This is a genomic window from Chitinophaga horti (assembly GCF_022867795.2).
Lineage (GTDB): Bacteria > Bacteroidota > Bacteroidia > Chitinophagales > Chitinophagaceae > Chitinophaga > Chitinophaga horti.
Genome location: NZ_CP107006.1, coordinates 2,767,434 through 2,825,104 on the forward strand (window position 1 = coordinate 2,767,434; position 57,671 = coordinate 2,825,104).

At 50.1% G+C, this 57,671-nt stretch carries 48 protein-coding genes and 1 tRNA gene (1 of these 49 only partly in view); 26 read left to right on the forward strand and 23 right to left on the reverse strand.

Annotated features, from left to right (window positions below; genetic code table 11):
- The first annotated feature begins 114 nt into the window (after positions 1 to 114).
- Both MKQ68_RS11135 and MKQ68_RS11140 read left to right on the forward strand, forming a co-directional pair.
- Positions 115 to 3,342: an AsmA-like C-terminal region-containing protein gene (locus tag MKQ68_RS11135; RefSeq protein ID WP_264283361.1), complete on the forward strand. Its 3,228-nt coding sequence runs from the start codon at positions 115 to 117 to the stop codon at positions 3,340 to 3,342.
- Positions 3,343 to 3,376: 34 nt separating this feature from the next.
- A complete protein-coding gene (locus tag MKQ68_RS11140) occupies positions 3,377 to 6,007 on the forward strand; it encodes a glycoside hydrolase family 3 N-terminal domain-containing protein (RefSeq protein ID WP_264283362.1) in 2,631 nt (876 codons plus the stop codon).
- A 57-nt stretch (positions 6,008 to 6,064) separates the two neighbouring features.
- On the opposite strand, the gene MKQ68_RS11145 is transcribed toward MKQ68_RS11140, so the two are convergent.
- The gene (locus MKQ68_RS11145) at positions 6,065 to 6,259 is read right to left on the reverse strand and encodes a hypothetical protein (protein WP_244843137.1); all 195 of its coding nucleotides are present in this window, start codon (positions 6,257 to 6,259) and stop codon (positions 6,065 to 6,067) included.
- A 230-nt stretch (positions 6,260 to 6,489) separates the two neighbouring features.
- Between MKQ68_RS11145 and MKQ68_RS11150 the strand changes: the two genes are divergently transcribed.
- The 3 genes from MKQ68_RS11150 to MKQ68_RS11160 all read left to right on the forward strand — a co-directional run bounded on the left by MKQ68_RS11150 (position 6,490) and on the right by MKQ68_RS11160 (position 14,469).
- Complete coding sequence (locus tag MKQ68_RS11150) at positions 6,490 to 13,410, forward strand: autotransporter-associated beta strand repeat-containing protein (RefSeq protein ID WP_264283363.1); 6,921 nt, start codon at positions 6,490 to 6,492, stop codon at positions 13,408 to 13,410.
- Between the two features lie 109 nt (positions 13,411 to 13,519).
- Positions 13,520 to 13,918: an EthD family reductase gene (locus MKQ68_RS11155; RefSeq protein WP_264283364.1), complete on the forward strand. Its 399-nt coding sequence runs from the start codon at positions 13,520 to 13,522 to the stop codon at positions 13,916 to 13,918.
- Between the two features lie 11 nt (positions 13,919 to 13,929).
- Positions 13,930 to 14,469: a glycosyl-4,4'-diaponeurosporenoate acyltransferase CrtO family protein gene (locus MKQ68_RS11160; RefSeq protein WP_264283365.1), complete on the forward strand. Its 540-nt coding sequence runs from the start codon at positions 13,930 to 13,932 to the stop codon at positions 14,467 to 14,469.
- Between the two features lie 96 nt (positions 14,470 to 14,565).
- On the opposite strand, the gene MKQ68_RS11165 is transcribed toward MKQ68_RS11160, so the two are convergent.
- The 3 genes from MKQ68_RS11165 to MKQ68_RS11175 form a co-directional block, all read right to left on the reverse strand.
- Positions 14,566 to 14,991, reverse strand: coding sequence for a hypothetical protein (locus MKQ68_RS11165; RefSeq protein ID WP_264283366.1), 426 nt, complete (start codon positions 14,989 to 14,991; stop codon positions 14,566 to 14,568).
- 118 nt (positions 14,992 to 15,109) lie between these two features.
- Complete coding sequence (locus MKQ68_RS11170; protein ID WP_244843153.1) at positions 15,110 to 15,751, reverse strand: response regulator; 642 nt, start codon at positions 15,749 to 15,751, stop codon at positions 15,110 to 15,112.
- Positions 15,741 to 17,591 (reverse strand): tetratricopeptide repeat-containing sensor histidine kinase, encoded by a 1,851-nt coding sequence (locus MKQ68_RS11175; RefSeq protein ID WP_264283367.1) that lies wholly within the window; start codon positions 17,589 to 17,591, stop codon positions 15,741 to 15,743. Before MKQ68_RS11175 ends, MKQ68_RS11170 begins: the two co-directional genes overlap by 11 nt.
- A 100-nt stretch (positions 17,592 to 17,691) precedes the next feature.
- On the opposite strand from MKQ68_RS11175, the gene MKQ68_RS11180 reads away from it, so the two are divergent.
- The 4 genes from MKQ68_RS11180 (at position 17,692) to MKQ68_RS11195 (ending at position 21,926) form a co-directional block, all read left to right on the forward strand.
- Positions 17,692 to 19,221, forward strand: a complete 1,530-nt coding sequence (locus MKQ68_RS11180) for a TlpA family protein disulfide reductase (protein WP_264283368.1) — start codon at positions 17,692 to 17,694, stop codon at positions 19,219 to 19,221.
- Positions 19,222 to 19,593: 372 nt separating this feature from the next.
- Entirely contained in the window at positions 19,594 to 20,169 is a 576-nt protein-coding gene (locus MKQ68_RS11185) for a hypothetical protein (RefSeq protein ID WP_264283369.1), read from the forward strand.
- Between the two features lie 71 nt (positions 20,170 to 20,240).
- Entirely contained in the window at positions 20,241 to 20,759 is a 519-nt protein-coding gene (locus MKQ68_RS11190; RefSeq protein WP_264283370.1) for a hypothetical protein, read from the forward strand.
- A 144-nt stretch (positions 20,760 to 20,903) separates the two neighbouring features.
- The gene (locus MKQ68_RS11195; RefSeq protein WP_244843161.1) at positions 20,904 to 21,926 is read left to right on the forward strand and encodes an AraC family transcriptional regulator; all 1,023 of its coding nucleotides are present in this window, start codon (positions 20,904 to 20,906) and stop codon (positions 21,924 to 21,926) included.
- Between the two features lie 419 nt (positions 21,927 to 22,345).
- Here the strand turns inward: MKQ68_RS11195 and MKQ68_RS11200 are convergent, their stop codons facing one another.
- Positions 22,346 to 23,005 carry a hypothetical protein gene (locus MKQ68_RS11200; protein ID WP_264283371.1) on the reverse strand — a complete coding sequence of 220 codons (660 nt, stop codon included), beginning with the start codon at positions 23,003 to 23,005 and terminating at the stop codon, positions 22,346 to 22,348.
- Between the two features lie 345 nt (positions 23,006 to 23,350).
- On the opposite strand from MKQ68_RS11200, the gene MKQ68_RS11205 reads away from it, so the two are divergent.
- Positions 23,351 to 23,902: a DUF6934 family protein gene (locus tag MKQ68_RS11205; RefSeq protein ID WP_244843163.1), complete on the forward strand. Its 552-nt coding sequence runs from the start codon at positions 23,351 to 23,353 to the stop codon at positions 23,900 to 23,902.
- Between the two features lie 11 nt (positions 23,903 to 23,913).
- Positions 23,914 to 24,105, forward strand: a complete 192-nt coding sequence (locus tag MKQ68_RS11210; RefSeq protein WP_264283372.1) for a hypothetical protein — start codon at positions 23,914 to 23,916, stop codon at positions 24,103 to 24,105.
- Between the two features lie 1,068 nt (positions 24,106 to 25,173).
- Here the strand turns inward: MKQ68_RS11210 and MKQ68_RS11215 are convergent.
- A complete protein-coding gene (locus MKQ68_RS11215; protein WP_264283373.1) occupies positions 25,174 to 26,739 on the reverse strand; it encodes a hypothetical protein in 1,566 nt (521 codons plus the stop codon).
- An 817-nt stretch (positions 26,740 to 27,556) separates the two neighbouring features.
- Between MKQ68_RS11215 and MKQ68_RS11220 the strand changes: the two genes are divergently transcribed.
- Positions 27,557 to 27,697: a hypothetical protein gene (locus MKQ68_RS11220; protein ID WP_244843168.1), complete on the forward strand. Its 141-nt coding sequence runs from the start codon at positions 27,557 to 27,559 to the stop codon at positions 27,695 to 27,697.
- Between the two features lie 224 nt (positions 27,698 to 27,921).
- Here MKQ68_RS11220 and MKQ68_RS11225 read toward each other — a convergent pair whose 3' ends face one another.
- The 8 genes from MKQ68_RS11225 to MKQ68_RS11260 form a co-directional block, all read right to left on the reverse strand.
- A complete protein-coding gene (locus tag MKQ68_RS11225; protein ID WP_264283374.1) occupies positions 27,922 to 28,215 on the reverse strand; it encodes an Arm DNA-binding domain-containing protein in 294 nt (97 codons plus the stop codon).
- Between the two features lie 310 nt (positions 28,216 to 28,525).
- Positions 28,526 to 30,037 (reverse strand): TlpA disulfide reductase family protein, encoded by a 1,512-nt coding sequence (locus MKQ68_RS11230; protein ID WP_264283375.1) that lies wholly within the window; start codon positions 30,035 to 30,037, stop codon positions 28,526 to 28,528.
- Positions 30,038 to 30,043: 6 nt separating this feature from the next.
- Entirely contained in the window at positions 30,044 to 31,096 is a 1,053-nt protein-coding gene (locus MKQ68_RS11235) for a TlpA disulfide reductase family protein (RefSeq protein ID WP_264283376.1), read from the reverse strand.
- Positions 31,097 to 31,168: 72 nt separating this feature from the next.
- Positions 31,169 to 32,701 (reverse strand): RagB/SusD family nutrient uptake outer membrane protein, encoded by a 1,533-nt coding sequence (locus MKQ68_RS11240; RefSeq protein ID WP_244843174.1) that lies wholly within the window; start codon positions 32,699 to 32,701, stop codon positions 31,169 to 31,171.
- Positions 32,702 to 32,730: 29 nt separating this feature from the next.
- Positions 32,731 to 36,255 carry a SusC/RagA family TonB-linked outer membrane protein gene (locus MKQ68_RS11245; RefSeq protein WP_264283377.1) on the reverse strand — a complete coding sequence of 1,175 codons (3,525 nt, stop codon included), beginning with the start codon at positions 36,253 to 36,255 and terminating at the stop codon, positions 32,731 to 32,733.
- Positions 36,256 to 36,397: 142 nt separating this feature from the next.
- Positions 36,398 to 37,531: a FecR family protein gene (locus MKQ68_RS11250; protein ID WP_264283378.1), complete on the reverse strand. Its 1,134-nt coding sequence runs from the start codon at positions 37,529 to 37,531 to the stop codon at positions 36,398 to 36,400.
- Positions 37,532 to 37,599: 68 nt separating this feature from the next.
- The gene (locus tag MKQ68_RS11255) at positions 37,600 to 38,217 is read right to left on the reverse strand and encodes an RNA polymerase sigma factor (RefSeq protein WP_244843178.1); all 618 of its coding nucleotides are present in this window, start codon (positions 38,215 to 38,217) and stop codon (positions 37,600 to 37,602) included.
- Positions 38,218 to 38,430: 213 nt separating this feature from the next.
- A complete protein-coding gene (locus MKQ68_RS11260) occupies positions 38,431 to 39,420 on the reverse strand; it encodes an SDR family oxidoreductase (protein WP_285892329.1) in 990 nt (329 codons plus the stop codon).
- Between the two features lie 410 nt (positions 39,421 to 39,830).
- Here MKQ68_RS11260 and MKQ68_RS11265 point away from each other — a divergent pair, with 410 nt between their 5' ends.
- Positions 39,831 to 40,664 (forward strand): chromate resistance protein ChrB domain-containing protein, encoded by an 834-nt coding sequence (locus MKQ68_RS11265; RefSeq protein ID WP_264283379.1) that lies wholly within the window; start codon positions 39,831 to 39,833, stop codon positions 40,662 to 40,664.
- 78 nt (positions 40,665 to 40,742) lie between these two features.
- Positions 40,743 to 41,249, forward strand: coding sequence for a hypothetical protein (locus MKQ68_RS11270; protein WP_264283380.1), 507 nt, complete (start codon positions 40,743 to 40,745; stop codon positions 41,247 to 41,249).
- Here MKQ68_RS11270 and MKQ68_RS11275 read toward each other — a convergent pair.
- Positions 41,246 to 42,199 (reverse strand): DMT family transporter, encoded by a 954-nt coding sequence (locus MKQ68_RS11275; RefSeq protein WP_244843180.1) that lies wholly within the window; start codon positions 42,197 to 42,199, stop codon positions 41,246 to 41,248. The genes MKQ68_RS11270 and MKQ68_RS11275 overlap by 4 nt on opposite strands.
- A gap of 156 nt (positions 42,200 to 42,355) precedes the next feature.
- On the opposite strand from MKQ68_RS11275, the gene MKQ68_RS11280 reads away from it, so the two are divergent.
- The 5 genes from MKQ68_RS11280 (at position 42,356) to MKQ68_RS11300 (ending at position 45,946) form a co-directional block, all read left to right on the forward strand.
- Complete coding sequence (locus MKQ68_RS11280) at positions 42,356 to 42,937, forward strand: Crp/Fnr family transcriptional regulator (protein ID WP_264283381.1); 582 nt, start codon at positions 42,356 to 42,358, stop codon at positions 42,935 to 42,937.
- An 84-nt stretch (positions 42,938 to 43,021) separates the two neighbouring features.
- Entirely contained in the window at positions 43,022 to 43,432 is a 411-nt protein-coding gene (locus tag MKQ68_RS11285) for a VOC family protein (protein WP_264283382.1), read from the forward strand.
- Positions 43,433 to 43,462: 30 nt separating this feature from the next.
- Positions 43,463 to 43,870, forward strand: a complete 408-nt coding sequence (locus tag MKQ68_RS11290) for a DoxX family protein (RefSeq protein ID WP_264283383.1) — start codon at positions 43,463 to 43,465, stop codon at positions 43,868 to 43,870.
- Positions 43,871 to 44,140: 270 nt separating this feature from the next.
- Positions 44,141 to 45,199 carry a PCMD domain-containing protein gene (locus tag MKQ68_RS11295; protein ID WP_264283384.1) on the forward strand — a complete coding sequence of 353 codons (1,059 nt, stop codon included), beginning with the start codon at positions 44,141 to 44,143 and terminating at the stop codon, positions 45,197 to 45,199.
- 6 nt (positions 45,200 to 45,205) lie between these two features.
- The gene (locus tag MKQ68_RS11300; RefSeq protein ID WP_264283385.1) at positions 45,206 to 45,946 is read left to right on the forward strand and encodes a PorT family protein; all 741 of its coding nucleotides are present in this window, start codon (positions 45,206 to 45,208) and stop codon (positions 45,944 to 45,946) included.
- Between the two features lie 46 nt (positions 45,947 to 45,992).
- Here the strand turns inward: MKQ68_RS11300 and MKQ68_RS11305 are convergent, their stop codons facing one another.
- Together MKQ68_RS11305 and MKQ68_RS11310 are read right to left on the reverse strand one after the other, a co-directional pair.
- Complete coding sequence (locus tag MKQ68_RS11305; RefSeq protein ID WP_264283386.1) at positions 45,993 to 46,385, reverse strand: DUF1398 domain-containing protein; 393 nt, start codon at positions 46,383 to 46,385, stop codon at positions 45,993 to 45,995.
- A 207-nt stretch (positions 46,386 to 46,592) separates the two neighbouring features.
- A tRNA-Lys gene (locus MKQ68_RS11310) sits at positions 46,593 to 46,665 on the reverse strand.
- A 220-nt stretch (positions 46,666 to 46,885) separates the two neighbouring features.
- On the opposite strand from MKQ68_RS11310, the gene MKQ68_RS11315 reads away from it, so the two are divergent.
- Positions 46,886 to 47,224: a hypothetical protein gene (locus MKQ68_RS11315; RefSeq protein WP_244843188.1), complete on the forward strand. Its 339-nt coding sequence runs from the start codon at positions 46,886 to 46,888 to the stop codon at positions 47,222 to 47,224.
- 41 nt (positions 47,225 to 47,265) lie between these two features.
- Here the strand turns inward: MKQ68_RS11315 and MKQ68_RS11320 are convergent, their stop codons facing one another.
- Positions 47,266 to 47,580 carry a winged helix-turn-helix transcriptional regulator gene (locus tag MKQ68_RS11320; RefSeq protein ID WP_244843189.1) on the reverse strand — a complete coding sequence of 105 codons (315 nt, stop codon included), beginning with the start codon at positions 47,578 to 47,580 and terminating at the stop codon, positions 47,266 to 47,268.
- 195 nt (positions 47,581 to 47,775) lie between these two features.
- Here MKQ68_RS11320 and MKQ68_RS11325 point away from each other — a divergent pair, with 195 nt between their 5' ends.
- The 3 genes from MKQ68_RS11325 to MKQ68_RS11335 all read left to right on the forward strand — a co-directional run bounded on the left by MKQ68_RS11325 (position 47,776) and on the right by MKQ68_RS11335 (position 50,764).
- On the forward strand, positions 47,776 to 48,687 hold the full coding sequence (locus MKQ68_RS11325; protein ID WP_264283387.1) for a ClpXP adapter SpxH family protein: 912 nt from the start codon (positions 47,776 to 47,778) through the stop codon (positions 48,685 to 48,687).
- A gap of 208 nt (positions 48,688 to 48,895) precedes the next feature.
- A complete protein-coding gene (locus MKQ68_RS11330; RefSeq protein ID WP_264283388.1) occupies positions 48,896 to 49,786 on the forward strand; it encodes a lysophospholipid acyltransferase family protein in 891 nt (296 codons plus the stop codon).
- A 9-nt stretch (positions 49,787 to 49,795) separates the two neighbouring features.
- Positions 49,796 to 50,764, forward strand: a complete 969-nt coding sequence (locus MKQ68_RS11335; RefSeq protein WP_264283389.1) for a fatty acid desaturase family protein — start codon at positions 49,796 to 49,798, stop codon at positions 50,762 to 50,764.
- 40 nt (positions 50,765 to 50,804) lie between these two features.
- On the opposite strand, the gene MKQ68_RS11340 is transcribed toward MKQ68_RS11335, so the two are convergent.
- The 4 genes from MKQ68_RS11340 to MKQ68_RS11355 are packed head-to-tail and all read right to left on the reverse strand — an operon-like array spanning position 50,805 to position 53,224.
- On the reverse strand, positions 50,805 to 51,056 hold the full coding sequence (locus MKQ68_RS11340; protein ID WP_264283390.1) for a hypothetical protein: 252 nt from the start codon (positions 51,054 to 51,056) through the stop codon (positions 50,805 to 50,807).
- 35 nt (positions 51,057 to 51,091) lie between these two features.
- Positions 51,092 to 51,841, reverse strand: coding sequence for a transporter (locus MKQ68_RS11345; RefSeq protein WP_244843192.1), 750 nt, complete (start codon positions 51,839 to 51,841; stop codon positions 51,092 to 51,094).
- 33 nt (positions 51,842 to 51,874) lie between these two features.
- Positions 51,875 to 52,645, reverse strand: coding sequence for an OBAP family protein (locus MKQ68_RS11350; protein WP_244843193.1), 771 nt, complete (start codon positions 52,643 to 52,645; stop codon positions 51,875 to 51,877).
- A 51-nt stretch (positions 52,646 to 52,696) separates the two neighbouring features.
- Positions 52,697 to 53,224: a GNAT family N-acetyltransferase gene (locus MKQ68_RS11355; protein WP_264283391.1), complete on the reverse strand. Its 528-nt coding sequence runs from the start codon at positions 53,222 to 53,224 to the stop codon at positions 52,697 to 52,699.
- 152 nt (positions 53,225 to 53,376) lie between these two features.
- Here MKQ68_RS11355 and MKQ68_RS11360 point away from each other — a divergent pair, with 152 nt between their 5' ends.
- Positions 53,377 to 54,678, forward strand: a complete 1,302-nt coding sequence (locus MKQ68_RS11360) for an NADPH cytochrome P450 oxidoreductase family protein (RefSeq protein ID WP_264283392.1) — start codon at positions 53,377 to 53,379, stop codon at positions 54,676 to 54,678.
- Between the two features lie 222 nt (positions 54,679 to 54,900).
- Positions 54,901 to 55,302 (forward strand): hypothetical protein, encoded by a 402-nt coding sequence (locus MKQ68_RS11365; protein ID WP_264283393.1) that lies wholly within the window; start codon positions 54,901 to 54,903, stop codon positions 55,300 to 55,302.
- A gap of 3 nt (positions 55,303 to 55,305) precedes the next feature.
- Here the strand turns inward: MKQ68_RS11365 and MKQ68_RS11370 are convergent, their stop codons facing one another.
- Entirely contained in the window at positions 55,306 to 55,794 is a 489-nt protein-coding gene (locus MKQ68_RS11370; RefSeq protein WP_264283394.1) for a DUF4385 domain-containing protein, read from the reverse strand.
- A gap of 160 nt (positions 55,795 to 55,954) precedes the next feature.
- Between MKQ68_RS11370 and MKQ68_RS11375 the strand changes: the two genes are divergently transcribed.
- On the forward strand, positions 55,955 to 57,671 hold the 5' portion of the coding sequence (locus MKQ68_RS11375; protein ID WP_264283395.1) for a TonB-dependent siderophore receptor. It continues 404 nt past the right edge of the window; the window shows 1,717 of its 2,121 coding nt (coding positions 1–1,717); its start codon is at positions 55,955 to 55,957; its stop codon lies beyond the right edge, outside the window.

A 57,671-nucleotide genomic window follows, 5' to 3' on the forward strand; every position in this document is an offset into this window, starting at 1 on the left:
CTTAGCAGATTATTCGTTTACTTTGACAAGGAAACAAAGCTCATATAACGTTATCTTGTTATCTACAAGTGATTAATTACTATATTTGCAGAGATATAACGGAACCCGACGACCATGCCTAAAGCCAACAAACTGAGAAAACGAGTATTAAAGGGACTTCTTATTGCAGCGATCAGCTTTGCGGCGATCATCGGCCTCGCTGCCATCCTGCTCTTTACGCAGCAGCAACGGCTTACTAACCTGGCCATCACAGAGCTGAATAAACAGTTTAAAGGAGAACTCACGATCGAACGGAGTAACATCGACCTGTTCAAGAACTTTCCTTATGTGTCGATCGGACTGCATGCTGTAAAGTTTTACGGCAACAAACAACGCAACGGCAAACCGATCTACCAGCTGGAGCATGCCTACGCAGGGTTTAGTCTGCCCGACATCTTCAAAGGTAAATACAACGTACGCCGCATCGTACTCCGCGGCGGGTATGTGGAACTGGTGCGCGGGCGCGACGGGAAACTGAATATCACGGAGGCGAAGAACCTTTCCTCCGACACGACTACAGCACCTTCTACCGATACGAGCGACCTGGAAATTCATTTAAAGAAGATGGTGATCCGCGACCTGAACATCGCGTTTACCGACCGCGCCAGCGGCCGTCGCTTCTCGACCCATATCAATAAACTAACTACTGGATTCAGCACCACGGCCGACCTGCTCGACATTTCGCTGGAAACGGATATGCTGCTGGACATGACGAGTCCGACCGACACGACGTTCTTCCGCCACAAGAAATTTGAGCTGGACATTGCCGCCCGGTACGACAAGATCAAACAGCAACTGGCGCTCCCCGAAGGTGGCATCCAACTGGAGCAGGCCAAATTCACCATTACCGGAACGGCCGACCTGCTGCAAAAACTGGTAGACTTCAAAGTACACGCCGCCGAACCGGACATGAAGCTGGTATCGGCCTTTATACCACAAGACCTCGACTCGATGTTGAGGCCCTTTAAATACGACGCCACCCTGTACCTCGACGGTATCGTAAAAGGCCATTATTCGGACACACAGCTCCCGCTGATAGAAGTCACTTTTGGTTGTAAAGACGCTTATTTTCATAACACCGGGGCAGACCGGAAAGTAGACCAGGTAGGCTTCAGCGGCTTTTACACCAATGGCCCCGAACACTCCCTGCGTACGTCCGAACTGCGCATGACCAACGTACTGGCAAGGCCCGGACAGGGCATTTTCGACGGCAACTTCATCGTACGGGACTTTACCGATCCAAAAGTAATCGCGCAATTACGCTCGCAGCTGGAATTACAGTTCATCGGCGAGTTCCTCGGCATTCCCGACCTGGAGCATATCAGCGGTACGGTTAAACTCGACATGAATCTCAACGAATTCACCGATCTCAGTATGCCCGAACAGGCGTTGCATAAGCTGAAAGATGGTGTGCAGAGTGAGCTCACCGTCACCAATCTGTCTTTCAGCGCACCTAATGTACCCTACATCATCCGCGACCTGGACATGCACGCGGAAATGAGGGACAATAAGATCACGCTTGATACCATGCGCGTAAAAATGGGCAACTCCGACCTGCGCATGAACGGCGCCATCAGTGATTTGTCGGCGCTGTTACATGGCCACGATAAACCGGTCACGGTTACACTAAATGCGAGCAGCGATAAACTGGTGTTGAAAGAACTATTCGCCTATGATACCGCCCTGGCCCGCAAACTCACCGAAGAAGTTAATGGCTTTAACATCGGCGTGTCGCTCGCGACCTCCGTAAAGGAATTACGCCATCCTTCTCCCCTGCCGCGTGGCGAGTTCCAGTTGAAACAATTACGTGCATCCTTTAAGAAATACCCACATGCATTCCATGACCTGGGCTTTTCGCTGCGCATTAATGATACGGCTTTGTTGCTGAAAGACTTTGCAGGGATGATAGATCAGTCGGACTTCCACCTCAGTGGCCGTGTAATCAACTACCAGCTTTGGTTCCAGGGGCACAAGAAAGGTAAAACACAGGTAGCTTTCGACTTCAAATCGAACCGGCTGGCAATGGCGGACTTACTTGGCCCGATCAGTAAAAAATATGTACCGGCAGGCTACCACGAGGAGGAAGCGAGCAACCTATGGTTCCGTGCCCGTGCTGACTTGCGTTATGATACGACCTTCAGGTTCGCGAAAGTGAAGATCGCCAACGTTTCCGTTGCGCTGAAGCAACATAAGTTCAACGTAGAAAAGGTCAGCGGCAACATCCTGTATGGTTCTAACAAAATTATTAAAGTAGATACGCTTAAAGGCATCATAGGCCGCAGCGACTTCGACCTGAACCTGCGGTTATATAGCGGTAAAGACACTACGCTGAAGAAACGCACGAACTACCTGTACTTCAGCTCCCGATTCCTGGACATCGACCAGCTGACGGGCTACAGCTTTGTACCGGCCAGCAATGAGCCAGCGCCCGCTACGGCCAAAAACGCGGCGAAGAAACCGGATTCCTCCGCGCATGCAAAAGCCTATAACATCTTCGAGATGCCCTTCCCGGTATTCGAGGTGAAGGCGGACATTGGACGGATAAAGTACAATAAACTCTGGATCAAAGGGCTGACCACGAAGCTGCGTATGCAGGAAGACCATTACGTACACCTCGACACCCTCGGCATGCAGATCGCCGACGGCGCCATCGGCATGCGTGGCTACCTGAACGGCAGCGATCCGCACAAGATCTACTTCCGTAGCCGGATAAAAGTAAACGATGTGGACCTGGAAAAACTCATGATCAAACTCGATCACTTCGGGCAGGACCTCGTAATCAATAAAAACATCAAAGGCCGCATTACCGGCAATATCAGGAGCCATGTGCAACTCCACCCCGACTTCGTACCCTTGTTGAGCGACAGCAAGGCCGAGCTGGACGTGGCGATCTATAACGGCAGCCTGGTCGACTTTGCTCCCATGCAGGCCATGGCAGGCTACTTCAAGGATAAAAACCTGCGCAACGTACGCTTCGACACGCTGAAGAACGTGCTCACATTTACCAACGGGCAGCTGAACATCCCTACAATGAACATCAACTCTTCCCTGGGCTTTATGGAAATATCCGGCAGGCAGTCGCTCGACCTCAAAATGGAATACTACATGCGTATACCGATGAAGATGGTGACCAAAGTAGGCTTCCAGGCGTTATTTGGGCGCAAAGAAGCCGAGGTGGACCTGGAGCAGGTAGACGAGATAGAGTACCGTGATAAGGACAAAAAGGTGCGCTTCATGAACGTGAAAGTGAGCGGTACGCCCGACGACTTCAAAGTGGGGCTTGGGAAGTCGAAGAAATCGTAAAATGCTCTACCTTAGTAAATTATTCGCATACATCATGTTACGTATTTTACTAGGGGCATTACTCTGTACCGCCATCTGCCAATCGGGACAAGCACAACAACTCCCGTACAAGAACAAAAACCTGCCGGTTGAACAACGTGTGAAAGATCTGCTGGCCCGCATGACGCCGGAAGAGAAGTTCTGGCAGCTGTTCATGATACCCGGCGACCTGGACAAGGCCACGCCTGGTCAGTACAAAAACGGCCTGTTCGGCTTCCAGGTGAGCGCCGCCAGTACGGGCGCCGGTGAGGCAGCGCAACAGTTATTAAGCTACAACAGCAGCCGCGAGAACGCCCTGCAACTCGCAAAGAAGATCAACAGCATTCAAAAATACTTCGTGGAGCAAACCAGGCTGGGTATTCCCCTCCTGTTTTTTGATGAAGCCTTACACGGCCTGCTGCGCGACAGCGCCACGTCCTTCCCCCAGGCTATCGGCCTGGCCGCTACCTTCGATACGGCGATGATGCGTAAAGTAGCCGGTGCTATTGCCGACGAAACCAAACAACGCGGCATCCGCCAGGTGTTGACACCCGTGGTGAACCTCGCCAGCGATGTGCGCTGGGGACGGACGGAAGAAACTTATGGGGAAGATCCATTCCTGGTTTCGGAAATGGGCGTCGCATTTGTGAGCGCTTTCGAAAATAAGAACGTAGTGACTACGCCGAAACACTTCGTTGCGAATGTAGGCGACGGTGGCCGCGACAGCTACCCCATCAACTTTACCGAACGATACCTGGAGGAAACCCACTTCCTGCCGTTTAAAGCCTGCTTTGAAAGAGGCGGCAGCCGGTCTGTTATGACCGCTTACAATTCGGTAAACGGCAAAGCTGCCACAGCCAATTCCTGGCTGCTGACGGACAAACTAAAAAAGGAATGGGGCTTTAATGGCTTCGTCATCTCCGATGCCGGCGCTACGGGCGGTACATTAGTCTTACATCATACTACGAAAGACTATCCCGAATCTTCTAAAGACGCGATAGAAAATGGCCTGGACGTTATCTTCCAGACGGATTACTCCCATCATAAACTATTCGACCCACACTTCTACGACGGCCAACTTGCACAGCAACGCATTGACGATGCCGTGGCCCGCGTGCTGCGTGCGAAATTCGAACTGGGTTTGTTCGATCAGCCTTATGTAGATGAAAAAGAAGCCGCGAAACAATATCCGCACAAGCCTATTGCGAAACAGGCGGCGCTGGAGTCGATGGTATTACTCAAGAACGAAGGCAATAACCTTCCTTTATCTGCCCGTAACATCGCGTTATTAGGTATCGATGCGGAAGAAGCAAGATTAGGCGGATATAGCGGTCCGGGCACCCGTAAAATATCGATTTTACAGGCGCTGAAGGCACAACACAAAGGCATTACCTACGCTCCTGGCCCCGGCCGTGCGGAGCATGCCTGGGAAACCTTGCCTGCAGCATTGTTATCGCACTACGAAGGCAGCTCGCACGTGAAAGGTTTGCAATACAGCCTTTACAACAATATCAATCTGAAAGGTACACCCATCCAGCAAGGCGTGGATGAGCGCATCGACAAATACTGGACGTTCATGCGCCCGAGCGAAAAACTCACGCAGGATTTCTATTCCGTAAAATGGGAAGGCGTATTTACACCCGATAGTACCGGTACTTATAAGATCGGCCTTAGTGGAAATGATGGTTACCGCCTGTACCTCAACGATCAGCTGCTGATCGACAACTGGTCGAAGGCGTCGTTCCATACGCAACTGGCAGCTTATCAATTTGAAAAGGGTAAACGTTACCCGATCAGGATAGAATTTTACGAAGCCGTGGGCAATGGTAAAATTCAGCTCGTGCTGGAGAAAAAAGATCCACGCGAAACCTTGTTACGTGAGGCCGTAGCCACTGCCAGTAAAGCCGATGCCGTGGTGATCGTCGCGGGCATTGAAGAAGGCGAGTTCCGTGACCGGGCGATGCTTTCGCTTCCCGGTATGCAGGAGCAACTGATCAGGGAAGTAGCAGCTTTAGGCAAACCGGTTACCGTTGTATTGATTGGCGGTAGCGCCATCACGATGAGCAACTGGAAAGATAGTGTAAACAGCATCCTCATGGCCTGGTACCCCGGCGAAGAAGGCGGCAGTGCGGTGGCAGATGTGTTGCTTGGCAAATACAATCCGGCCGGCCGTTTACCGATTACCTTCCCGGTGCATGAAGCACAACTGCCGCTGGTGTACAATCACCAACCGACAGGCCGCGGCGACGATTATAACAACCTGAGTGGCCGTCCGCTGTTCCCGTTTGGGTACGGATTGAGTTATACTACTTTTGCGTACGAAAACCTGCAAATTAAACAGGGTGCACCTGCTTCCGTTAGTTTTAATCTGACGAACACCGGCAAAGTTACCGGCGAAGAAATCCCGCAATTATACATTCGCGACAACCTGGCATCGCTGGCACAACCAATCATGTCCCTGAAAGGCTTTCAACGCGTGAAACTGGCGCCTGGAGAGCGTAAGACGGTGACATTCCGTATTACGCCTGAAATGCTGCAGCTGTTGAACAAAGACATGAAGTGGGTCGTAGAACCGGGCACCTTCACGATCATGATTGGTGCTTCTTCGGCAGACGTGCGGCTCAGTGATATATTGACCATACAGTAGTTATAAAAAAGCGGGCGGAGTAAAACTTCGCCCGCTTTTTTGTACGCTGTTTCAAGACTAGCGCCCCATTCCTCTTCTCTTTTCTACGTCCTTTTTCGCAGGAGGTGCATTGTCTATATCCTGGTTGCGCGAAGGGCGCTCACTGGTGTTAGATGCTGCGTCTTTTACGCGTTGTTTCTGGCCGCTGCTTGCAGAAGGCTGGGCAGATCCTTCTTCCTGTTGAAGTTTAGGTGAAATGTGTTCTTTTCTCATAAAATAAGTTTTGGTGTCTCCTTGTGTTGAGGTTCAATTACCGTACCTAACGAACGTCCCGCTATAGCCAGCTGGCGGGAAGTTATGGCTGAGCGTGAAAAAATATCCCCGGCTACAATCGATTAAGCACGCCGTAACCTCCGGATTTCAGGATAGTGCATGACAGTCCTGCCCCTCCCGTACGCTATATTAATCTAAGCAAATCCACGATTAAAAATCTTCACGTTATTATGAAAAAACTGTACACACTACGGCAGGGATACCTGTCGCTATTCACCATGGTATTTGGCCTGTTGGCCGCCATTCCTATCCAGGCGCAAACGCTTGCCTTTCCCGGGGCGGAAGGGTTTGGCAGATACGCTACCGGGGGCCGATACGGCTCGGTGTATCACGTTACCAATTTGAACAATACCGGGCCGGGCTCGCTGCGGGATGCGGTGAGTGCGCCGGACCGGATTGTCGTATTCGATGTGGCGGGCGTGATACGTATTACGTCGCGTATTGTCGTGGCGCGCAATATCTACATTGCGGGGCAAACAGCGCCCGGCGAAGGCATTACCGTTTACGGAAATGGCTGGAGCTTTTCGAATGCAGACAATACGATCTGCCGTTACCTCCGCATTCGTATGGGTATTGTGGGCGATGATGGGAAAGATGCGAATGGTCTGGCCGAGGGGCACGATATGATTTTCGACCACTGTTCTATTTCCTGGGGGCGCGACGAAACGTTTTCGATCAACGCTGCTACGGCGAAAAACATTACAATACAGAACAGTATTATGTCGCAGGGATTGCTGACGCACTCTGCAGGCGGCTTGATGCAGGCAGACAGCATCACGCTTTACCGCAACTTGTATGCAGACAACAGCACGCGTAACAATAAGATCAAAGGCATCAACCAGTATGTAAACAATATCGTGTACAACTGGAAAGATGGCGCGTACATTATGGGCGGCGAGTCCGAAGGACATTCTTACGCCAACGCGATCAACAACGTGTTTATACAGGGGCCGGCAAAAGGCGTGGCGCCGTTTAATCTCGGCAACCTGAACTACCATATTTACGCATCCGGCAACATCCATGATAACAACCGCGATGGCGTATTTAATCCTTATGTGATACCGCCCGCTGAGTATGCAGGGCCGCCTGATTTCCAGGGCAACCCGTATCCGTACCCGACCTTACCTACCGAACCTGCAGATCAGCTGGTGAACAGTCTGCTGCCTGTAGTCGGCGCCAGTCTACCCTACCGCGATTACGCAGATTACTACGTCGTAAACGAAGTAAAATCCTTCGGCAAAAAAGGCGAACACATTGCCAACGAAAACACCTTGCCTTTCGGTGCACCTACCGGCTGGAACCTCTGGGCAGGCAATACACGCATCGACAACGATAACGACGGCATGCCCGATGCCTGGGAAAACGCCAATGGCACCAATGCTTCGGCGGACGATGCGATGACGATCCACGCATCAGGCTACGCGAATATTGAACGTTATATCAATAGTATTTCGGGGGATGATTCGCAGCCTTATTTACGTGCGCCACTGAAACTGAAACAGGATTCGGCGACACAGCAGACGATCTACCTCTCCTGGCTGGATTACACCGAAAAAGAGCAGGGCTACGCGGTAGAGAGAATGGTGAACGGTGCCTGGACACAGATTGGTACCACCGGCGTAAATGAAAGCTACTTTGCCGTAACAGGTTTACAGCCGGAGGAGTCGGACACCTTTCGGGTGAAGGCGTTTAATGCAGGCGGTTCCTCTGCTTACTCCAATGAATTCACCGGCAAATCGAAACCCGTGGAAGTGCCCGTGTTAAACCCCTCCACCTTTGCCGCTGCTTTAACCTGGACGGGCGCCATCAGCCAGGACTGGGACCTTATCACCCAAAACTGGCGCGACAGTTCCCTTACGCCGAAACCGTTTACCGATAGCAGCAGCATCACTTTCGACGGAGCAGGCGGCAATATCCATGTCATCGCCCCCATGGTTGCGGGCGATATGCTGGTGAACAGTGCAGCGAACTATAGTTTTGCAGGTGCAGGTGTTATCAGCGGTACAAAGTCCGTTAATAAGGCCGGCAGCGGTATCCTCTCCCTGCTCACTAAAAACAATTATACCGGCGCTACCGTGCTTCACAACGGCACCCTCGAACTGAATACCCTGGGTAACGGGGGCGTCGCCAGTTCGATCGGCGCATCTGCCAACTACGGTTTTAACTGGGTTTGGAAAGGCGGCAGCTGGTTATATACCGGCCCTACCACCAGCACCGACCGGAACGCCGTATTGGACAACAGCAGCGAATTTAATGTAAGCAATGCGGCCACCACCGTTACCTTCAACGGCGTGCTTACCGGCGACGGCGGATTGATCAAGGCCGGTCCAGGCAAACTCGTACTCAAAAATGCGAACCCGTATGCAGGCGAAACGATTGTGAAAGGCGGCATCCTCGAAGTGAACCCTTTGAGCAGCGCGACACTCGAAGGCAACATCATCGATAACAACCGCGGCATCGGCACTTCGCAGGTATTACGGTTGCAGAACGGCACATACAAAACCAGCGGTGGCAGTAACTCCATGTATGAGAACTATCCCCTGCACTTGTACGTGGAAGACAGTACCGTCAACGGTTTCGAGCCGTATCGGCTTGCAAACCTGTCGATGACCGTACATGGTGGCGGCACGCTCAATTACACCATTCCTTACCTGAGAGAGATCATCCAGGGCGACTGGAGCGACTTTACCGGTACGCTCGTTGCGCATGGCATTAATACAGAAGAAGCTTACAGCCTGCTGGCGATCGACAACAACAGCGGTTTTCCGAACAACAGGATCGTACTGACAGGTAACACCAAGATCGCGGCTTACAGCAACGAGCAAGTGTTTTCTATCGGCGGACTATCCGGCAACGCAGGTACCTGGTTGTCCTGCGGCGGCACTAAATCGCCGAGCTTCGGCAATGGTATCACCACTTATATTGTGGGTGGCGCCGGTACCGATGAAACCTTTAACGGCATCATCAACAATCACCTGTATGGGAATGCAGCAGAGGGTAATGGCACCACCACCCTCGTTAAAACCGGCATCGGTTTATGGCGCCTGAACGGCAACAACACCCACGCCGGCACTACGACAATCGAAGCCGGAAAACTGATCCTGAACGGCAATAATACCGGTACCGGTAAAGTAACCGTGGCAGAAGGCGCTACCCTCGCCGGCAAAGGCGCTGTGTCTGCAGCAGTGGAAGTAAACGGATTACTCGAACCCGGCGACAACTCCATCAGCACCTTCACGTTGAAAGACAACCTGGCGCTGACGTCCACCGCCACCACCGTAATCGACATTAACAAAAACAACAACACCTCCGATGTAGTCACCGTTACCAAAGACGTGACTTATGGCGGCACCCTGCAGCTCCACTTTACCGGCACGCCTGCATCGGGCGATAAGTTTAAGCTATTTAACGTCGCCGGTGCGGTGCAGGGTAACATCACCCAATTTATTCCCGCCACGCCGGGTCCCGGCCTCTTGTGGGTATTTAAACCCGCCATTGGAGAACTGGCCGTGCAAAGCCCGGACTTCGTAGAAGCGCCGTCAAACCTGACGTTGAGCGCGCCGGTAGCTGCTCCTGGTGAAGCCAACACCGTGAACTGTACCTGGACCGACAACTCCGGCAACGAGGAATATTTTATCCTCGAAAGAAGCAGTGATAATACCACTTTCATTGACATCGCACATCCCACTGCCAACACCACCGTCTACAGCGACGGCGGTTTACAAGCCGGTGTGACTTACTACTATCGCATCAAGGCATATAAATCCGTATACAGCGCCGTTGCAGCCGTGACCACTCCGGCCGCCGGCACACTGCCCGTACCCGCCTTTAGTCCATTGCCTGCTACCGGTGCGGGCAACATCCTGCTGAACAACCAGCCGCTCACCCTGGGCTGGAGCAGTAACTATGCGGACACATACGAAGTGTACCTGGGTACTGACACTAATAATCTCGTGAATATCGGCAACGTCGCTAACACCACCTTCACGCCTACAAACCTGGAGCCTAATACCCGCTATTTCTGGCGCATTGACGGCAAGAACGGCAACGGCACGACAGTCGGTGCCACCTGGAGCTTCCAGACCGCTAACGTACCTAAAACCGTCGCCGGCGACTATCGCTCTGCCGCGAGCGGCAACTGGGGCACCAGCACCGTGAGCACCGCCATCTGGGAAAGCTTCGACGGCAGTAACTGGAACAGCACCAGCGTACCACCCAACGGCGCCGTGCCCACCGTGACTATCCGTACCGGCCATACCGTGGCCCTGAACGCTACCAGCGCCGTTAACAACCTCGTGGTGGAGAATGGCGGCACCCTGCAATCCGGCACCAGCGATGGTGGCAGCGGTACCGCATCTGCGAGAAACCTGCGTGTCATCAGCAGCGTGAACAACTTTGGCAGCGTGGGTTCCAGCTCCGCTTCCGCTAACCGCGTGAACTTCGAGGGTTATCGTGCAGAGGGTACGATTTATATCACAGGTACCAATACCTTTTACCTGAATACCTTTACCGTAAACGCTTTGGCTAAAACGGTGGAAGTCGTTATCGACGCCAACCTGAATTTATCCAGCTACATGAGGGCGAACCATTCCACCTCCACTACCCTGCCCTGGACCAGTGAATCGCAGAACGACGACAACATTACCATCACCATCAATGAAGGTAAAACCGTATCCATGGGCAGCTCCGGCTATCTGCAGGCGGGTAGCAGCCCGACGACGAATACCATTGGTGAATTTGGCAACTACACCTACAACATCAATGGTACGTTAGATATGCGGTCGACCGGTACATCGTGCGTAGTAGGACATGCTACCTTACCAAGTGTCACTACCATCAACGTAAACGGCAGGTGGCTGATGGGTAACGCGATCCGTTTCATTACTAATGCCACTACGGCGCCAACCGGCTCCGTATCACTGAATATCGGCAACAATGGTGTAGCCGATGCCGGTGCGCGGACGATCGGCTCCAGCAATACGGCCACCAATATCGTCGTAACAAATAACAACTTCGGGCAAGTCGTTTTCTTTAATATCGAGGGAGATGGGCAACTGAAATCCAGAGTAGCCAACAGCGCGGTGACCTACTATGTAGGCGCAGGCAACGCGTATAGCCCCGTAAGACTGACCAACGCCGGCACCCCGGATGTCATCGGCGTGGGTGTGAAAGCCACCGTTGATTTACCCGTAACCGACAGCGCTGCGATCGTGAAGCGCCAATACAACATCACCGCACCTGCCACCGCGAACCTGACCGCAGCTTTCGGCTGGCTCCCCGTAAGCCAGGCGTCCAACTTCAGCACCGCTAACGCACTCGTACAAGGACGGTACGACAACAACACCTGGATCGAATCTGCCGCCACCCTTTCCGGTGCCGGTACAATGACCAATCCATACTACGCTGCCGCTGCGGGTCATACCGCCTTCGGCAGCTTCATAGTCGGACAATCGGGCGCGGTGAAAGACACCGAAGCACCGACCGTACGCACGAAAGACCTGGCCGTAACACTCGGTTTGAACGGCGTTGCGAACATCACCGCTGCACAGGTAAACGACAGCTCCTCCGACAACAGCGGCCAGTTCACCATGGAGGTGACTCCTTCGCAGTTTGCTACCGCCGGTATTGATACCGTAACGCTCACCGTCACCGACGCTGCCGGTAACACCGCGACTGCCAAAGCTTTGGTCACCGTGCAGAAACGTGCGGCAATCATTCGCTACACCGGCGACAGCACCGAACAGTATTCCGACAAACAAGTACTGAGCGCCGTACTGACCGACCAGGAAACAGGCACCCTGCTTAATGGCAAGACTATCCGTTTTGATTTGGGTACACAATCTGTACAATCGACTACAGACAGCATAGGCACGGGCACCGCAGCCCTGCTAATAGCGCAGCTGCCCGGCAGCTATGCCCTGCGTCCTGTATTCGAGGGCGATGCGCTGTTCCAGCCGGCGGCTGACAGCAGTGCATTTATCATTCAGCCAGAAGACGCCCGTATCACCTACACTGGCAGCACCTTCGCCGGCAATGGCTCCGCCGTTACGCTCAGCGCCACCCTCCGCGACATCACAGCCGAAACGCCTGCCACCGATCCGTTTGCGGGAGATGTAACTAAGGCAACGATCAGCTTTATCGACCGCAGCACCCAGGCCGTCATCGCGACTGTTCCCGTGGCGCCGAACGGCACTGCCACCTACACCTGGAGCGTAGACCCAGGCGCCGCTAACGCCCGGGAGTTTACCATCGGCGTAGTAGCAGGTGTCGCTTATCAACGTAACGCATCCACCGAAAACACCATTATTACCGTTGCCCGCAACAGCAACGGACTGGTAACCGGTGGCGGCTTCCTGCAACTAAACCGCTCTGCCGGCATCAAGCCAGGAGATGTGGGCAGCAGGGAAAACTTCGGTTTCCACCTGCAATACAACAGGAGTACCCGTAAACTGGAAGGCAGTTACAATACCATTATCCGCAGCAACCAGCGCGTGTACCAGGTTAAAGGCAACACACCTACCCTGCTGACCGCCACGCCTGCAATCGGCATACTGCCGGCCAAAGCCTTCTTCACCGGCAAAGCCAGCATCCACGACATCACCGATCCTTTTGCACCAATATTGGTAGAAGACAACGCCACGATGTTCGTCGATATGACCGACCGCAACGCCACCGACGCCATCGCCATCTCCGTAAGGAACCGCAACGGCAGCCTGTGGTTTGCGAGCAACTGGTACGCCATCCTGAACGCAGAACAAGCCCTGGCGGGCGGCAACATCAGCATCAACAGCAACTTCCCGCTGATACTGGCTACCCTTGGCGTTACACAGCCGGACCATACCACAGGCCTCAACGTGAGCCTGGCGCCGAATCCGACGTCGACGCATACCAACGCCGTCATCAAAGCAGATCCTGCGAAAGGCCGTATAGTCTTACACGTATACGACGCATCCGGGCATCTGTTCGAGACGAAAGAGGCGGTGCCGACGGGCAGTCCTATTTCCATCGGCGGACATTATAAGGCAGGCGTTTATATCCTGGTCGTGACGCAGGAAGGGGCGCAGCAAGTGGTGAAGTTTGTGAAACAATAGATGATTAGCGCGATAACTGCTAATACACCTGGGAGGGACGCCGGCGTCCCTCCTTTTTATTGCCAGTATTTCCGAATATTTTGAGTACATTAAACTCAAAGTTAACACCATGAAACGCAAACTCTTTCTAACACTCCTCCTGGTAACCACGTTCTTCGCGGCCTTTAGCCAGGACAAACCCGCTGCTGAGAAAGGCCTTATCAAGATTTCGGTGATGTACCCGTTCAGTGAAGGCAAAACCTTCAACATGGAATATTACGAGGCCAAACATATGCCGATGGTCGCAAAATTCCTGGGCACGAATCTCGTGAAATACACGATTGAGAAAGGCCTGAGCAGCGGGATGCCTAATCAGCCTTTGCCTTACATGGCTATCGGCACCTTTTATGTGAAGAGCCTGAGTGAATACCAGGCGGCGATTTCGCCAAACAGGGATGCGATCAGGGCGGATTTTGCGAACTATACCAATGTGGCGCCGGTGATACTGGTGAGTGAGGTGGTTAAATAAAAGACGGACCCATGAAGAAGACATTCGCAGTAGTACTTATAACAATTGTTGTGGGAGCCCTTATCTACGCCATCACACTTTACATGCCGTTGAACGGTTTCGGGTTTGCGTGGTCGACCAACTTTTTGTTGATGATCGGCGCGTTTACTTTTACGGAAACATATAAAGTACAATTGGAGTCGCCTTATTTCGAAGAGAAAGACTGGGAGCGCCGCGGCAAACTATATACCTCACTCGGCATCAACTTCTACAGAAAGCTGCTGGTTTGGGTGGGATGGGAAAAAAACCGCAAAAAAACAGCACCGGTAAAAAAAGACTTAGATGCACTGACCCGCCTGCATTATCATACCAAACAAAGTGAGGTGGGGCACCTGGTGATCTTTATCATCGTACTGGGAATCACTGGTTATGTTTCGTTTGTGTTTGGCATTGTCGGAGCCATATGGCTCATCATCACTAACATCCTGCTGAACCTTTACCCGGTTTTCCTGCAACGGTATAACCGGCCGCGGATAGAGCGGGCGATGAAGTTGAGTCAGCTGAGAAAATAAGATAAAAGCCGCAGTAGTTGCGGCTTTTATTATTCAGACAGGATGAAGGCCGGCTATGCTATGTTGAAAATTCATCGCACTACTATTGGGTCAAAACTAGGCTACGGTAAAAAGGAAAGACGCAACGATCATCCACGCACCTACGATAATACCGAGAATACCCAGTTTACCTTGTTTGGGCGCTACCTTCCCGCGGATACGTGCTGCTTTTTCGCGGGCTTTTTCATTGCCGGACAGGAACAGTTTGTTGATGAGCGGGAAACCGAGTAAGAAGCCAAGACACGCTTCCACCAGGCTGCCTGCGGCGAGGGTCGTCCACCAGATAGGTGCCGAGGTAAGCCAGCCGAGGTTGAGTACGGCGGTTACCAGTCCCCAGATACCCCAGAAGCAGAACACGATGCCTATCCAGCCCTGGTAAGGTTCTACTTTTTCCAGTAATTCTTTTGCGTTAGGTTTCTTTGCCAAAATCAGGGAAGGCACGGCGATGATGCTCAGCAGGATTAGTGTTATTCCGTAAATCATAATGTTGCATTTTTGGTTTTAAGAAATGGTGTTTGTTTGTTATGCAACAAAGGTAGCCCGGTGAGATGCGGGCAACAACATCGTATCCAGTGAAAATCAGCCCCCTGTTTTCAGGGGGTTAGTTGAGCAGGCCCAGTTTTACGGCGTAACGGGTGAGCCCGGCCAGGTTGCGCACTTTTAGTTTAAGGATAAGCGTTTTACGGTAACTTTCGATCGTGTGTTTGCTGAGATACAGTTTGTCGGCGATTTCGGCCGTGGTGTATTCTTCGGCGATCAGTTTCAGGACATCCTTTTCGCGGGAAGTGAGCATTTCGAGCGTTTCCTTTTCCTTGTTGAACACACGCTTCATATATTCTTGCTTGATCGCTTCGGAGAAGTACTTCCCTCCTTTCAGGATCACCCGGATGGCCTCCAGCAGTTCGGTGGAGTCGGCGTTTTTAGAGAGGAAGCCGTCTACATTATTCTGAATAAGCGCATCAATCATGTTCGTATCGGTATGCATACTTACGACCAGCGTGCTGATTTCCGGGCGTTTTTCCTTGATGTGATGATTGAGACTGATGCCATCCATGTCTGGCATACTGATGTCCGTAATCACCAGGTCCACCTGCTCCTCCGGGTGCTGATCGAGGTAATTCACGATCAGCTGGCCATTGTGAGCGTAGTACAATACATGTAAATCCTTTTCCTGCGCGATGAGCCGCGTGAGTCCGTCGAGGAACAGCTGGTGATCGTCTGCAAGGATAATATTATGCTTCATGTAACGGTATTTCAATGTCAATGACGGTGCCTTTGGAGGGGAAGGAATCAATGGTAAATACCCCATCGAACAACTTCAGCCGCTCCCGTATCTGCTGGAAGCCGAGACCATGCTTCGCCGCTTCCGGGGAGAAGCCACGGCCATTGTCTTCGAACAGCAGCTTGAGCAAGCCATCCAGTTTCGTGAGTTGTATTTCCACCTTCGAGGCCTGGCTATGTTTCTGGGCATTCGTGATCAGTTCCTGGATGATCTTGTAGATCTCCACCTTCAGCGATGCGCCGAGGCGGTCGATATCTTCATCCGGATAAGCATGGAACGTGATCACCGCGCTACCCGGCACATTGAACTGGCGGATGTAGCCCGAGATCAGGTCTGCAAAACCCGTGTTCGTAAACTTTTGCGGCACCAGGTCGTGCGACAGATCGCGCACCAGGTGGTACGTATCGTCTACCTGGCGGATGAGCGCCTCCAGCCCCGTCTGACTCGCCAGTTGCAACTTGATCGCCGCGAGGTTACCGCCGATACTATCATGCAGTTCGCCGGCGATCCGTTTACGCTCCTTTTCCTGACCGTTTACGGAAGCCTTCAGCAGTTCGAGTTCCTTATCCTTCAGCAGCGCTGCTACCTTCTGCCGGTTCATTTCCTCCATTGTCGCATTCAGCTTACTTTGCGCCTGCAGCTTCTGGTAGTACACATACAGCAATGCGATTACCGGCAGCAGGATCACCAGGAAGCCGATCAGCAGGCTGTACTGGACCGTTCGCTGGTGATCCAGCTCATTCTGCTTGTTCAGTATCTCTTTCTCCTTTTGGGCCGTCTGGTATTTTATTTCGAGCTCGTTGATTTCCCTTTTGTTCTGGCGGCTGATTAGCTGTTGTGAGATGCCCATGTATTGCGTCATGAGCGCGTAGGCGTTCTCGTAGTCGCCCATGGCAGCGTGCAGGTTGCGCAGGCTGTTCAGCACCCTCAGCTGCGCCTCCAGGTTGTTCCATTGAATCGCATTCGCATACACCATGGGGAGCAGTGCCATTGCGTCCTGGTATTGCTTCCGGGCAACCAGCAGATCGCCCAGGCGCTGACCGGCATCGATGTACAGGTCGAAGAACTGCAGATTTTGTGCGCTGTCCTTCACCGAGCTGTAAATAACATATGCCTCGTCCGACTGCTGGTTTAACTCCGCGATGATCCCTAACGTAAGGTTCGCCTGTAAGGCACTTTTTGCGTGGCCTTGCTGCCGGAAATAAGCCAATGCCTGTTCCGTATACTGCTTCGCCTGGGGCAAGTCCTTTTGTTCGAGATAGATGATGCCCAGCCGCTCGTACACCTGGTGTTTCACGCCCTCCTCCGGGTTCTTGTTCAATAGTTCCTGGCAGGCGGAAATGGCTTTGTTGTATTCCTTACGGGCGGCATACACGTTCGCGATGCCGAGTTGATAACCTGTTTGATCATTTGCCAGGGGAACACCTTGCAGGTAATACCTGAGTGCTTCGTCGTACAGGCCTTCCTGCCTGTAGGCGTCGGCGAGCGTGAGGTAGAGCCTTGCCTGGTGCGTACGTTTACCTGGCATATCGCTGCGATCCAGGTCTGCCAGCAATTGCCGTGTGTAAAAGATGACAGAATCCGTCGTGCCGTGGTCCGTATGAAAAGTGAGCAGGTTTTGTACAGACGTTACCTTCGTGCGAATATCGGTGGCCCCGGCGATATGCCGTAACAGGGAGTCCGGCGTTTTAACAGGCACCTCTCCATAGCCCGTGAAACCATTTTGCGCTGTACTGAGGCTCGATATGGCCAGCAGTGCTGCGAAGAGCAAGGTCCTTTTTATGGTTACTTCCGTGATCATTTCGTTCAGACGTGGAAGATAGTACGAATTTCGTTAGCGGCATGGAGTTTACAGATCAAAAGTGTATATTGATGCATTCCACGAATCAATCTGAGAAAGTATGCTGATGAAGTTAACCTGCGCCCTTGCGCTGTTCCTGTTGCCGATGTTCGTTTGCGCACAATCCGAGTTGCTGCCGAAATTTACGACCAATGCCCCGTCTGACCTGCCCGTCATGCAAGCCGGTACCGTTACCGTGAGCGGCCGGATCACCCTGCCTCCCGGCTTGAAACGCGACAGCATCTGGGTACAGGTAACCGTTCCGCAGCCTTTTACCGGCGAAAACAAACGATACAGAACACTTGTTGGCACTGACGGCCGTTTCTCCGTAAAAGTGAATACCGAGACCAACCGGAGCATTTGTGCCATCAAGACCGACATCAATGAAATGCATACCGTTACCACCTTTTTGACAAACGGCCGTGCAAGCACCGTAGCCATCAACTACAACGAAGACGGCGATATCGATAAGATGAAAACCAACGATGCCGGCGGCCTCACCGAAAACGATCTCGTACACGGCGTCAACAAATTCTCAGCGTTATCCGCCCATAAATCCAATAAACCCAGGCCGACCTTGTACGACAAACCGTTCAGTGACTTCTTCGATCATACCAATAAAGTGTTGCGGGACAGATGGGGCGTACTGAACCAGTCTACACTTTTATCCAACAAAATGAAAGTGATGACCTTCCGCGATTTCGCCCTGCGCATTTACCAGGTGCACCTGTTTGACTACGAACGGGAAATGATCCTGAATTACATGAACACCCACCAGCAGCAGATGCCGGATAGTGCGATGATCAGGAAGCCCGATCGTGCATACTTTTCGTTCCTGAAAAACCTGAACCTGAACAATCCCCTCAATCTGTACACCTATGCCCTACCCGACCTTAACCAGGAGATATTACGCAACCCCATCCTCAACATCCCACGCGTCCAGGACACTCCTATCGATGAGTGGACCAACAATACAAAAGCCATCCTGGCCCCGTTAGTGGGCTTCGACAAAGGCATGTACTACGACATGCTGGTAGGCAACGCCTACGCGATGCAGTTCGAGCTGGAAGTTCAACCGCTATCGGAGAAACAGATCGCCAACATCAAAAAACACTTCAAAGGCAACGACCTGGAAAAGATGCTCCTGCGCAGGAACCAGGAGATCATTGACGCTGCCCGCTTCAAAGAAAACCTGGTCGTTAATGAGACCCCGGCCGTTCCTGTCGAAAAGTTAATGGATGCCATTGTTGCCCGGTACAAGGGAAAGACCGTCGTGATTGACTTGTGGGCGACGTGGTGTATACCTTGTCATGACGCGATCAACGAGTCGCGCGAACTGAGAGCACGGCTGAAAGATGTGGTGTTTGTATACGTTACCGGCCCATCGTCGCCAAAGAAGCTTTGGCAAAGCCAGGTACAGGGGATTGGCGGGGAGCATTATTACATCACGAAGGACGAGATGGATTATGTGTACAGGCATTTTAAGTTGGGTGGATTGCCGAGTTATTTGGTGTATGGTAGGGACGGAGGGTTTAGGGAGATGGTGTTGGGGTGGCCGGGGAATGGGGAGATGGAGGGGAAGTTAAAATAGAGGGAAGCCACCATTGCCCCAAACGAAGCCCGGGCTACTTAAGGGCAATACAAATGGCCTCCCTTTCTATATTTTGAAAAGACACCTTACCGCTTTTTAAACCAATATGTCAAAGAACTAACACAGGATGCCCGGGGTAGCGAAATGGCCTTTTGCCTATGCTACCTTTTTTATGAGCATTCTGCTCCAGCACCTCCCTTCACGCCATCTTACGACGGTAAACCTGGTGGTAACTGGAAAATTGTATGCAAAGATCGGGGTGAAGTGGGCGGATCATCGTATCATTTTATGGCAAAAAAGAGTCGATTTATGGCAAAGTTGAAGTGATACAATTCTGTGGGAATTTTATATCTTGGCACATAACAACGACCTATGAATTTTACAGAACAACAAGTGAATGAATTTAATGCAGGGTATGAGCTGGCTTGCAGAAAGATGAAGGGACTTTCATTAATGGAAGAATATAGACCACGCAGCATGAATTTCCTGGAACGGATCAGGGCAAAAGGTGCTATTAAAGCGTTTCAGAAAGCCTTGCAAATTTATCCTGACCACTGGCAAAGCTTGTTTTTCTTGGGGAAAATTTATCAGCGAATGAAAGATCACGAAAAGTCGCTTTACTATTTTGAATCTGCATTGCGCGTGGAACAGGACAATCACAATATTCCACAAGAAGCGGCACTGGCAGCGATGCATTTGAATCAAATCGAAAAAGCGATTATGTATTCCGCAGAATCCGTAAAACGTAAACCGGGTGATCCTGCCTTGATGGGTAACCACGCTATGAACCTCTTGATCGCCGGGCAGGATCATGAAGCACTTGGGACCATTAATGCCGCTCTGGCCATAAACGGAACCGACAGCATCAACTTACGGATTTATCAAAAAATTTCGGGCGTGATTGCCGGAAGCGAAGACCGACCTACTTTTTCAGCATCAATCCTATAGGACCATTTGTCACAGAGAAATTGCAGGCGCTAGCGCGGGTTTCCTCTGATTTGTTCAAACGAACCGATATTATGCCTAACCTGATCAACATTTACGTCCCAGTGGAGACCTTCCTCCGCGATATACATCCGCTGATACAAAACAGTGGTATGCGCCTGTATATGGAAACTCTCCAACAGGAAACATGGAACATTGTCGAAATTAAAAACCACGATGCCTTGGAAAACGAAATAAACGAACATTACTACGCTCTTTATTTCTCGTCCGAACCTTTCGTGAAGAAGCAGCACGGGAGCTTTTTCGACGAAACTTTTTGTATTCATGCGATAGAGCTGCGTGGCGGCAGATCTGATGCAGCAGCAATTGAAAATTTGAGTCTCAGGATCATTTCCAAGACGCCGGACAAGGGGGTAAAGTCCTTCATGAACAAGCTGAGCAAGCATCTGAAGGATAACCAGGCGTACGGCATGGGCGTAGAGCCGGCGACGAGTACCTACCACAGCAAGGTTTTCTACCACAAACAAGCCATCAAAGGGAAAACGCTTTGGGTCGATTTTAAACGTAAAGTGGTTCCAACAACCGTAATATAAACATGCAGGAGTGGTAGTATATCAGTTTAGGTAAATGCCGATTGTTAATTTTTTGGTGGATTCTTTCCGCTTCACTAATTTTAGCAACACCCCCAGCAACCATTAGAAGTCCGGGCAACTTTTCCATAACCCGAAACCACTACTATGATTTTTGAGTTTTCCGCTGCCCCGGAAGCAGTGACATCCACGACCATTCACCCTGAACCGCACGACTTTCCCCAAATGATTATCCGTAACGCGGTAAGTGAAAGCCGGCAAGCCACCAATCGCCTCCTGCAGCAACAGGAAAACGCTATTTACAGCACCATCACCAAACACCATTTTCAGCTACAAAACGAGGCCCATCTATGCATGCGCAGCACCTCGCCGCTCATCAACCTGTTTTATACCATAAAGGGAAAAGCCGCGGCGTACCATGAACAATTGGGCAACATCAACCTGGACGAGGGACAATATTTCCTGTATTACCTCCCTGCCGGTGAGCATCCCATCCAGTTAACCGCTTGCGATTGTATTACTATGAAAGTGGAAGTTGATATGAAGATGCTGGCTACTTTGAAAGATCAGCATGTCTATCTTGAGCAATTCCATCAACATGCACAAAATTCGCCGCTGATCGGGTGGCGCCTGCCCCGCATGGAAACCTGTAAAGAAGGCCAGAAGCTGCTGGGCAACATCACTAGCAGCAAATTGGAAAATGGCCGACGCGCCATGTTTATGCATAGAAGCGTATCGATGCTATTGGCCTTGTATATCGATGACCTCTCGCGCAATGAGGAGGAAGCAGCGCCACGTTACATTTACAGCGAAGAGGAAGTGAACAGGCTGAAAGAAATGGCCGAGGTGCTAGGTACCGATGAGTACCGAAAACTCAAAATAGAACAGGTGGTGCGTAGGTTCGGCTTCTCCCACAACAAGGCAGTGCAGGGCATCAAGTGGCTATTTAAGAAGAGTCTCCGTACGTTAAAAAATGAGAGAATCGCGAAAGAGATAGCAAGAAGGCTCATAGAGTCAGAGGCCAGTATAGAACAGATTATTGACGATATGGAACTAGGCGAGCCATCGAATACCAGGAGAATGTTCCGGAAGATTTTTGGTCAGACACCATCTGCTTTTCGGAGGGATCATCGCCGGGAGCAGGCTAGTAAGCCAGGTGACGTCATTTAGTTTGCGAAACGCTCCTGAAGTCTTAAATACCCCAAACCTTTCTTGTTGACTAATGCGTTAGCCAGATTTTTATTAATTTGGTGACAAGAATTGGACAGGTGTCGTTCCAAGATTGAATAAATCCGGTAAAAGGATTTTTGTAAGTTGAACCCATTTATAAAAGTGATACACTCCCTTTCATTCCCGAAGGGATAAAATATTCGAACCAAATGAATTATTCGCCAACAAGATTAGCGCTATTTTCCGCTTGTACGTTTACCCTCGTTGCGCTGGCACTGGACATTATAGCATCGGCTGAGCTCACGTCAAAAATGATTTTCAAGTGGATGCTAGCGGGCGTTTTACTCGGAATATCAATGTATTATTTCTATAAACGTCATTAAAGACGCGTCGGTTGAAACGCCAGAAACTTACAATATTCATAGACGGAGATTGAGCATATGGAAATCAAAAAAGTCCGTTGCGTCATAAGCATGGTGGCCCGCTACGGCCTTTTCGGCCGTTTTGATACCTGTAGCAGGCGGGTAAACCACACTCTCCCCTTCTATCACCAGTTCCTTTACCGCTTCATTGCCGGGCAAATCCCTGGCGGACACCAATATCCGGCATCCATCCAGTTGCTCTTTGCAGGGTACATATAACCAAGTGCCATCCTTTTCCTGCACCGCTTTTCCGCCTTCTACCAGCTGCCCCTTGCCATTGTAAATTTTGACCGTCACACCAGCTACTTTAAAATTATCCGTCGCCATCACCATAATTCCCTGATCGCCTACCTCCACGGCGTGAATAACAGGCGCCTGCAGGAAATCGGCGATCGCCAGGTTATGCACGTTTAAGGCATCATAAAGCCCGGCTTTATAAACCGCATGCAATGCCGCTGACTTACGCACCTTGGCCGACCAGGCTGCTCCCTCCTTGAACTGCGCCTTCGTACGTTCTTGTCCGTCAGTCCCCCTGCCAGGCCGTTTACGCGGAGCCTTGGCTATAATCAGCCGGCCGTAGCGCACGTACATAACTACCTGGTTGCCAAACTTGCCGCGGGCACCGGTGGATATTGCGTTGAAGGATTCCTGTATCATGGTGTTTGCATTTTTTTACAAATATCGGGGCGTGAAACGCGTTTTGCCGTATCATTTTATGGCAAAAAAGAGTCAAATTATGGCAAAATTACCCGTCGGATGGTTCAGTGAGGGTTGGGTGTGGGTTGGGTGATGGTGGGGCTAGGGGGATAATTCCAATACATCTCGATAAGATACATTGCTTTTAATTTCACCAGACAAACCGAAGTTGCTAAATTCGCCGTCTCCATTTTAGCACTAGCACGCCAGGAAACGTTATGCCCAATCCTGCGCAGACTCATCTCATCTTTTTGTTAATAGTAAAAACTATGCGTCAGCCTAAGCAGCCTTTGACGCACCCAATCCATGATTACGATCGATTTAAACAACACTTATCAGCTGACCGCCAACATCATCAATCCCAAAATAAGTACTGCAGAATTCCTTGCGCCACAACTTACCGGATGTGATGTGCTTATGCGCCTTACTATCATTCCATATCCTGACCCGTATTTGCCGCGCGTTTACAATCTTTCGATGGGCCCACCTATAGGACGCGATAAGGTTGATGATCGTGTAAGACTAAAACATCGCGACTCAAGTTGCGTTTTTTCGACTGCTATTTTATTCGCGTTATCATTCCTAACAGACTATCCTGATTCGCTCATCGGCCTCGATGGCTCGGATGATCTACGAGCGATACTTTACCACAGCATGTTCGTTTCAAACAGAACTACTATGAATAAGTTTTTCACTTCCATTGGGGTAGACTGGTATGTAAAACTATTGCAGAATCGCTCCGATGTGGAACGTGATCAGTTAGGCCAGGCGTTATTTAAACCAAAGACTGAATCATTTGATTATCAAAGAGATAGGAGCGAACTTTATACATATTATTTATTATCATTAAAAAATTAGTAAATTTGGATATGGACGCACAAATACAAGCCAAAATTGACGAGATCAAGCGGCAATCTGAGCGATGCAAAGCAGAGGGCAGGTTTCCTACCAGTCCAACTTTTACGCCGAAGAAGGATAGCTTATCCATGGCTATTCGTACTAAAAAAGATGCGGATATCTTTATGGCAGAGATAGATGCCATCAGGAAGAAAAAGAATTAGTATTATTCAATATTGATAGAAAGGGCTGCAGGTTTGCGGCCTTTTTGTTTACAGGTAGTTTAAGTGACCTACGTAGTTATTACCCAAGCAACAGTTATGTTAAACACTCGATAATAAGGTCGTTAGTCAAAGAGAACGCCGCACAAACGCGAACGCATATGGTGCGGTTTAAGAAATATTGTTTCGGTTTGAGGTTCTAAAACTTAACACTGATAAGCATTTCGCCGAGAAAAGGATTCAGTAACTTAAAAAAGTTACTGTATCCTTTTATGTATCACTACAGATTGATACGATAAGGATTAACTTAATGTGCTAAAAGCAGAAAGCCGCATAAATCCTACGATTTATACGGCTTTAAGTGCGTTTGAATTTGTTCTGTGATCCCGCTGGGATCCGAACACTCCCAGCTGCACACATCGAAAAGGCCTATTTAATCTTTGTGTAGACTTTCTCATACACCCTTATTTTAAACTGCTTTATATGCTCCGCGCTTTATAAACGCATGCCGCAAATATAAAACTCGGTGATCAAATCGTAACAAAACGGGCTTAAATAATTTGTCCACAGCTACTTATAACCAAATCAGAAGCTAATGTATGTCATTTACTACAAGATAGATAGGTTTGACTGGTAGACCGCCCATCCGGCCCCTTCAAACTACAAATAAAAACCTCACAAAATTCAGATTATGCAAAATTTCAACCGTCCTCAACTGGCAACGATTGAGGACCTGGAGAGCTTTAAAAAGGAACTCCTAACAGAAATAAGAAATCTCACCCAAACACTCTCGCGTTCAATGGCAGGAAGAAAATACCTTAAATCATACGAAGTACGGGAACTGCTGGGTATCTCGTCTGGTACACTATAAAATCTGCGGATAAATGGTTCATTAGCTTACATTAAGCCAGGTAGTATTATTCTTTATGAAAGTGCTGATATCCAGGAATACTTGGAAAATAAGAAGAAGAGAAAAGGCTTGACCGACCGATGACGCTGCCAGCAATAGCAGCGTAGACTTCGTATTGTTAGATAAAAATAGAATGTTTCATAATTTTGTAATCAGTTATATTAACTATCAGGCGGATAAAGTCCAAATCTATGCATATATTCGCTGCCCTTCAAATGTCGCGCCATCCCCTCCTCCAGTCGTTGATTTCTGTAACTCTCGTCCTCGATACTGAATGCTTCTGTAACCATTAAAATACCTATTCGACTGTCAAGCAGCACAAACTCAGAATCCATTTCGAGAGCAGCTTCTAAGGCCTGAATTACTTCCGGAATTCTTTCGATGTATATTGCATCACTCTTCAAATCCCCTTTGGGTAAATATTTAGCCACGTCACCTATTATCAGAAACTTACCTGGGGCGGCGCAAAATTCGGAACTGAACACCTCTTCTATATACGTGTTGACATCATCACTTTCAGCGTCACGTATAACAAATTTCAAAATTTCAGAAAAAATGGATGTGTTACTGTATTCAATTGAACTATTCAGTTCCGCAGCTTTCTCATGGTACCACTCAGGCCCCTCTGTTTCTCCGAGTTCACCATCAAGCTCATCAAGAATTTCAGGTGTTTGGGCAGATAACTGTGCGCCATACCGTCTGTTGAATGCATCTCTAAACTGCATGTAATCTGCATACGGAAAATAAGGATTTAGTGCTATTGCCACGAAAATGTGCTTGAGCCCTGCAAGATACTGTTTCTGATTTATCAACAAAAGACCTCTATAGCGATTAAATTGGCACGCGAATCCATTCTTGATTTCTAAAAAAGAAGAATTTAAATTAGCACCAATCAAATGCTCAAGGTCAATGACGGCTCGCTTAAAATCCTTTTCACTATCATCGTTCACCCTGTGTGCCAAGGCAAAATCTCCCGCCTGCAAAATAACATCCAAAACAGACTGCCCAGCGATAGCAAAAAACAATCTTGAAACAGCATCAACGTAGCGATCTGCAGGTACATTCGCAGGCAAAATAATACCGAATGCGCTACAAAATCGTCGTTTAAATTCATCCCCACCAATGAAATTCCTAACTAACAATAAATCAAAGTCTATTTTTCCAGATGCCGTATCTTTCTGCGGCATAAGCAGCATTGAAACATTCGCTTTAGCTGCCTGTTTAGCCAGGTTTAGTTTCAAACTTGACAGTGAATGTCCGAGGTAGTAGATGCGCGGCTTACTGACTATTATAACCCTAACCTTACCAGACTTAAAAGGTTCCACGAGAGACTGCAGGCGCCCAATTATGTCCTTTAGACCTTCGCTTACTCGTTGAGTGTCGAAATTTGTGTCGAAATAATCCTTGTCAGATATTGTCAAAAACTCTAAAACGCCAACGGTCCACGCCCCACTATTTGAGACAATCTTTTCTGACGATCTGGAGAGCATCCACATAGAAGGTATACTAGACAAAATAATTATCATGCTTACTTTCATCCACGAAAACGGCTTAGCGATATCCAATACACCCAACCGCTGAGATGAAAGTATTAAAAAGGCTAACACGAATACAAAAACCGTTATTACCCATCTCTTATTCTCTTGAGCTTTCAACCAAAAACCAACAATAGCTCCAAGCCATTTTAGCACCCTAGTCGGGATAAATATCTTAAACCAATCATTCATTTATTAAAAACTTTTGAGGCATTAACGAATTTAAGTGATAAACATACTAATTCACAAATTACAAAAAGCCATAACATTATTAAAAATGCCATAAAGCAGCTTTAAATAATGGGCCTATATCCCGTCTTGCATGAGTGTAGTTGGTTAGAGAATAGCAACTAAACATACTTAAAACCCGACGTAAACCTGGAGTAGTAGATTAATTATCGATAGACAATCTCACATCCTGTTCATTAACCCCTGTGAATTGACAAAACTCCGCAATTGAAACAAACTGTCCCTTATTCTTTCCAAGAACTTTACGAATTCTCTGTAAAAGCAAACGTGCGGTTCTTTCTGATCTTCCGGTTACTATCTGGACGTCGGACACATAAATTGCAAGGCGAAAGCTGCTTTTTTTGTTTGAAATCGGCATCGATATTTTTTCAGTTAAAAATGCCGGCGTAGTTTGGCGTGGTAATACAAAATACGACATCGTGCACGAATGGAAAAGCCTAACGGAGCGGGCTGTGTGAAGTGCTCCTATTTGTTACGAAATTCTTTTAATTGGCAAGACAAAAAGGGTTAATACCCTTAGATGGTACCATTGGTAATATTACCTTCTACAAATCGACAGCCGGATATCTGGCACGCGAAAAGGGCGGTGTTGACGCCGCCCGATTTGCTACCGATCCTGCGTTGAGCGTACCCGTGAGAATGGCGCTGAGTTTGGCAAAGCCGGTAAAGCCGGCAAATTGCTGCGCACCTCTTTCCGTGCGTTGCTCATGAATACTGGCGACAGTTACATGACCGCCCGCCTTACCGCCCGGTTCACAAGGTGATTAAGGCTGACGCCACCAGCGTACGTGGAAAACGTAACGTAATTGATGGAGAAGCGGAACTGTTACAGGGATTCGAGTTCAACATCAACGGTACGTTGCAGGGAACGTTCTTCGGACCGGGTTACAGGCGCTGTTGACGTAAGCTTTCCTCCGTTTATTCCGATCAATATGATCGCAGCTCCTACTGTAAATTAACGGCAGCTGGTGCTGAAATCGACTTTGAGGTGGAAACGTTCGTGAACGGTGTAACCAGGTCTGCGGACATGCCGCTCGACGCTTTGCAGACTGCGGCCATGAACCTGACGGTTCAACTTCCGGCCAACAGTCCTCACCCGCTTTTCCTGGCGTTTGGGATTGAGTTTTACCAGAAGGTGAACGGAGCGTCGTCGCCCTCATCTTTGAGCCGGTTGTAGTGATACAGGATATCCGTCCGCGTTTTCGCAATGGCTTTGTTGATTTCAATTACTTCGGGGAAGCTGCCGTTAATGATGCCGGACTTTTTGCAAAACTTGGCTGGGTTAACCTGGTAGCCGAGGGAAACGTCATCCCGCTCTCCCCTAATGACAAGCCGCAACATAATAGTACGCTTGCCATTTGTTTCACTTTTAGACTTTCGTAACCGGAAAGAAATTGATAACTCTTGACTTACTTTCATCGCCAATGATGTTTGAAGTGGTTAAGAAATTGGTTCGTTTTGGTTCAATTTTCTCTTTCCTTAAACTCAATACCATTAAGCGTTTCCGAGGAAAAAGGTGACACCTAAAGTAGAATTTTTAGATGTCACCTTTTTTGCCACCTTTTACATTCATTTTAGATAGTAAACCTTTGTAGTGTAAAAAGCAGAAAAGCCGCACAGACATTACATTCTGTACGGCTTTTTAATTATTTGTTTTCTCGGTTGTGATTCCGCCGGGATCCGAACACCTTAACTTCACAGAATCCTCTCTTCCAAACTCACAAACCCTCTACCTCGCCAACAACTCCCCAATCATCAACTCCAACGTCCTATGATTATGCTCGTCCGTCCTGAAATTCGAAAACACAATCCTCCCCTCCTTATCGATCAAATAATTCGTCGGCGCCCCCATGGCCTTCAGATTCCCACGCTTCTCCGGCTCATCACGCACCGGGGTAAATGAATATCCACTCTGCTTCATAAACGGCGCAACATACGGATCCTGCTCATGGGCGATATTAATCCCAACATACGCCAACTGGTCTTTATTAAATTTACGCACCACAGCCTCGAAGTGCGGGAACTCTCCACGGCACGGGCCGCAACCAGGGAACCAGTAGGTAACCAGTACCACTTTGCCTTTCAGATCGGCCAGCGAGGTTTTGCCGGAGGTCAGATAGTTGTCGAGTGAAAACGAAGTGGCCGGCTGGGCTTTGGACTGGCGTTGTTGCCACACTTCCTGCTGAATGGCGGCATTGTCTTTACCAAGTTTACCGCCGTAGGTGGTTACCAAAGCGTAGATCTCGTCGGTGGGATCAACTGCATAGTTGAGGAGCAAACTGTCGTAAGCAGCCTTCACATTGCCGGCAGCGGCGTTGGCGGCGGCTTTGTCTTTCAACAACACGGTAGCAGCATTGCCGAAACGCTGCTTAGGAGCGGTATTGAACTTCTGGACAGCTTCCTCATACTTACCAGCAGCCGCTAACGCGCGACCGGCTAAAATGACATCGGCAATCTCTTTGTTTTGCAGCCATGACTTATCGGTGCGCAGGGAGTCGTTATTGAGCATATCGTCGGCGAGTGCTTTGGCTTTGGTCAGGTCGCGGGTGAGCAGGTAGTTGTAGTAATTGCTCATGGAGCCGGAGGTCCAGTTGGATTTTCCGGGGTCGTATTTCTGGCGGGCCAGCTCCCATACCTGTATTTTAACGGCGGGGTTCAGCGAGCGTTGGGCCAGCCAGTAGAGGGCCTGGGCGCCGCGTTCGGTGCCGGGGTAGCGGTCGGGCATGGACAGCATCAGGTCGTGGTGTTTGGCGGAGTCCACGTCCTCAAAGGAGCTGGCGTAATAGAACGCATGGTCCGGGCTCTTGGGATCGGCCTGGGTGGCCTTTCTCAGGTACTCGCGGCCACCGGCGAAGTCACCCCAGCGCTCGGCGTCGGTCCATAACATCTGGTAGGCTTTACCGTTTTTAGGATCAAGTTTTACGACTTTCTCCAAATAGGGTTTGGCGGTGGGCAGCTCTTTTTGGTACAAGGCTTCTGCGTAGGCAAAGGGGATGACAACCGATTTGGGATTGGCCTTGATCCATGCATCGTATTGCTGTTGCAGTTCTTTGCTCTCGGCACCCACGGCGAAGATGTAGTCTTTGTGGGCCTGGGCATCCTTAAAATCTTTTTCTACGGCTTTTTTAAGGGCGGCAATTTCTGCGGGTGTGGCTTCGGGCTTTGGTGAACGTGGGCCCTGGGCGTATGCGCTGATTTGTAAGATGCAGGCGGCTGCCAGCATGGTGATGATTTTCTGCATGGTTAGTTATTTTATGATGTCTGCTAATGTTTTTTTTAACTCCTCTCCTCTCAGTTTGGCGGCTACGATACGGCCATCGGGGGAGATCAGAAAGTTATCGGGAATGGCCTGTACGCCATACAGCCTGGCGATTGGCTCCTGCTGGGCTTTCAGCTCGGAGATGTGTTGCCAGTTGAGGCCATCTTTGGCAATGGCATCCACCCACTTTTGGCGATCGTGGTCGAGGGAAACGCTGATCACGGTAAAGCCTTTGTCTTTGTATTGCTGGTAGGCTGCCACTACGTAAGGATTCTCGGCGCGGCAAGGCACGCACCAGCTGGCCCAAAAATCGAGCAGCACGTATTTGCCTTTGAGGGTGTTCATGTTCACGGCCTTTCCGTCGAGGTCTACGGCATCAAATGCTGGGGCCTGTTTGCCTACGCGTACTTTTTCCAGGGCTGCCAGCCGGTCGTTGATTTGCCGGCCAATATCGGTGCGTTGCAGGTCGGGCGACAAAGCGGCGTAGAGGGCCAGCGAGGTGTCCAGGGGCACGCGGGATTGTAACACCCACAGGTGCATGAGGCTCACCATGCTGTTGGGGTGCTGGCGGATGACGGTATGTTTATCTGCCCAAATCTGGTTAAACAAGGCCTCGGCTTCGGCGGTTTTGCCTTCGTCACGCAGGGTTTTAAGGGTGGCGTATTGTTGTTTCTCCTTCAGCCGGCCCTCTGTTTGCAGGGTGTTGTTAGGCGTTCCGGCAGCGAGGATGTAGTCAATGCTGTCGATGTGGCCCTTCAGCGTGACGGTACCAGGTTCGAGGTACATGTTGAAGGATTTGCGGGAACGCAGGCTTGTCGGTACCAGTAAAGCTTGCGATACGCCGGTTGTTTTTCCTTTGAACCGGAATTTCCCGTCTGTTGCACGGGTGCGCAGGGTGTCGGCGGGGCCGTTACCTTTACGCACGAGGATATAAATGCTGTCGTTCTTCAGGCCCTGGAGCTGGCCGCTTACCTGGTAAGACTGTGCATACAAGGATGAACATAACAGTGTCGCCGCCAGGATGCAGATCAATTGTTTCATAAACGGTTTGAATATAGCCGCGGTGATGGCGTCACCACCGCGACTGGGTTAATATGATCCCTTATTGGGAAGCTAATATTTGTTCTGTTCGATCACACCACCACTGGCCACGAGTTCCGTACGCGGAATAGGTTGCGCGAAACGGCGCGAGCCTTTGGCCAGTGTGTACGTTTTCACCGGCTCATTGGTTTGCACGGATGCCACGTTGTACGGGTAAAAGTCGCGGGTGAGGGTAATGTCGTCCAGCGCGTAGTCATTGTTGTTATACCGGCGGATGTCGTTCCAGCGATGGGTAAACGGCAGCTCGCGACGGCGCTCTTCCAGCACTTTGGCAATGGCATCGTCGGGCGTAGTGGCTACAAGGGTTACCCAGGCACCGGGTGTCATGCGTTTGGCGCGCAGCTGGTTCAGCACTGCAACGGCTTCCGCAGGTTTGTTGGTGCGGGCCAGGGCTTCAGCTTTAATGAGCAGCATTTCAGGTACGGTAGGACCAGAAGGCAAACGATCTTTAAAGAAGAAGATGTACCCCGGGTAATCGAAGCTGGGGTTGATCATGCCCCTGTCGTACGAATAGTTCTCGACGATGTGATAACGGTAACGCAGGTCATGATCTTTATCGTACAGGTTCAACAGTCCCTGGCTGGGAATGTACCACCAGCTGCCGTGGTTCAGCATGCGGAAGTATAAGAACTCTTTCCAGCCGATCATGTCGGTAAGGTCGGTCTGGTTGTCGTGCGTGTACGGGTATTGCAACACGACGGTTTTAGACTCGGGTTTACCGGGATCGGTGACTACGCTTTGGGTACGGCCGTAACGCATTTCGGTATTGTAATCGACCAGTACACTGTACTCGTCGAGCGCAAGCTGGGCGTACTTCTGCGCTTCTGCGTAATTGTTACGGGTAAGGTAATAACGCGCTGCAAAACCATTCACTGCGGCTTTGTTAGCACGCCAGTGGCGCGCACGGCCTTCCTGTACGAGTGGTTGTGTTATTTTTAATGCCTCGGTGAGATCGGATTCGATTTGTTTGTATACGTCCTGCAAGGGGGCGCGTTTCAACGGTTCCTCGAAGCTGGTGCTGGTTTTAATAGGTAGCCCCAATTCGTTCTTGCTGGCTTCGTTGTAGGGCAAACAAAAGGTGGTAGCCAGCTGGAAGTAGCTGTAAGCGCGGATGAAATGAGCATCTGCGGTAAGAGTGGCTTTCTGTTCGGCAGTGCCACTTACGGCGCCCACGAGGCTTAACACCATGTTGGCGTGAAATATCTTCCGGAACTCGTTGTTCCAGAAGGTTTCCTGGGTATCGTCCTGCAGGTACAGGGTATCCCAGGTGGCGAATTGAACGGCGGCCATGTTGAACGGACTGGCAGATGATTTGTACATCGCGGCAGACAGGCCGCAATCATCTGTTGCATAAATAGCGGAGCGATTCGCTTCGAGGTAGAAGCTGGCGGTGTTATTCAGCAGTGCTTCCAGTTGCGCGGCGGTTGTTGCCTGTACGGAGGAGGTTTTACTGGGCCGCTCCTCGAGAAACTTATCGCAGGCGGAAAAGCCTAACACGGTGCTTAAGAGGGCGACACGGAATATATGTTTGTAAGAAATCGTCATGAGTACTGTTTTTAAATTCACAATTCGTCTTAAAGGCTCACTTTCAGCCCCAGTGTTACCGTAGGCTGCGGACGCATAGTGCCGAGCGGATATTCCGGATCTTCCTTGGCGTCGTTCGCGTAAATGGTAAACAGGTTGTTACCCTGTGCAAAGAGTTGTACGTGCTGCAGGTGCAGGCGCGACAGGGTGGCTTTGTTCAGGTTGTAGGTGAGGTTCACTTCCTGCATACGCACGTGCGACGCGCTTTCGATCAGGTAGGTCATGTACTGGTGAAAACGGTCCCAGAAGTAGTAGCGGTCTTCTACGTCGTTCTGCGGCAGCGGCACGATCTTTTGAGGATCACCGTTCAGCACTTCGGACAGTTTGTTGTTAGGCAGCACGCGGCTGGTCCAGGTGGGCGGATAGTTGAATCCCCTGCGTTGAAACACGTGCCCGAACTTGCCTGTCAGGATAAAAGACAAATCGAAATCATATACCCGGAAGGTGTTCATAAAGCCGAGTGTATAAGGCGCTACGGTAGTACCCATGTTCTCTAAATAGTTACGACCATCGCCGGGTGTGAAAGCGCCAAAGTTGTACAGCTGCCCTTTTTCACCATATAGCATGGGCTGACCGTTTTGCAGTCCGGCATACCGGAAGCGCCACAGGTCGTTAGCGTTAGCCCCCTGCACATAGGCACCGCTGCCACCGCCTACCAGTGTAGACGCGGCATAGTTAGCCACGAAGAGTTTCTCGATACGATTGCGGTTGAACGAGAAGTTCAGGTTGCCCTGCCAGCTGATCCTTTTGGTGATGCTTTGCTGGGTACCGATTTCCAGTTCCACACCGCGGTTGCTGATTTCGGCGTTGTTTAATTTTTGAGATGTGGTACCATTGGCCGCGGGAATGGTGAGTTGCGCGATCTGGTCTTTACCGTATTTGCTATACACATCTACCTTACCAAATAACTGGTTGCCGAACAGGCTGTAGTCCAGCCCCACGTTCCAGGTGGCAGTTTTCTCCCAGCGAAGGGTGGGATTACCGAAGCTGGCGATGGTAGCGGTATAATCGTTAGTGTATACATTTGGCGTAGCACCTACGGAGATCAGCGGCATAAAGGAGGTAGAACGATCTTCATTACCGTTGTAACCATAGGTCATACGCAGGTTCAGGCGGTTCAGGTAGGTAGCGGCACGTAAGAAGTCTTCGCGATGCAGCTGCCAGGCTAAACCTGCGGACCAGAACGGCGAATAACGGTATTTAGGATCATCCGCAATGATGTTGGAAGCATCCGTGCGGAAGCTGCCTGAAGCGGTATACTTGCCGTTATAGGTATATGCCAGGTTGGCGAAGGAGGAGAAGTAACGGTTAGTCGTATAGGCAAAACTGTTAGAGTAAGCGAATGTCTGGTTACTGCCCTGCCAGTTCTGGATAGTCCTGAAGGTGCCGCCCGGACCGTTCGGGAAGATGCCCGAGGTAAGGGTTTCATCGTTATACCCATAGGTTGTCGGGTTGCCGAAAACTTCCGTCACCTGGTTGCTGATTTCCGCGCCTGCAATAAAGTTCACTTCATGTTTGCGGGCGAAAAAATTGTTATAGCTGATAGCGTTGCGGAGGTTATAGGCCTGCGTGCGGCTCCTGCTTTGTGTGAGAATACTTCCTTTAGGCAGATTCGGTGTCAGCACGCCGGTAGCCTGGTTCCACGACGTAGCGGTATTTACCAGGTTGCGCACATAGAATGTACGATCGTTGTACAGTCCGCGGTTGAAGGTGTTAAACAGCTCATACTGGAATTTGCTGTCTAATGTCAAACCCTTCACCAGTTTAAGGGTAAGCCCACCCATGATACGGCCGTTCAGTTGTGTCGTGCGCAGATCGCGGTTGGCGATTTCCTGTACGGGATTATAACTCCAGTCGCTGTAAGGAAATCTAGCGGTAGGCACCAGGCGCGTGAGGATGGGGGTGTAATACTGGTGGATATTCGTTAGCGATCCGTCGGGATTTTTCAGCATCTCATACGGAGACAAGCCCTGGATATCGCCCAGGGACAAGCCGCTGTTCTCCGCTTTATTGTAATGCATCATACCGCCGAAGTTGAAATCCAGCCAGCGGGTGATGTTCGCGGTGGTACGAAAGTTCAGCAGGTATTTCTGGTAGCCTGTCTCTTTAAAGTTAGACTGGTTATCTTCAAACAGGAACGATAACATGTTAGACATGCGGCCATTGGAGCCCGACAAGCTCAGGTTATACTGCTGTGTAGCGGGCGTCGCCAGTAACAGATCGCGTATCTGCCCCTTATTACTTTGTGTTGACAACTTTGCCAGCACGGCATCTTTTTCTGCTGCCGTCATGTATCCAAGATAGGCTTCATTCAGGGCGATAGTGGCGGAGGACCAGGCCATGCCGGCGTTCGAGATAGTACCCGGGTTGGTACGGGCGCTCCACTTATTAAAAGACCTGGTTTCATAGTCCACCGTTTCGGCCGAAGAAGCCAGCGGGTTTACGTAATCCAGGTCAAACTTGCTGCCCATTTTGGTAAAGGCGGAAAAGTCGACCCGCAGCGGCGTGCCCTTCTGTCCTTTTTTGGTAGCGACTACGATTACGCCATTGGCCGAACGCGCACCCCAGATGGAGGCGGCGGCCGCATCTTTCAAAATGGTTACACTCTCTACATCATTTGGGTTGATGGTATTGAAGTCGCCACTGATCGGGAACCCGTCTACCACCACCAATGGGGCAGCAGCAGCATAGAGGCTGGATTTACCGCGGATCTCGAAGGTCGGGTTGCCATCAACATCCAGTTTAGCCTGCACACCTGCCGTGGTGCCGATAATACGGCTGGCGATGTTAGTGGTGGGGCGGCCCAGTTGCTCTTTATCAATATAACCGAAGGAGCCGGTCGCTCTTTCTTTATTTAATTGTTGAAAGCCGGTGTTGACCACAGTAACGGTGCTAAGTTGGCGTGCCCCTTTCATCATTACCTCGAGCGTTTTACGACCGTTAAGCGGCACGATCAGTGTTTCAAGGCCTACGTAACTGAATACGAGTTCGGAGTGAGGATTGGGCACGTTCAGGGCGAAAGTGCCTTTGACACCACTGAAAGTACCGCCTGCAGAACCTTTGATCGTGATACTCACACCTTCAAGCGGATCGCCTGCGGCATCTAATACGCGACCTTCGACGCGCGCCATCTGGCGGATGGAGCTTCGGTCGGCTACGACGATCATGTCGTTTTCGAGCATGCGAAAGTCGAGGTTGGAGCGGTCGAGCGCATGGCTTAGTACTTCTGCCACGGCGGTATTCTGTACGTCGATGCTCACCCGTAAGTTGCGCGGAATAATGTCATTGCTGAACACGAAACGATAAGACGTTTTCTTCTCGATCGCGTTAAACAATTGCTGAACAGAGGCGCCGTTCAGCTTAAGCGACACTTTGGCATCCTGCGAGTAGGTGGCGGCGCTTACGCTGAGGCAGGCCAGCAGCGTAAGCATGACGGTCAGTTTCATAAACATAAGTACTTTGAGGGAGAGTAGGGACATGCCCGCTCCCCTGCCCGGAAGTTGGTTTTTTTGCATACTTTCGTACAGGTTTAAAGTGAACTAATAGGGAACAGGCGACCGTGTCAACAGGATTCCTGTTTCCAAGCTTTAACTCAAGGGGGAATGTGTCACCATTCCCTCTTTCATTTATGTAGAGATGGCTGTCGGGAATATGTCACTATTCCTTTTCTTCCATCTTTTGCTGGCTTAATACCACTGTGTGGGCATTTTCAAAATGGAAATCGAATCCCCTGGAAAACTTCAGCACTTCTAGCACCCTTTGCAGTGTTTCTTTATTGAAGTGCGCGGTAAAGCGGTACTGACGCAGTTCTTCAGCATCAAACTTAATTTTTACGCCATACCAGCGTTCCAGTTTGCGGGCAATTTCCGCGAGCGACTCATCGGCAAAAATCAGCCGGTTGTCTACCCATGATAATTCAACAGTTGCGCTGTCTTGTGGAATGTGTGTGAGAGAGTCAATAGAATAATAGACTTTGGCTTTCGGTTCTTTCGTGGTTGATATTGATTTAATTTCCTGTGTCGGATATTGTTTTATGCTTACAGTTAATTTTTCTTCCGGTTTAAGATACACCTGCTGTCCGGCGCGGAGATCGACCCGCACGCGGCCTTTTACCAGCGAGGTTTCATTCGTTTCGTCGTCCTTATAAGCTTTCACGTTAAAAGCGGTTCCCAGTACGGTGATCTTCATTTCTGCGGTGTGCAGGATGAAGGGTGCCGAGGCGTCCTGCGCTACGTCGAAAAAGGCTTCTCCTTCCAGCGTGAGGTTGCGTTTGCCGTTGTAAAAGCTATCTTCCAGCCGCAGGGTACTGCCGGCGTTCAGTACTACTTTGGTACCGTCGGGCAGCTGGAACGACTTACGTTCCCCGGGCTGACTCACATACACCGGGCGGTTATCTTTGACGGCCAGCATTCGCTGTGCAGCCTTCTCAGGCCGCATGAACCACATCGTTAAAAGTAATCCGCAGGACATAGCTGCAACAGCCGCTGCGTACCACTTCCATCCATTTACACGGCGCACTACGCCTGTAGGCAACTGCATCCCCGGCCTGATGCCCTTCTCCGCGAGTTTATCCGCAAAGTGCTGGTGATGCCGGGAAAACGTGGCTGCATCCAACCCTCCGTTTAACCGGAGATATAAAGAGCGTGCTGTATCCACCACATCGCTCTTATCCGGATGCTCCTGCAGCCACTGCTCCCAAAACCTTACTGCTACCGGGTTGGTGCCGGTGCAATATTGCTGGAAGGATTCGTCCATCACCAGGTCTTCCGCCTTGTGCCGCAGGTAGTTCATTTCCCCTTTTATACTATAGAGGACAAAACATTTCCGATTTACTATGAAAAAGTCAACTTTTTTTTCGGTTACTGCAGGATGAGCAGTAAAGAGATGGAAAGCAATGTCTCAATAGGCAGTCCGGTGGCCTGTTCGTGGCCTTTCAGTTCATGTTTAAGTTGTTTGAGGGCGTCATGTATAATATTATAGGCCGTGCGTTTGGTAATGCCGCAGGTTTGGGCGATATGGTCGTAATCGAGGTTGTCGAAAAACTTCATGCGCAGCAGCTGTTGCTGGCGTTGTGTCAGCTGGCGGAAGGCCCTGGCAAAGGCCTCGGTGAACTCATCATTACCTTCTATAGCCGACAGATATTCTTCGTGCGACCACTCCCGCTCCTGCCCTTCGGCGACTTGCTGATGGCTATGGATGCGTTTTTTACCGGATGCGATTTCGTGCAGCATACGGCGATGCAGGCAAGTGATGAGGTAAGCGCGTACGTTGGACACCTCCGGCAGCTGGTGCCGTTTTTCCCATAACTCCAGTAATACCGCGGTAAAACAGTCGTTGGCGAGATCACGATCGCCGGTGAGCTTCACCCCATAGTTAATAAGCCCTACGTAGTGTAGTTGGTAAAGTGCGGACAAAGCATCCGTATTTCCGTCCCGGAGCTGGCGCCAATACTCCTGCGTGTACAAATTCCCGTTCATGCTCTTTAGTTGGTTGATAAGAAGGGCGGATGGATGATGCCAGTAAGTTACGCCGTTTCGACGAAATTTTATAGCAATAAATGAATTGATTGATTTTCGACAACAATGATATTTTGCGCCTTCGCTGCAGCTTAAACCATACGCCTTCGCAGTTCAGGAGTGCGTAACACGATACCACTCTCCCGAACCGCGAAAACGTAATGCCTTTTATCATTATGGCAACCCTCCCCCACCGGCAGCACCGAATATCTGTCCCGTGCTGTAACTCGCATCATTAGCTGCCAGCTGCACATATATCGACGCCAGTTCCGCCGGCTGACCGGGGCGGCCCATCGGCGTATCGCCTCCGAATTTCTCCAGCTTTTCCATTGTAGCACCACCACTTACCTGCAGGGGCGTCCAGATAGGGCCGGGCGCCACGCCATTCACACGTATGCCTTTAGGTGCGAGCTGTTTCGCTAAGGACCTTACGTAGTTCGTCGTAGCCGCTTTCGTTTGCGCGTAATCATACAACTCTGCAGACGGATCGGCCGCCTGTACAGACGTGGTACCAATAATAGATGCGCCGGGCTTCAGGTGAGGTAAGGCCGCCTTGATAATCCAGAAAGGGGCATACACATTCGTTTTCATCGTGGCATCGAAATCCTCTGTGGTGATATCGAGGATAGAGGCCTTCGTTTGCTGGCGGGCGGCGTTGCAGACGAGGATGTCTAAACCACCAAGTCCCTGCACCGCTTTGGCGACGAGCTCCTTACAAAACGCCTCCGTGCGTATATCCCCGGGAATAGCCACTGCCTTGCGGCCTGCTTTCCTGATCAGCTCTACCACTTCCTTTGCATCCGGTTCCTCATCCGGAAGATAGTTGATGGCCACATCTGCCCCTTCGCGTGCATAGGCGATCGCAGCAGCTCGTCCCATACCGGAGTCGCCACCGGTAATGAGCGCCTTTCTACCCGCCAGCCTGCCGCTGCCCTTGTAACTGGTTTCCCCATGATCTGGCCGGGGCGTCATTTTGCCAGCAAGTCCGGGCCAGGGTTGTTGTTGTCGTTGAAAAGGCGGCTTGGGGTATTTCGTTTGCGGATCTTCCATCGTTTTGCTTTCGGGAGATGCGGCGGATGCTGAAGTAACGGCGACAGCCGGCGCGGCGGCCAATATCGAGAGCGTGCCGAGCGCCTTGCGGCGATTCATCTTGTTCGTTTCCATGATAGTAACCTGATTTTAGTTAGTTATCGCCAAAACGAGGCCACATACGCCGGCGATTGGGCTGCATACTGTAACGGGCCAGCAATTTAACTTTCACAGAAACAAGCACGACAAAAAACTCATCAGGAAAGTGGGGATTTAGGAAGACAAAACGGGTAGATCATGTGTGAAGATATCGGTGCTAACTTTTAGGAACAGGCCATCCCAAGGAAAGAACAGCCTGTTCGTTAAAGTTACAGGGCTGTTTTCTCATTGAGAGGATGGAGAAAACGAAGAAGGATGGATTAGCAGGGTAATGTATCAACATCAATAGAAAGCCGCACCAGTCGATTGATGGGTGCGGCTTTTAGTTACAGGCCTTTAAATTCGGCGTGCATTCGTTTCCTTCTTTTCACTATATTTCCGTCAATATGAAATGGATCACGCGTGAACATCCCAAGATCGACCGCATCGCCTGTCCCTGGCTTATTCGCCGGTTTATAGATCCGGCGGCGGAAATTATTTACGTTCCCTTCGACCAGGTACTAAGCCAGGCAGCTGCGCAGGATGCCACCCCGTTCGACATTCCCGGGGTAGAACTGACGCACTACGGAGACGAATGCACGTTCGACTATCTTATCAAAAAATATGCGATCACAGACGCCGCCGTACTTAGCATGGCCCCTATTGTACGGGGCGCCGACACCGACCGGCACGACATGGCCCCGCAATCGGCCGGCCTATGGGCTATTTCGGCCGGATTGGCGCATAACTTCACGAACGACCTCGAGCTGCTGGAGCAGGGCATGGTGATTTACGATGCGCTGTATAGCTGGGCCTCGCATCTGCAACAGGAAAAACATACCCAGCAACCCTTTGAACAGCAGCTGCTCGCCGTGCTGAATGAAGCACTGAAGTCCGGCCGTGGACGCCGCATGCCTGCCTGGGTGCAGGAATTGAAAAACATCATCCAGGATCATATCGATACTAGTCTTACATTGAAGGAGCTTTCGCAGGACCTGGACATCAATCCCTCCTACCTGTCGCGGGAGTTTTCCAAACACTTCGACAACCTGTCTTTTGGCGAATACCTCCGTAAGCAGCGTATTGAAAAAGCGGTGGAACTGATGCGTAATCCGGCCCACTCACTTACCGAAATCGCTTACCTGACCGGCTTTTCCGACCAAAGTCATTTCTCCCGGATATTCCGTCAGCATATGGGGGAAAGTCCATCCGATTACCGGAGAAAACTGCTTAAAAAGTAAGTTCTATACCAGCGGGGTAAGTTCCGTTCTATTACTGCGTTCGGCCATTGCGTAGCATTGCATCTGTAAAAGATATACATGACTATGCGTTTCAAAGGCTTTATCATCACCACTTTTCTTTACTTGTTTTACGCAAGTGCATCCGCACAGCAAACCTATCCGAAAATCACCGGGTATGTAGGCATTCTTCATCCGATAGTTACCTTCGGAAATGATGTACCGCATTACAACTTCGATGGCGCTTACGTGGTGGGCATGCCTACGGGCATCAACATCTGGAAGAGCTCCCGTGTTGGCTTTTCTATGGAGTTTGTGCCAACGATTCGGGCGATAGATGGCACGAGCAAAATGAGCAACTTCCTTTTTCATCCCGGGGCATTGTTCGGGTTAGGCCATGGTTTTACCCTCGCCACCCGCGCAGCATTCGAGACTTCGGGCAGATATGGCTTTACGCCTGTATTGAATAAGATCGTAATTAAGGGGAAACAGTGCAGTATGTTCATGGCGGTGCCGGTACCGGCTCGCTTTGGCAATGACCAGGCGGCGGCGGTGGGTGTGGGATTCCAGTTTGGTATTACGTTTTAATTTCGTGTAGACGCATGATCCCGCGTCCTTTGTCGCTGCGCGGTCGGGCGATCGGCGTCACTGGCCTTTCGCCTGCTCAGTAAAAACACCGTCGAAACAATACAGATGCTGCCGATCCAATCGATAACGGTAAACGGCGTGTGCAGCCATAAAACACCCAGTATGGTTGCTGCCAGTGGTTCTGTGGAGGCGAGCAGACTTGCTTTTTGTCCGCCGATGAGCTTAACCGCCGTTACGTAGGCGTAGAAAGGAATGAGGGTGCCAAAGATCACGATAAAGACGGTGGATAGATACGCTGGCCAATCCCAGCGCCCAGCCGCATGCCAGGGCGCTTTGATGATGCCGCATATCAATCCGCCACCAATCATGGCCCAACCGATGATAAGCGCCGCCGGGTAGCGGGATAATAATTTTACAGGCTGCAGCGTGTATATCGCCAGGGCTACTGCCGAAGCCAGGCCGAGAAAGAGCCCCCATTCTGAGATGGCGAGTCGCTGTATATCGCCATGCGTAACCAGCAGGAACACCCCGACAACGGCCAGTACAAGGGCAAGGAACTCGCGTGCTACGGGTAAGCGCCGGTTGATGATCGCCAGGTAGCCGGCAATGAAGATTGGTCCGGCATATTGTAGCACCGTAGCGGTGGCGGCGTTCGTTTCCTGTACGGCCGCAAAATAGGTGTACTGAACGGCCAGCATGCCCGCCACTGTGAAAGTGGCCAGCGTTACCGCATCCTTCCTGTTTTTCCAGATGCCGAGAATACTGGTCCGTTCGCGAAATTTAGCCAATAGCAACAGGCAGCTGCCTGCTCCGAGCATCCGGATGCTCAGGAGCCATACTACGTCTACACCCCGCTCCTGGAACAAGAACTGCCCGAATGTGCCTGATACGCCCCATAATACGGCGGCCATCACGGCTAATGCGGTGCCCTTTATCGAATTGCCTCCCATCGGTTTATGATTGTGGGTGCAAAATTAGGGGGAATGGCTTGCGCTTTTGTTATTATTTTAGGGAAAAGTCAGGATTTTGAGGCGGTTGCGGTAGTGAATAGTGTTAAAGCGGAGTTAGGATACCACTACATGACGTAAACATCATAAACAAAAGCAATGACAGACATAACTCCCTTCTTCCAAAAAATAAACACCTACACTACGTTAAGCCCCGAAGCAGAAGCAGACTGGCGCTCGATCATACGCCCCAACAGCTATGATAAGGGCGAAGACTTCATACGTATGGGCAGCGTGCCCAGGAACGTAGCTTTCGTTGTGAAAGGTCTTTTTGCGCAAAGCTATATTGCCGATAGTGGTGAAGCCGTCATCAAGTATTTCTTTCCCGAAGGAAGAATAGCAGGTTCTATCCCCGCCACACTCACCCGCTCGGAAAGTTTGTTTTCCATCTCCGCCCTTGAAGCGACGACCGTGTTAGAATATAATTACCATGAGTTTAAACGATTGGTGACGCTGCATGCGAGTATCGCTACATTTTACATCCACTATATGGAGCGTCATTGGATTATCGACAAAGAACCCTACGAAATATCGCTCCGCCACGACACCGCCAAATCGCGGTACGACGACTTTATTAAAAACTACCCCGAACTGCTTAAACGTGTTAAGAAACACCACATCGCTTCCTACCTGGGCATAACGCCTACTCAGATGAGCAGGATTTTCTTCGCTAACAAATAATTTTTCGTTTCTCAACAAATGTAAAGGGAATTGGTAACGCGTTGCGCCAACTTTGCATCAACAAAACAAATAAAACACAAAGTTATGGCGACTAAAGTATTCATCAATCTCCCGGTTAAAAACCTTTCTGCTTCCATGGATTTCTTCCAAAGTTTAGGTTTTTCTATCAACCCACAATTCACTGACGACAAAGCCTGCTGCCTGGTAGTAACCGATAGCATCTTCGTCATGCTGCTGACCGACGCATACTTCAAAACCTTTATCAACACTGAGCTGTGCGATGCACATAAAAGCACGGAGGTGTTGATCGCCCTGGATGCTGCGTCCAAAGAGGAAGTGGAGCAAACGATTACCAAAGCGCTCTCCCTCGGTGCTACATCATATGCACAGCCGCAGGATTACGGCTGGATGTACCAACATAGCTTCGCCGACCTGGACGGCCACCGTTGGGAATTTGCATACATGGACATCTCAAAAATGCCTTCGCAGGAGTAACCTAATATTTAGCCTTTAAAACTTACGATCATGAAAAAAGCAAAAATCTTGTACTGGATTTTCAATGGCCTGTTCGCAGCCTTGATGTTAGGCACCGCTTTACCCGACGTATTTCCGGGAGAAGCATCCGTAGCTGCTTTCGCTATCATGCAATTACCTGCTTACCTGCTGCCGTTCCTGGCGGTGGCAAAGATCCTCGGTGTGGTAGCCATTGTAATACCCGGCTTTCCACGAGTGAAAGAATGGGCTTATGCCGGTTTGATGATTGACCTGGTGGGCGCTGCGTATTGTATCATGGCTGCAGGATTTCCCGCGGTATACTGGATAGGAATGGCTTTACCCTTGGCCCTTGGCGCGGCTGCTTATCTATCTTACCACTACAAGCTAAAAGTGAGGGAGCAACATGCGGGGCAGGTGTTTGAGGTGGGAATGGTATAGCGTTGCGTATATGTATAGATTTTTATAGCCATTCGGTTTGCATAGTGTAGCAAACCATCAGGCTAAAAGTTAAAAGCCGCACCAATCCCTTGATTGATGCGGCTTTTGTGATTTCCCGCGAACTCGGATCAACTAATACTGTCAAGCGTTAGCCCGTATAAAAAGTTCGTGTAGCCTTGCCGGCCCGGTTCCAGATTGATTCAATTTAATAGTCAGGTATCTGACAGTGCTGGGAAAAAAGATTTATCTTACTGCTGCAAATTTGTGCTCATGAAAAGGATCGCCCTGTTACTATTTGTAGTAATATCCCCGATACTCTCTTGTATCAAACCCGCCCTGCCGAACCCCGAAGCTGATATCGAAAAGTTCGATATTGATCCCGGGCTTACTACCGGCAATACGTTTATCGACCAGGCTAACCGTAAAATCCGTGTATTTCTCACCGCTGAAGCCTTTGACAACGGCTTTGCGCCTTCGATCGGGGTATCTTCCGGAGCTACGATTACGCCTGCTTCCGGCGATTCTATATTTCCCAAAAATCAGACAATCAATTATGAAGTCACTTCCGCTTCGGGAGAGAATAAAAAAACCTATACGATTGAAATAGTGAACGTGGGCGATTGGAGCTTTGAGTTCGAAAATTGGACGGAGCACCCGGAAGATCATTACGAAACGCCCGTGGAAGCAAGCGGCATATCCTTGTGGACATCCGGCAATCCCGGGGCTGCACTGTCAGGTTTACCCAAACAGGTGTCTGCCTATCCCACAAAGTCTACAACAGATGGCTATCGCGGTACAAAGGCTGCTGAACTTGTCACCATAAAAGGCACATTTTTATCCGAATTTGTTGGCATTTACCTGATCGCAGGTTCTATCTTCCTGGGAGATTTCAATTCCAGCATGGCACTGGCAAACCCGTTGGCTGCCACAGAGTTTGGCGAACCATACGTGGGGTTACCCGATCGTTTTATCGGATACTACAAATACGCCCCTGGCGCCGTATTCCAGGATAAAGCGGCCAACCCCGTAGCCGGCAGAACGGATAAATGCGCTATATATGCCGTGTTGTATAAAGGTCCGGAACTATTGAATGGTACCAATATTCTGACTTCAGACCGCGTACTTGCCACCGCCATATTGCCTGATGGTACTGGAAAGTCAGACTTCACAAGGTTTGAAATTCCGTTTACTTATAAGCCTGGTTGGGAAGCAAACGCGCAGAATCTGATGATGGCAATTGTTGCGTCATCCAGCAGTGAAGGCGATCATTACGCAGGCGCGATCGGCAGTCGCCTGGTAATAGATAGCTTAACAATTATCCCAAAATGATTGACTATGTTCAAATTTACTTTCTATACATTTCTGATCTTGCTCGGGCCGATGTATTCGTTCGCCCAGCAACAACCGCAGTCCACCCCGTTAAAACACGCCGTGGAAATACATTACAATGTGGGGGGATTATCTCCGATACCGCTACCGGCAACGATTCGTAAAATCCATAGCTACTCACCGGGCTTCTCGCCCGGACTGGGTTATGAATTGCAATACAAGGTGGCCAGCCACTGGAGCCTGGCGGCCGGCGTAAGGCTGGATGTAAAAGCCATGCGGATTAAAGATAGCGTGCAGTATTTTCATACCTTAATTAAGGTGGATAGCTCAGAGTTCGAGGGCAATTTTTCCGGCACTAACTTCACCGATTGCCGGAACGTCTATCTGACGCTTCCCATTACAATGATCTATCACCTTGGCGATAACTGGCGCTTTAAAGGCGGCGCTTATCTTTCATGGCTCATACATCCATACTTCCAAGGTGACGTCAGTAATGGCTATATCAGGAAAGGCAATTCCCTGGGAGAAAAAGTAAATATCCAAAGCGCCACGTTCGACTTCAGTACCGAACAACGAACTTTCGATATGGGCTTACAGGTTGGCGCCCAAAGGCAATTGGGAAAATACTGGTTTGTTAAGGCAGATCTCCAATGGGGATTGCGGAGGGTATTCCCCTCTTCCTTCAGAGGAATGGACTTCGCGATGTACAACGTGTTTGGATCAGTGGGGGCTGGCATTCAGTTATAGCGTCCAGCCTGTTAGTGATCCCTGTCGAGGCATCGTCGTACCGCGTTTATCCTTGCGGTACAACCTCCGTCAAAACGTTCCGTCCTTCTCTATCGAAATAAGTGCAGGTCATCTTATCAATATTCACCTCCCACTTTTCTACCCCGAAGGTTGCGCACGCCGTGATAAAAGCGGGATAATCTGTTAATCCCTGCTGATGCGCTTTCAGTCCAAGTTCGAACTGCGTTTGATCGTATTGAGCCGCGATATCCAGGGTGTCATACTTGCCCGGGGAAGTCACCTGGTAGTTGTCCGTCCCGTGATATGTGGTGTGACCGTCGGAGACGAAAGTCTGATAGTAGCGCACACCCAATTTCTTGATCTCCTGTACGTAAGCGGGAAAGTCAGCGCCGGATTTTACCTTGCTGTGTGCTGACATGATCTGTTCTACTGTAAACATGTTTTTGATTGATGGTGAGGTTGTGAGGACAAGGTACGAATTAATCAGCCGCTGCTGAATTCAGAGGAAGAAGCGAATGGTGCGGACTCGAAAATTGTATGGTAAAACGGGTATAAGCAATGTCAAACCGGTAGCCGGGAGAGGACGCCGCTCTCCCCAGGAATAAAGCAAAAAGCCGCACCAATCCTTCGACTGATGCGGCTTTCGTGATTTCGCTGGGACTCGAACCCAGGGCCCATACATTAAAAGTGTATTGCTCTACCAACTGAGCTACGAAATCATCCCCGTATGATTTGGGACTGCAAAAGTAGGAAAAAGACGTTCATAACCAAGCATTTTCCCAAAAAAACTCCCCTGGCAGCATAGATCGGCCACAGCCTTAGATTTCCCGGACTTTAACAATATTCACTTTGAAATACAAAGTACTTTTACTTACCTTTGTGCTGCAAAGTACTTTAGCATCAACACGAGAAAAAAATCATTTCTAAAACCAGATAACCATGGCAAACAACCAAAACGCCACCACGCCCAACATTCATTCCGCACCGCTGGCGAAACGTATGTTACAGGGCGGCGCTATCGCACTCGTATTAATCGCATTGTTCCTCTCCCGGGCCGGGGAGCCTAAACCGGAGTGGCCGACGTTCTGGATGGTACGCCCGCTGCTCGTGGTGCCATTTGCCGGCGCTATGGGTGGATTGTGTTTCTATCTATTGGACTCGCTCCGCTACCAGGGCGGCTGGCGAAAGATCCTGGCAAACGTTTTAAGTTTGCTGATTTATATTTTTGGCCTTTGGATAGGTACTGTACTGGGTCTCGACGGTACGCACTGGAATTAACAACTTGGGCGCGGCAGATCATCATTTGCCGCGCTTTTTAGTTAGGACGACAAACCTTCTAATTGCTGGAACACGGGTACCAGCAATTTGCCTTTATCGGTAAGATGGTATGCTACATGTAATGGTTTCTCCCGGACTACTTCCCTGTTTAACAACCCGGATTCTTCTAACTCGTTCAACGCCAGGGACAGGGATTGTTTGTTAGCTCCTTCGATATCACGTAATAAGGAGCTGAATCGTAATGGTCCGCCAACGGCGAGCCGGAAGATCTCTGGTTTCCACTTTCCCGCTAACATTTTTAATAACCCTTGTGCAGGGCAGGTTTCCGCTTGTTCGTTCGTCTTTTTAGTGGTCATATTTTTCTGACTTATTGTATAGTTGTTGCATAGGACCGACTTTTGTCATCGTAAAGAAACAGTGCATAAGCATCCAGTCGAAGTCAAAGATCATGAAAAAAGTAATGCGTTGTTACTATGCTTAGAACCAAATTAACCACTTGCCTGATGGTGTTACTGATAACAGTGAGTTGCCAGGCGCAAAAAACGAAACAAATGGAAAAACATACCAATCCGCTCCTATGCGATCCCATTACCGGGACCTGTGAAATCCCTGATACCCTCGGCGGCGCCCACCCAAAACTTGCCGGCGCCGCCGCCAGCAAACCTTTGAAAATTATCTATTTCACCGACCCGATCTGCTCTTCCTGCTGGGGTATTGAACCACAGCTGCGTAAACTGAAACTCGAATACGGCAATGCGGTGGAAGTAGAATACCACATGGGCGGCCTGCTGCCAGACTGGAGTTACAACAGCGGCGGCATCAGCAAACCGTCTGACGTAGCGCACCACTGGGACGAGGTGAGCCATCACTACCAGATGCCGATCGACGGCGACGTGTGGCTCGAAGATCCACTTTCCTCCTCCTACCCGCCCTCCATCGCGTTTAAAGCTGCGCAAATGCAGGACGAACAAAAGGCCATCACCTTTATGCGTGAGCTGCGGGAAATGGTGTTCCTGCGTAAAAAGAATATCACTAAATGGGAAAACATCTCCGAAGCCGCTACCAAGGTGGGCCTGGATGCCAACCGGTTACAGCAGGACTATAACGGGCAGGCAGATACGCTGTTTCGCGATGACTTAAAGCTGGCTAGCAAGATGGGTGTGCGCGGTTTCCCGAGCATCTTCGTCACCGACCGCCAGGGCCGCTCCGAGTTCATTTATGGTACCAAACCTTACGGGCTGTACGAAACTGCCATTCAGAAACTATTGCCTGTAGTGGCCAAACACCCGTACCAGCGCGAGTGGAGTTACCTGTTCGACCACTACCCTACGCTCACCACCCGGGAGTTCGCCACTTTGATGGACGTAACGATGGAAACTTCAGAAAAAATGCTGACCGGACTGGTGAACGAGGGCAAGCTGCATAAGCTGGACACGAAGAATGGGCCTCTGTGGCGAAAGTAATATCTTAAAAAGGACGCCTGCACTGTTAGTGCGGGCGTTCTTTGTAATAGCGAATCGCTTGATAACCCGGCCATTTCCCCCCTTTAACACAACATTGTGATCCTCAGCCAAATAATTACCTGTATCTTCCGTTTAAAGTTAAAATATAATTTACGATACATATAACGTACATTTATACTTTATAACAGCCATAACAACTGAACAGTATTTGACAGCTCTCCTCTATTACCTGGCCCTGCCAGTGGTTTATCTTATTAGCTTACTTCCATTTCCATTGCTATACCTGCTTTCGGATGTGTTTTTCGGTGTGCTTTATTACGTCGTACGCTACCGTCGTGGTGTCGTGATGGAAAATCTCAACAATTCCTTTCCCGAAAAATCGCCCGCAGAACGTGCGCGTATTTGCCGCGACTTTTACCGCTATTTCTGTGATTTGTTCCTGGAAACATTTAAAACGCTGACTATCAGTAAGGAAGCAATGGTAAAACACTGCGCATTTACGCCCGAAACGGTGGCTTTATTTAAAAGGCTGCATGCAGAAGGCAAGAGTGTGGTGTTGGTGATGGGGCACAAAGGCAACTGGGAATGGGCGGGCAACACGTTCAGTATATTATGTCCGCAACAGCTGTACGTAGTGTATCACCCACTACGTAACAAACATTTCAACGGACTGATGTACAATATGCGTACGCGCTTCGGCACAAAGCTGATCGCCATGCAGGACACGTTTCGCGATATGGTGAAAAACCGGAACGAAATTAGCGCTACTGCATTAATAGCGGATCAGTCACCCCGCCGGGAGAACGCCCAATGGGTAAGGTTTTTGAACCAGGACACAGCGGTATTTACTGGTACGGAAAGGATTGCGGCAAAAATGAACTACCAGGTTGTGTACGTTTCAGTTTCCCGCGAAAAAAGAGGATATTACACTGTTACAGCGGAAGTTTTGGTGGAAGCGCCGGCAAAGGAAGCGCCAGGCAACATTACATCACTACATACCGCAAGGCTTGAAGCCGATATTATTAACCAACCCTCCACCTGGCTATGGTCGCACCGCAGGTGGAAACATAAAAAACTGACGACGACGGCTACGGCCTAAAATTAGATTATGCTGACAGGAAAACAACTGATCCTCGCGACAAAGACTTACGCCCACGAAAAACGCGGACTCAGCTGGTGGTACACGCTATCCACGCTGTGCCTGCTTATTGCTTCCCTCACCGCCACTCTGGTATTGCCGTGGCTGGCGTTACGTATTGCTTTCAGCATCCTGTCGGGATTGCTGATCGTTCGTATGTTCGTGATTTACCACGACTTTCAACACCACACGATCCTGAAGAACAGTAAGCTGGCGGACGCCATCATGACGGTTTTCGGCATCTACATCCTGGCCCCTGCCAGCATCTGGAAGCGCTCACACGACTATCACCATCAACATAATTCAAAATTATTCAGCGCCAGCATCGGCTCGTACCCAGTAGCGACTATACAACGCTTTAAAGCCATGTCGCCCGGCGAGCGCAGACTTTACCTGTTCACCAGGCACCCACTCACGATTACGTTCGGTTACCTGTTTATGTTCATTATCGGTATGTGTGTGAACTCTTTCATCTCGAGTCCACGCAGGCACTACGATGCGCTGATTGCATTGGTATTGCACGTAGCGGCGGCGGCGGCAGTGGTTTTCTTTGCAGGATGGACGGCCTGGATATTGTTCATGCTCGTTCCTTTCACCATTGCCTGTGCGCTTGGCTCCTACCTGTTTTATGCCCAGCATAACTTCCCGGGAGTGGTGTTTAATATCAATGAGGATTGGTGTTATGACAAGGCGGCATTGCTCTCCTCCAGCCATATGGAAATGAACCCGGTGATGGCCTGGTTTACGGGTAATATCGGGCTGCACCATATTCATCACCTGAACGCACGCATCCCTTTTTACCGTTTACCAGAGGCTATGGCGGAAATCAAGGAACTACAGGCGGCCACTAAAACGTCGCTGCATCCTAAAGATATTTATGCCTGCTTTAAACTGAAAGTCTGGAATGTTGAAAAACAGCAGATGGTAGGCATCAACTAAACGAAAAAGGCCTGGCGGACGAATCCGCCAGGCCCGTCACTCAGGTTGCTTTCCCCTTCAATTCCCAGTGATCTTTTACCAGCGTACCATCGTCTGCAAACTTCAGCCGGCGCGCGTAACGCTCCCCACGAATATTTCCGTCATCAGTTCGTTTACCAATAAATAACAAGACCGGGTTACCTACCTCGTCGGTCTTGAAGGATACATCATTCCCTTTGAACGTGAGGTCGACCATGGACGAGGGTTCGTAGTGTTTCGCCAATTTCTTCAATAAGTCTTCACTTAGCTTCATACACTTGCTTTTAATAGTTATACATGAGCGCGTGGTTACAAGATCTTCCAACCTGCGCCTAACTTCAAAAAATAGTTTTCGGGGTGATGATGAATGCTCGATCCACCGGAGAAAAACAACTGCAACCGCCGGGGCACGGCTTGCCATGCTACACCTGCGCCGGCATTGTGAAAGGGATTGTCGCCAGGCTTGAACTGGGCGTAATATTCTCCGAAAAGATCTACTTTCTCTGACGCTTCATAGTGCAGTGATGCGCTGACAGGTACGTTCCATTCATGGCTGAAGGCCTCCTGCTGTATGCCGCCATGGTAGTCCAGCTTCCAATGTTCGGCCAGCTCATTCTGAAAAGTGAGCAGGATGCTGGGCGACCAGTACGCAGTAACAGCGCTGCTGTAAGTTACGGGCACCTGCAGGTAAGTTACCAGTGTAGCGGCCGGCAGCAGGCCTTTACTTTCTTCCAATATATTTAGTTTGAAACCTGCTGCCATGGCGTACATACTCTGCGTAGTTTCATCGATAAAGTGCTCTTTATGTTCTCCCTGCTCCGCCATCACACGCACTTCCAAACGTTTTGTAAGTCCGTACCGGAGTAGTCCTTCAGCGATGTAAGTGTGCCGGTGGCCGCTATAGTTGTTGTGCAGCATCGCACCTTCAAGTTGCAGGCTTCCTTTCCCGACTGTATGCACTTCCTCGGTTTCATCGGAAATATCGGTATTCATTTCCTGTGCGAATAACGACAGACTGCCCGTCAACATCATGAGTGTAGTAAGTAGTATCCTGGTCATATTTCTCCGCATTCATAAAGTGTGCCTGACCGGCTACCGTGGCCGCCCCTGGTGTTTATGTAGCGCGCTATCGGCCTCGTTGGTGACGATAAACTGGCGCACTTCGCCCTTCTCCCAGGCGTTAGCCATCGGGTGGACATGTGGAGTGGGTATATCTTTCCGCTGTTCTTTCTTTTTAGCTGTGGATATATTGAACCGTTTATCGCGCGCAGCGAGCAGGTCGGGATGCAGCTGCCCGTCCTTTGTAAAGCCCATCATGATCATAGGAGCGCCAATGGGCAAGGTCCTCTGCTGATCGGTATGCCAGGTGTGGATGGTTTTACCATAGGTGGAGACCAGCTTTTCCATCAGCTCGTGTTCTGCTACTTCCGGGATGCCGGGCGCGATCAGCGAGCCGGATTTTACTTCGTGGTGATGGGAGTGCCAGAGTTTCTTTTCCTCGTCTGGCAAAGTGGAGAACAGCTTCTCCGTAATAATATACTCCACGCCCATGATCTTCGCGCCGGCTTCGTTACCGTCAAAAATGATGGCCTGGTAAAGGTCTTCATTCACCTGGTGTACGTAGTGATGCGCTTCCATTTGGGCGTTGATGTTGCCGTTGTAGAAATGAAAGCCGTCGAGGTAAGCATCAAATTGCCGGAGCGGACTTTTGTTTTGTAACACATCGGCACCGGTGTTCAGCAGCTTGTCTTTCGCTGTTTTGTCGCCACCAGGCGATTCTACATTTGAAGCGGTATTATTTCCTCCGCAGGAAATAAAAAGGGTTAGCAAAGCCGCGGCTGCTGCGTGTTTGACGGGTTTCATATAAGCTGAATTGATCAAACGGGAATCGCTCAAGAAGCATGCCCACGGCGACTACAGCAAGGTCTTCTTCATCATAATATCAGTCTGCTCATCGGAGCCAATTTTGAAGATATGTTTATCAAACGCCACAAACCCGTTCTTCTCATAGAACCGGATAGCCCGCGCGTTCTCTTCCCACACACCGAGCCAGAGATAGCTGCTTCTGCGGGCCATTGCTACTTCCAGGGCCTTATCATATAATATCTGTCCTACTTTTTTACCGTGATAGGCGGCCAGTACATAGATGCGCTCTATCTCCATCGCCTGCGGCGCCTGCGCCTCGGTTTGTGCGTTACCGGTGTTCACTTTGAGATAGCCGATCGGCTGATCCTGCTGCCAGGCAATGTAGAAGAGGGAATCGGGATTGGAGAATTCCGCCCGTAGTTTTTCCTCACTGAAGCTCTCGGCAAGGTATTCTTCCATATCTGCATCGGCGTTATCTTTCGCGAAGGTTTCCGAAAACGTTTGCCTGCCGATGCGCTGTATTGTTTCCCAATCGGCCATCGACGCCTGTCTTACCAAAATCTCATTCGTTTCCATACGCAAGATTACTACTTATTTTAAATCAAACACTTATGCTACCGCTGAAATAACAATAACCGGGGCCTGGCATGAAATTTTTTCCCGATACGTCTTGAAAATCACTCAGGAGCGACTTACCTTCGGCCCCAATTGATTGACCAAGTACAACTATGACAATTTCTTTATGGACATACCTGCTCGGAGCGGGGATATTGGCGGTCGCGGCCATTGCAATCTTTGTCGCCACCAGGAAACGGAAGACCGGTAGCAAAACATCCAAATTCACCGCGGAGAATGCCCGCTTTATCATTCTCGTTGGTTCTGAGAATGGCACCACTACCCGGCTGGCCACTTCGGTGTATGAACATCTGCTGGCAGGCGGACAAAGCGTGTTCCTCACAACACTCAACAACTATCAAAGCTTTCCGCAGGCGGAGCAACTGATCGTGATGACTTCCACTTACGGCTCCGGCGAGGCCCCTGGCAGCGCGAAACGGTTTATGGAGATCCTCCCCACGGTAACACAATCGCAAAAAATACACTTTTCGGTAATGGCCTTCGGCTCCCGTAACTATCCTGACTTCTGTCGCTTCGGTTACGACGTACACCTTGCCCTTACCAACCAGGAATGGGCAGTTCCCTTCCTGGATATACATACGATTGATGATAAGTCGCCGGAGCAGTCCGACCTGTGGATGGCCACCTGGTTCCAGCAGATTGGCCTGCCTAAAATGGCCCTGCCAGAGTACCTGACCCGGGCTCCGCTCGGCCTGAAGCCCATGACGATCATCTCCCGCACAGAGCCGGCGCATACAGACGGCGCATTTAGCATCCGGATCAAGACCAGCTCCAGCTTCACTTCCGGCGACCTCCTGGCGATTTATCCGGGCGGCGATTACCGGGAGCGGCAATATTCAATTGGTAAGGTAGATAAGGAGATACAACTGAGCGTAAAGCTGCACCCGAACGGCTTCGGCTCGGGCTACCTGTACGCCCTGAACCCGGGGGATGTGATCCATGCCAGGGTGATCGCGAACTACGACTTCCGCTTCCCTTCCGGCGCACCGCGGGTGATCATGATCGCGAACGGAACGGGCATTGCGCCTTTCCTGGGTATGATGGACCAGAATAAGCGGAAAACCGAATGTCACCTCTACTGCGGATTCCGCGGCGCCTCCTCTTTTGCGCTGTACGACGATTTCGTAAAGCAACAACTGGCCGGCGGACAACTCTCCACCGCCAATATCGCCTACTCCCGCGAGGGGGACAAACAATACGTAAAAGACCTGCTGGCACGCGATGCGGACCTGATCGCTACCACGTTACACGAAGAAGGAACGATCATGATTTGTGGCTCACTGGCCATGCAGCATGACGTTGTTCAGTTCCTGGACGCGCTTTGTATGGAACGGTACGGTAAAAGCCTCAGTCACTATGAATCGCACGGACAGGTGCTTATGGATTGTTACTAATGAAGATATGGAAGGGGCTTCGGCCCCTTTTTTATTGGGGGAACAATGGGCAAATTGTGGATTTATATCCAAATGCCAGATCATTTTACCGAAGAGTACCCAACAGGCATTGGGTTTGATATATTTCAGTCGTGATTAACGAACTGTAAACTTAAGAACCAGATGTTGTATAGCGCTGCTCAATCCGGAACATCCAACCCTGATAATTATAATACTTTGCCTGTGGACGTTATGCTGGCGAAAGTGACCAGCAAACCCTTCGCCCCCACAAGCCATACCTTTTACGGGAGAGAAGAGAATGTACAGACCAGCACCAGGTTGCTGCAGGACGATAAACTGCATATGTTGGAAAAGTTCCGTTGTGAGCTGATCGACAAATACTGCGATGCCGATCAACACTTTCTGCTGACTAAAATTGCCCAAACCGGCTCCCTGCTGGCGAGGCATACGAGAAACACAACTAATCCCAGGATTGCTGGTGAACTTCGCAGACAGTTCGCTAAACTGAGAAACATCTTCACTACGCTTCAACATAACGCTTCGGCCGATGTCGTTCGTTCCTTTCATAAGGAAGTCGTAATCAGCATCGACAGTTGCCTGGTAGCATTAAAGTTCGCTTCGTAACAACTATCCGATGGTTTGTTTCCAGGCCTTCTTCTGGTTGGCATAAGCCTTTACGGCTTCCGCCTGTTTCCACTTATCATAAAATACAGCAGCAGCTCTCGCTTTCTCCGGATCGCCGGTACCGCGCGCTAGTTGTTGATAATCATTCTCAGCATCGTATTTACGGCCGCCTTTGTAATTGGCGTAGCGCCTTGCACGCGTAAACCCCATCTGCAAAAACTTCCGGGCCATATCGGCCCCTACAAATTCGCCTTTCCCTAAATATGCGAGGAACAGGGCATAGATATGCTCACTGCTTTCCACGGCTACTGCCTCCGTTTTGAATCGCCAGTGCGGGAGAATCTCGCTTTTGTACGGCTCGCAAATCAGCACACCTTGTTCGCCTTTGCCTACATGGTATCGTTCCGGATGCTGGCGATAGTCGACATCCGGCTTCCAGTGGTATTTATCTGCTTTAAAATGAAGGTAAGAAGGAGTTCGTGCTTTTGCCATACCGACCTGAGGGCATATATTGGGCCGAAAATCATAAACAACATAACGGCGCCGATAGTCAGCCCGGCCGCACGCTCACCCAATAAATCATAAAATTCAGCGCCCTCACCCTATATTTGCGGCAATCCAATATCTAAAGCAACATATCTGCCTGATTATTATGCGTTCATTTTTATTAGCAGGAGGGCTTATGCTGGCCCCTTCGACTGCGTTTTCCCAACAGGTGACCGACACCCTGAGTGAAGTGGAAGTAACCGGTAAAGCCAATGGTTACCGGCAGCCTGTTTCGTCCGTAGGCACCCGTACCGACGCCCCTTTAATTGAAGTACCGCAATCGGCGCAGGTGTTAACACAACAACTGATCAGGGACAGGCAGGCATTTACGCTGAACGACATGGCACCAATGATGACGGGCGTGAAGGCTAACAACGGCATGGGGGCCTTTACCCTGCGTGGCTTTACGGGTTATAATCATTTCGATGGCAGCTTTATCACTTATAATGGGATTCGTGGTAACCTGTACCAGTGGAGCCAGCAGCCCTTATTATATAACATTGAGAAGATAGAAGTGCTGCGTGGGCCGGCGTCTGCCATGTACAGCGAAGGCGTGCCGGGTGGGCTTATCAACTTCGTCACGCTCAAACCACAGGCGGCCAGACGCTTCGAGTTTGACGCCAGTTACGGCAGCTGGAACTTTATGCGATTTTCTGCAGATGCGACGGGTGCAATCAGTAAAAAGAAAAAACTGATGTACCGACTCATCGCGGGCTACGATCGCAGCAACAGTTTTCGCGACCAGCAGGAGCAGGAGAACTTCTTTATCGCTCCTTCCCTCGCCTATAGCTTCTCTCCTAAAACAGACCTGAACCTGGAGGTGAACTACGCGAAGCAAAAATCCGTGCACCAGTATGACCGTGGCACATTTATTAAACCATTGGCCGATGGTACGTACGACTTCGATTACTACCCTGATCATTTAACGGTGCAAAGTCCGACCGACTTCGGGGATGTTGACAATACCTCCGCTACCCTTACCTTTAATCATAAAGTGAATGATCGCCTATCGTTCACGGTAGTAGAGCGTTACATCGACAACCGCCTGCACTTTGCAGATCATGGTGTGAGCGGCGCTATCCGTAACGATTCGATCAACCGCACTTATCAAATATGGGATTACGCGCAGTTCAGCTGGCAAACCACCGCTTTCGTCGGCTATAAACTCAGTACCGGTCCGGTGAAACACCACTTCCTGGCGGGCATTGATTATAATAATTTCGGCTGGACGAAAAACGATTACCGCAATTCGCCGAGTACGCGCATCTCCATCCTGAACCCGGATTACAGCAATGATATACCGGCGGCTAATCCAGCCGTGGATTATTATGACGACAACGAACAAACGAACCAGTTGTCAGGTGGCTACATCCAGGACCAGCTGAGCATCGGCGAGCGACTGAAAGTGCTGTTATCATTGCGATACGACGACTATTCACTTCGCCAAACGCCCCTCTCCGACCGTGACGATCTGCAGGGTGATACTTCCGACGCACATGCCTGGATGCCGCGTGTAGGCGTGGTATATATGGCAAAACCGAACATTGCATTCTATGGAAACTACAATAAGTCGTTCAACCCCCAGCGCTCCAATTCTGCAGGCTCCGGTGGCCCTTTCCCGCCACGTACGGCTACTCAGTTCGAGGTAGGTTATAAAGGGGATTTTTTTAAAGATGCTTTATCAACCATGGTATCAGTATACACCATCGAGTATAGCAACATCCTGGCCGCCGACCCTACACCGGAGAACCCTAATAAACAAACCGTAGTGGACGGTACGCGCAGTAAGGGCTTTGAGCTGACCGTACAGGGTAACATCAAAG

Excerpts from the sequence above, each read along its gene's own strand:
- MKQ68_RS11135 (WP_264283361.1), top strand. The coding sequence starts at position 115 with ATGCCTAAAGCCAACAAACTGAGAAAACGAGTATTAAAGGGACTTCTT.
- MKQ68_RS11140 (WP_264283362.1), top strand. The coding sequence starts at position 3,377 with ATGTTACGTATTTTACTAGGGGCATTACTCTGTACCGCCATCTGCCAA.
- MKQ68_RS11145 (WP_244843137.1), bottom strand. The coding sequence starts at position 6,259 with ATGAGAAAAGAACACATTTCACCTAAACTTCAACAGGAAGAAGGATCT.
- MKQ68_RS11150 (WP_264283363.1), top strand. The coding sequence starts at position 6,490 with ATGAAAAAACTGTACACACTACGGCAGGGATACCTGTCGCTATTCACC.
- MKQ68_RS11155 (WP_264283364.1), top strand. The coding sequence starts at position 13,520 with ATGAAACGCAAACTCTTTCTAACACTCCTCCTGGTAACCACGTTCTTC.
- MKQ68_RS11160 (WP_264283365.1), top strand. The coding sequence starts at position 13,930 with ATGAAGAAGACATTCGCAGTAGTACTTATAACAATTGTTGTGGGAGCC.
- MKQ68_RS11165 (WP_264283366.1), bottom strand. The coding sequence starts at position 14,991 with ATGATTTACGGAATAACACTAATCCTGCTGAGCATCATCGCCGTGCCT.
- MKQ68_RS11170 (WP_244843153.1), bottom strand. The coding sequence starts at position 15,751 with ATGAAGCATAATATTATCCTTGCAGACGATCACCAGCTGTTCCTCGAC.
- MKQ68_RS11175 (WP_264283367.1), bottom strand. The coding sequence starts at position 17,591 with ATGATCACGGAAGTAACCATAAAAAGGACCTTGCTCTTCGCAGCACTG.
- MKQ68_RS11180 (WP_264283368.1), top strand. The coding sequence starts at position 17,692 with ATGCTGATGAAGTTAACCTGCGCCCTTGCGCTGTTCCTGTTGCCGATG.
- MKQ68_RS11185 (WP_264283369.1), top strand. The coding sequence starts at position 19,594 with ATGAATTTTACAGAACAACAAGTGAATGAATTTAATGCAGGGTATGAG.
- MKQ68_RS11190 (WP_264283370.1), top strand. The coding sequence starts at position 20,241 with ATGCCTAACCTGATCAACATTTACGTCCCAGTGGAGACCTTCCTCCGC.
- MKQ68_RS11195 (WP_244843161.1), top strand. The coding sequence starts at position 20,904 with ATGATTTTTGAGTTTTCCGCTGCCCCGGAAGCAGTGACATCCACGACC.
- MKQ68_RS11200 (WP_264283371.1), bottom strand. The coding sequence starts at position 23,005 with ATGATACAGGAATCCTTCAACGCAATATCCACCGGTGCCCGCGGCAAG.
- MKQ68_RS11205 (WP_244843163.1), top strand. The coding sequence starts at position 23,351 with ATGATTACGATCGATTTAAACAACACTTATCAGCTGACCGCCAACATC.
- MKQ68_RS11210 (WP_264283372.1), top strand. The coding sequence starts at position 23,914 with ATGGACGCACAAATACAAGCCAAAATTGACGAGATCAAGCGGCAATCT.
- MKQ68_RS11215 (WP_264283373.1), bottom strand. The coding sequence starts at position 26,739 with ATGAATGATTGGTTTAAGATATTTATCCCGACTAGGGTGCTAAAATGG.
- MKQ68_RS11225 (WP_264283374.1), bottom strand. The coding sequence starts at position 28,215 with ATGAAAGTAAGTCAAGAGTTATCAATTTCTTTCCGGTTACGAAAGTCT.
- MKQ68_RS11230 (WP_264283375.1), bottom strand. The coding sequence starts at position 30,037 with ATGCAGAAAATCATCACCATGCTGGCAGCCGCCTGCATCTTACAAATC.
- MKQ68_RS11235 (WP_264283376.1), bottom strand. The coding sequence starts at position 31,096 with ATGAAACAATTGATCTGCATCCTGGCGGCGACACTGTTATGTTCATCC.
- MKQ68_RS11240 (WP_244843174.1), bottom strand. The coding sequence starts at position 32,701 with ATGACGATTTCTTACAAACATATATTCCGTGTCGCCCTCTTAAGCACC.
- MKQ68_RS11245 (WP_264283377.1), bottom strand. The coding sequence starts at position 36,255 with ATGCAAAAAAACCAACTTCCGGGCAGGGGAGCGGGCATGTCCCTACTC.
- MKQ68_RS11250 (WP_264283378.1), bottom strand. The coding sequence starts at position 37,531 with ATGAACTACCTGCGGCACAAGGCGGAAGACCTGGTGATGGACGAATCC.
- MKQ68_RS11255 (WP_244843178.1), bottom strand. The coding sequence starts at position 38,217 with ATGAACGGGAATTTGTACACGCAGGAGTATTGGCGCCAGCTCCGGGAC.
- MKQ68_RS11260 (WP_285892329.1), bottom strand. The coding sequence starts at position 39,420 with ATGGAAACGAACAAGATGAATCGCCGCAAGGCGCTCGGCACGCTCTCG.
- MKQ68_RS11265 (WP_264283379.1), top strand. The coding sequence starts at position 39,831 with ATGAAATGGATCACGCGTGAACATCCCAAGATCGACCGCATCGCCTGT.
- MKQ68_RS11270 (WP_264283380.1), top strand. The coding sequence starts at position 40,743 with ATGACTATGCGTTTCAAAGGCTTTATCATCACCACTTTTCTTTACTTG.
- MKQ68_RS11275 (WP_244843180.1), bottom strand. The coding sequence starts at position 42,199 with ATGGGAGGCAATTCGATAAAGGGCACCGCATTAGCCGTGATGGCCGCC.
- MKQ68_RS11280 (WP_264283381.1), top strand. The coding sequence starts at position 42,356 with ATGACAGACATAACTCCCTTCTTCCAAAAAATAAACACCTACACTACG.
- MKQ68_RS11285 (WP_264283382.1), top strand. The coding sequence starts at position 43,022 with ATGGCGACTAAAGTATTCATCAATCTCCCGGTTAAAAACCTTTCTGCT.
- MKQ68_RS11290 (WP_264283383.1), top strand. The coding sequence starts at position 43,463 with ATGAAAAAAGCAAAAATCTTGTACTGGATTTTCAATGGCCTGTTCGCA.
- MKQ68_RS11295 (WP_264283384.1), top strand. The coding sequence starts at position 44,141 with ATGAAAAGGATCGCCCTGTTACTATTTGTAGTAATATCCCCGATACTC.
- MKQ68_RS11300 (WP_264283385.1), top strand. The coding sequence starts at position 45,206 with ATGTTCAAATTTACTTTCTATACATTTCTGATCTTGCTCGGGCCGATG.
- MKQ68_RS11305 (WP_264283386.1), bottom strand. The coding sequence starts at position 46,385 with ATGTTTACAGTAGAACAGATCATGTCAGCACACAGCAAGGTAAAATCC.
- MKQ68_RS11315 (WP_244843188.1), top strand. The coding sequence starts at position 46,886 with ATGGCAAACAACCAAAACGCCACCACGCCCAACATTCATTCCGCACCG.
- MKQ68_RS11320 (WP_244843189.1), bottom strand. The coding sequence starts at position 47,580 with ATGACCACTAAAAAGACGAACGAACAAGCGGAAACCTGCCCTGCACAA.
- MKQ68_RS11325 (WP_264283387.1), top strand. The coding sequence starts at position 47,776 with ATGGAAAAACATACCAATCCGCTCCTATGCGATCCCATTACCGGGACC.
- MKQ68_RS11335 (WP_264283389.1), top strand. The coding sequence starts at position 49,796 with ATGCTGACAGGAAAACAACTGATCCTCGCGACAAAGACTTACGCCCAC.
- MKQ68_RS11340 (WP_264283390.1), bottom strand. The coding sequence starts at position 51,056 with ATGAAGCTAAGTGAAGACTTATTGAAGAAATTGGCGAAACACTACGAA.
- MKQ68_RS11345 (WP_244843192.1), bottom strand. The coding sequence starts at position 51,841 with ATGACCAGGATACTACTTACTACACTCATGATGTTGACGGGCAGTCTG.
- MKQ68_RS11350 (WP_244843193.1), bottom strand. The coding sequence starts at position 52,645 with ATGAAACCCGTCAAACACGCAGCAGCCGCGGCTTTGCTAACCCTTTTT.
- MKQ68_RS11355 (WP_264283391.1), bottom strand. The coding sequence starts at position 53,224 with ATGGAAACGAATGAGATTTTGGTAAGACAGGCGTCGATGGCCGATTGG.
- MKQ68_RS11360 (WP_264283392.1), top strand. The coding sequence starts at position 53,377 with ATGACAATTTCTTTATGGACATACCTGCTCGGAGCGGGGATATTGGCG.
- MKQ68_RS11370 (WP_264283394.1), bottom strand. The coding sequence starts at position 55,794 with ATGGCAAAAGCACGAACTCCTTCTTACCTTCATTTTAAAGCAGATAAA.